We start from the raw sequence: 52,008 nt of genomic DNA, 5'->3' as shown, positions 1-52,008 counted from the left end.
CTGGATACCCGCCTTCTCGATCTGCGAAACATGACCATCAGCTATGGCATCATGAACCGCGCGGGACACATCCCCGGACTCGGCGGCCAGGTGCACAAGCGCTTGAATTAGGCTCACTCCTTCAGGCTTCACCTGAGGCACCAACTCGTACCCCAAGGCGCTCGCCAATAGCTGCAGTGGCTCAGGATTCTTGCTGTGCACCAGAATCTGTAGGAACTGCTCCAGGTTCAGCCGGTGCGAGTCATCATTGGGGTTACTGCGGTTGAGTAGCGCGGTATGACTCATGCCCATCAGGTGAGCCAGCTGCTTTGGCCCCGCATCCAGCACTGCCTCATGAATTGCGCGATGTACCTGTTCCATTCGGGAAACCTCTTGGCGGTTGTCGTGGCAGCACGACCTGCTGATGAGCGAAACTTTGCTCATCGAATCAGGCGGCGGATTGCTCGGAGTTAGTTGAGGAGTTACGCAGGTAGGCCCAATCGATATCAGGGCGTAGTTCTTCGCACGTGACCGCCCTACCCGACTCACGATCAAGATTGATGGCGAGCCCTGGACCTGCGAGGCGATATCCATAAGCAATCTGTTTGAGGTTGCCGACGCTGGTACCGCTTCGCTCTGCTAGAGCATCCAGTTGGGCCGGCTCCATTGAGCGGATGAGTTCGATTAGGGTCATGGTGATCTCCGAAAGAGCTCCAGATTACACTTTGCTAATTTACATATCAATAGCATTTTATAATTTACTGTTTGCTAACGCAGGGTCACTATTCGCCTATGGATATGAAAACTCTTCGGGTCGAGGCGCTGCGGCGTGTAATCGGCCAACTCAGCCAAAAAGAATTCGCCGACCAGCACGATCTGGACGCTTCCTATTTGTCCCAGATCCTCAATGGGCATCGAGGCTTGGGCGAGAAAGCTGCACTCAACCTCGAGCAGAAAATCGGCTTGGCACCTGGCGTTCTAGTGAACCCAGGCGGCTACGGTTCGAACGTCATCGAGGGTGAGTTCTCGCGGCACGAGGTCCATCGTGAGCAGTCTCCTGCCTACCAAGCAATGCTGGGGACGGCATCGCCCAGGGCAATCGCCATCATCGAGAAACTGGCCAGAGCCGCGGCAAAGGGCAAACTCAAGGAGTCGGATCTGGTGTTGCTGGAAGGCATCGCCGGCCTGCTCGAAAAAGCCAACTCCGAAAAGCCCTGAACACCAGATACAAAAAGCCCGGCACTAGGCCGGGCTCTCTCTACTGCTACTTCAGCAAATCCTCTTCCCTGCTCTGCCACATAGCCTGAAGCTTGGTCAGCCCCTTGCCGGTGATCAGCGTCGAGCACGTCGGGATCGTGCCGTCGATTGGATGCTCAAAGGTGCCCAACTTCACATTGAGCAGACCGGCTTCGATCTTTGCCTGGTAAGGCTCATTGGTCCTCGTCACCCAGCCTTTCTGGCGCATGAACTGCAACAGCCTGGTCCGGCCAGTGCCTATGATCTTCGCAGCTTGGGCCGCGTTGTATGTCTTGTGCGACACCGCGACCATGTCATGGAAAGCGACCTTCGGAGCGTCCTGCTCTACCTTCACTTCCAGCTCGTGGTTCTCCTTCGAGAGTTCGATGTTGTCCGCCTCCAACGCGACTACTTTCGTCACGTTTTCGGTGAGCAGCGCCAGGAGTGTGCGAGGGTCACTCAGTGCAGCCGAGTAGTCAAAGGCCGGCTTAGCAACTTGCTGTTCCAGTTCCTGCCAGCGATCAACCAGGCGAGCAGTAAACTCTGGGCAGAGCTGCGCGACGATGATGTAGGTATCACGCTTGCAAATTTGGTACTCCATAGCCGGACGGCCAAGGCCATCGAGGTATTCCACCAATGGTGGAAGACCGATAACGCCCTTTTCGGCCAAACGTTCGACTGCACGTTTCACACTGTCGTGACGAGAGCCAACCAAATCGGCAATCTCGCGAGAGGACATTGTGGTCCGCGACACATCCTGCTGAATCTGAAAATGTGTCGCTGCTGTGGATGGATGGCCATGGTGGCTCAAGGAGTTGTTCATACGAGTTTCTCCAGGCCTTCACCTACAGAGTCAATCACCGCCTTAGCTGATTCGACGGCCATATGGAGTAACCATGCTTGAGACGGAGAGATAGTGATCTCCTGCATTCCAGCCTCACACAGCGAATCTCTCACGCTGTAGAGAATGCAAGACGCCTGGTTGAGAGCGTCCACGGCAGAAATGCTTGGCTGAACAGCGAAGAGATGCTGCTGCTCAACATTGCAAACGGTGAATGAGCTTTCAACGGTAACGGGTCCCTTGATAGCGCCAGCATTGAGTTTTTCTTGTGATGCCGTATTCTGTTTCATGTGAATGTCCTCAAAAATGTTCACTGCTTCATAGGCCTCAAGCGTTCCAGCGCTTGGGGCTTTTTTATGCCTGCCTGATTTGCTCATCTCGCAGCATCGCCTCCCTTAATGCCCTCCCAACCAGCCAGTTTTGGCTGCGTTCTTCCTGCTGTGCCTTCCTTTCGAGCCAAGCCTTTACCTCCGGCTCCACTCGAAAGATTACCTGTGTCATTTCACGCACCTTCATCTCAATTCCTCCAGGCCAAGCACCGTGCTTGGTAACGATTTAAGCACCGTGCTTTATTGCAGTCAATAGCACCGTGCTTCATTATTTGGGTATGAGCAGAACAGATCTTCAGGTCAATTTTCGGATACCGGCCGAACTCAAGACTCTCCTTGAGCAAGCTGCGAAGGAGAGCGGGCGCTCTTTGACCGCAGAGATTGTGGCGCGCCTCAACCTGAGCATCCTCGCTGACGGCAAAAACGGAGAGGAGCTTTTCACCGCTGATATGGCCAAGGAATATGCATCCATAGCGCGAAAGAGCTTGCCAGCGGTGGTGCGAGAGCGAATCAGGATTGCGATAAACCGGTCTATCCTCCGAGGCTTGGGCAGTGCAGACGTATCCCTCAGTGACCTCGGGCTGGAGTCTCTGCCGTATGAAGAACTAGCGAAGATACAGATAGAGCTAAGTCAAGAACTGCATGACGCTGGCTATGGTTTTGAATGGGATGGAGGTGAATCGATCTGGATAACCTATGGTGATCCGGAGCCGACTTCGGAAATACCAGAAGTCTCGGTGACTCGGAAAACTCAGGAGTCGGAGTCTCTTTCACCACCACGACGCATTGGCACTGCACGAAAGAGCTAGCTAAGTCCTGCGACAATCCCACCTTAACGCCACAAGCATCACCATCTACTCTCCAGCAAGATCGAGATAAATGGAGATCAGTCCATATCGATTGTTTTTTGAAGCGCAGTCTTTCTTGGCGTTGTAGTGCAGAACGTCTATGACCGACGAAAAGTGTTTGCGGGAAAATCGGAACATATATGGCCATCGTGCGCCTCACGGAGCTTCTGTGGTTACGATGGTTTCCAATTATTCACACAAAATTTGCAATTGGAAGGCCCTCAAAAAGGGCCATCTTTTTCCGACGGATGAGGCGTCGCTTGATCGTTTATTGTTCATGCCTGCTCCCGTTTTTCAGGTGACAGGGAACAGAATAATCGCGCCCTCCGCAGAGATCACCGCAATTGCGGAAAAGAGAATCGCAATTGCGGTACTGCTGCTGCGTGGCTACTCAGCTTCTTTAAAGGCCCTGTTGGCGGCCGCGAATATGTCCTCAAGAGTACGCCTGCCCAAGCCACGCTTGCCTTGATGACGTTCCAGTATCTCAGCAACTATTGCAGATTGATTGCGCGCGGCGCGGCTTGGCTCGTTCAACAGTTCCAGCATGGCAGCAATGGCCAAAAGGTGGGATGGCTTCGCTTCTGCATTTGCTGCAGGACATTTTGGCTCTAAGCTATATTCAGCTATGTTTACGCCTCGTCTAGTCCAAAATTCGGACCACCAATCAAATGTGTATTTCTGACCAACAAATAATTCCTGAGCCTCAATGGCTAGAAATAATGCTTCGAAATAGCCTGAAAACATCGACATAAAATTTAGAGTTTCACGCTCTACTGGATTGAGCGGAACTACATTTAAAAATCTAGTTATCGCTAGGTAGACCAGATCCGGCCTAATTGGAAAATATGTACTTCCCCCCCAGAGAAAAGTAGTGTTCCCAGCTATAATATCAAAGTAAATTCCTGTCACCAGGCATAGCCCATCCTCAACACCTAGATAATGCTGGAGCTTAAGATCTGCAATAAGAGATGGGGTTACAGCATATATGCAAGAATTCAGGCGCTCCGCCCTAAAGTCGATTAACAACTTCTCTAAGGCAGCCTCATAGGTCAGCTCGGAAGCATATTTTTTTTCTGAAAACATACAGGAAGCAAGTGAAGTAATACGTCCTTCTTCATCAATAAAATATTGGCATTCGTCCATTATCCTAGCGTCTCCCTAGCACTCTCTTACTAATAAATTGTCCAGGCACGCGGATGGGAAGTCCGCTTCGTCCCGTAGAGCTAGGCCAGTCAATTGCTCAGGATCATGAGCTGTCCACGTACCAGCGATAGCATCCAGTCTATCGCCAGTTAGCAAAATGTAATAGCGGAGGTGTGAGCATGCAAAACGGAGCGCGTCGCTAAGGATGCGCTAGGCTTAGGTTCGATTTCCGCACGCCCCAGGGGAAGCTAGGAGCATGCAGATGGCGAACCAAAACGCAGAACAGCTATGAGGGGAATGCGGCAAGGATCGGAATTCGTAGCGACTGTCGTGTGTTTGACGCGCTGATAATCTAAAGGAGCATTTCTAATGCTAACGGCAATAGCGCATATCGTTGGCGCCATACTGGCTACTGGAGCCTTGGGCGTGATCGCTCTTCTGATAGGCATGTGGCATCGAGAAAGATTTAATAAAAGTACACTTCAGGAAATCGCGACCAGGCTTGGCATACCCGTTGATGACTTTAATGATGAGAAACATATCGCTAAGGCAGTTGAATTTATGCCAGAACGATTTAGTACTGACCGATTTAGCAATCGACTGTCTGATCTCTGTGGCTGGTTGCAGTCCTCCTGGAGTTGGCTCGGGGCACTACTGCAATTAGGTCTTCTTGTCGGAGTTATCTGGGTTACGGTCACTGATTCACTAGAAAACGCCATCTATGCTTGGGGAGTCGTCGCTGAAGCATTGTTTTTTTGGGTTACGGGCGCGCTCTTTGCTTTTTTGTGCCGTCTTCTGACTGGTCGATACCCGGGTCAAGCTAGACAGATCAGGAAGGGGCTGGCCGAGCATTTGAATACACAATCCAATAGATCTGTGATCGCTAATTAATGGTCCTCAGCCGGGGCTTCTGGACTTGTGGATTCAATTAATCAAACGAGCCTGGAATGGACTTTGATTATCGCTACCTCATTGCCCTTATCTTTGCTGCCGCGGCTTTCTACGAGGCCCTAGCCATCCGGAAGCTGCTGCATAAGCTGAACGATAAAGTAGACAAGTTGGATGCCATTGTCGTCAATCTGGAGAGCCAAGTGGCGGATGCAGCTCACGAAGCGGCGTCAGCTAAACAGGTCGCGCTGAATGCCTGGGACGATGCGAAAAAGCACCATGCCGATGTCATATCAGCAGTAGAGAACGTAAGGGGTGGCGGAATTATGAAGTAGGGCCACCTTCACTAGATTTGCTTGATTTTCTCCCCCGGTGAGTTCCAGGCCTTGCGATGATCGACAGTTGCATCCCCTACGTGGAGGGGATAACCGTGCGCGGGGCTGCCGCATGGTGCTGGCAACCACCCATCGGGATCCCCCTTGAAGAACCGTAGTGGCGCTACAATCCCATTAACGACTAACGTTAAGCGTTAATAATGATCATAAGTTTTCGCTGCGGCGACACCGAGAGCCTCTTCACCACGGGATCCTCCAGGAGGTGGACGGCTATCTTGACTGTCGCGCAACGGAAACTGAACATGCTCAATGCGGCGGCCACCATCCAAGACTTAGGGTCACCGCCCGGAAATCGGTTGGAAGCACTACAAGGGAACCGACAAGGCCAACACAGCATCCGAATCAATGATCAGTATCGAATTTGCTTCACCTGGGGTGCTCACGGACCAGAAAACGTTGAAATTGTAGACTACCACTGAGGTGAAATTGTGTTTACTAACGGCATGCGCCCCGTCCATCCGGGCGAAGTTCTCAGGGAGGAATATCTCCATCCCATGGATCTATCCCCTACCGCGCTTGCGAGGCTGCTGAATGTCTCTGCACCAACGGTGCATGACATTGTCCATGAGCGTCGTAATATCAGCGCTGACGTAGCTCTGCGCTTAGCGACATGCTTCGATACGAGCCCACAGTTCTGGGCCAACCTGCAATCAGCCTACGACTTGCGCAAAGCAGAAATTGAACACGGTGCGGAAATCGCTCAACAAGTCCAGCGTGCTCCAGAGATTGCCTGACAGTAAGCAAAAGGTCGCTCGAAAAAACCCGGCTATAGACCGGGTTTTTTTTGCGCGTGGGAGGGGGCATCTCACTGTACCCATTGCTAATGGTGTTTCGAACACTCGGAGTGATACGGTCATCCTCCTCACCCTGCGTGAAGAGACAAGAGCATGGCCGCACTCGAAAAGCGCTATCCCCGCGATTCGTTCACCAAGAAGCTGGAACGGATTTGCCAGAGGCTGGACGAGGCATCCGTCCGGACCATCGCTCACAAAGACTTCTTCAACAAAGCAGCAACGTCTCGGATTGAGATCACCTCGCTATGGGTTGTGGGCTCGTATGCCCGCGGCGCGATGGTTTGCGGAGATTTGGACCTCGTCCTTGAGTACAAGCTCATTGAAGGTGGCCACCCTTCGCCTCGGACAATAACGAAGACTTTCTTTGGGGCCCTTCCATACGTTAGCTACTACTTCGGAAAACCAGAGAGCAGCACGTCGGGCGTGGTATTCCACAATCCAATCCCGATCTGGACCGAGCCTGGCTGCGATTGGAGGGCGGCGATCGATTCGATTAAGCCTACTCCTAGCGCCGGCCGCGAAACTCGTGAGACGGACTCGATTCCATTACGACCGGACCAGATGTACATGGAACCGGAGCGTCTGCAGTGGTTGGCGGCCCAAGAGAAAGAAGGCCTACTTGAGTGGGAGTTCGTAGAGTTCACCGCGGCGGACCTCGAGCCGGTACCGCTAGAAGAAATCAGCCACCGAGATAAAAAGCTCCTTCGGATTGCTCCCATGATGGCGAAGAAATCCCAGGTGCTGATACCCGCAATCATTCGGTTGATGACCAGGAGTGCCCCCTTTGGCACATGGGAATCATCGGACAGCTACCGCGTAAAGTTGAGTTGCGGGGCGACAGCATTGCACCTGGGGCGTCCAGTCTTGCCATACAACGCCTTTGACAATGATCCCACTATTAAGCAATACATCCTCATCCCACATATCAGCGCCAAGGGTCCAAACGGCGCCTGGATAATTCGACGTGGGCCCAAGCACCCGGACGCGCAAGCTCTCGCAAACAGGCATGCCTATTATCTCGGGAGTCCAGGATCTCCAGAGACGATTGCGTATCGCGACCGCAGTAAAACGAGGTCGACGGAAATGCTGGAGCTTTTCAATACGCACGACGATGCCAAAGAGTTTGCTGCCATGTTGGATGAGGGGAATGCGTTGCCAGAAACCGAGATTGGTAGAGCTGAAGGGCTAGACCTGATCTCGCTCTTTGCTTTGGTGGACGTTATCGAGATTGGCGACCACCAGCACGTGATGACACATGCTGGCGCCGCCTACTTTGAAAAAGACAAGGCGACCATGGACGAGATCGTGGCCACCCTTCCCCTCGCAACACAGATCAGCGCTGAAGTTTGAGCCGAGTACGCAGACGACGAAAAAAGCCCGCACGGTGGCGGGCTCATTGGAAAAAATAAAAGTCGGCGTAATACTCGCCTAGCGCATCGAGGACTGTAGTCCTTATCCGACTGAGCTGATTGGACTCACCGTTATTTACGGCTTCACCGTCGGCCATTTTTTCTTCCATATCGACGGTACTACTTAGATTGCCGATCCTATAGGCTTGGCTGGAGCAGTTTTCTGTGGTGTCTGTTGCCGAACTTTCGATGCTTCTTTCATGGCGACCGTACAAATTGTTTCGGCGATGTTAGATGCGATGGTCCCGGCATCAAACATAAACTCGACTTGGGCCACGATAGCACCATTGACATCAGTCATGGCGAGCGTGCCCCTTTCCTGCACGCATTCCGCGGCCCTAACATAAAATTGAAGGGCGTTGATCTTATTCGTATTTTGGTGGACAACGCGCCCCAAGGCGACTGCTAACGCTACCCCGGTTGTATCTTGATCGAAACGGAAAGACCCCTTCTTTAGCTGGTAGGACATTCCCTCACCGATGCCATAATCGATCCACTGGCTTTCTACCGCAGGTGGTTGCGCCTGGGGCTCCGTTACTTGAGCTACTGCTGGCTTAGGATCTTGGGTTGCAGGTAATTGCAGCACACATCCAGCCATCGAGATTACTAATACACCGACCAGAGCTATTTTTTTCATTTGGCCTCCATGTCAGAAAATAAAATACATCTCACCGCCGCGCCAGATCACCCAGTATTAGCCCTGGAGATCCCGCCAGTCTTCACCTCATCCGCCAGCGCAGCAAGCCGATCAGCATCCTCATACAGCTTAGCAATCAGCTTCAGGACGGCTATTTGCTCGACATCCCGGCAGTCCTTGGTGATTCTGAGCACTTCGTCTGCAGCTTGCTCAAGGCCAAATCCCAGATCCTTGAGTTCGCGGCGCAGCTCTTGGTTGGGCTTGGTAAGTGGCATGCTGACCTCAGGCTATTGGCTCAGAAGTTTGGGCAGAGGTCTCGGCTAACCGGGCATTAAGTCTTGCTTCATCAGCTTTAAAAATAGTGATCAGGTGATGGATGGCCTGGGCATCGATCTCATTGCCGGCCAGGCTTAGCCTCTTGGCGACCCGGAGCAGCTACACCGCTGACCACTTCAGGTCAGAGGCGATACCTTGGAGGTCGTGCTTTAGGTCTTGATTTGGCTTGGTAAGTGTCATCTATGCCTCATGCATATTCTGGCCGTTTTAAGCCTTTCAATGAGTCCATGGCGGTCTTCAATGAAGAGTCTTACGACTTTCGCCAATCCTGATACGGTCCAGCGCCCGGTTTAGAGAATCCACGCATCAAGGAGGGCTTTCGCCTCAATCTCTCGAGCGCGAATACACCTCGCGCCGGAACAAGTGCTGCTCTGAGGCTGGGTAAAGCTGTTGCCGTCGTCCGAGCTCGGAACAACGCCTGCCCTTCTCGCTCGTACAACCTGCTAACGACGCGAAATTTATCACCATTAAATCGCCGCTACGAGAAGCTCCGCAGCGAATCTGCCGGTCTTCTCCAAAATTAGCAAAATATCATTTAGCAATTTGTATTGACGATTAATTTAGCTCTTGCTAAATTCGCATCACATCTCCGTCGTCTCATCACATCTAAAGCCTTCACCAAATTTGCGAATGCCAACAACGCGGCGGGACTTTGCTCGCCCTGGAGAAACTGTGTCGTTGGCGAGCCTTAACCCGAGAGGATGCGCAGTGATTACTCAAACACAGAACCCAGCAAGCGAATTCGCGGAGTTTGGCCAGCGCCTTATAGACCTGGGCATGGCAATGAAGCGCGACCAGACCACGGTGAGGGATCTTCAGGAGCTAGCAAAAGCGTGCGGCATCAAGCTGCTGGCCCTTCGCTCCGTGCCTGGCGCAGAGGTGCGCAATGGCTAAAACGATCCTGCAGGTCCATCAAGGCGGCGTCCATTTCTACCTGAACACAGAGAGCTCATCACCCAACACCGGGCACAGGAACCGGTACCGGCTGTTCAAAACTGAAAACTATGGCCGCGACAAGTCGGGATGGATTCAGGTTGGCTCGATGGCAGGGCAGGAATTGAAATCAATTGAAGGTGATGCTGCCTTGTTTGAGGCTTGCGAGAAGCTCTTTGCCAGTAAAAAACCCCACTGTTATGGACACCATGGGGCTATACGCGGCAAAGCAGGGAAGTGGGAGGGAGAAGCCTTCCCTATTCGCCAAAGCCACCTGAAATCGAAATTGGCAGCCGAGCCCGCCTGCAGCGTCGGCCGGGACTTGGGGAAGATATGACCGCAGATCTTGCACTCCTCCCCCGCTTTATACGGGCCAAACAGGCGCCCGCTTACCTTGGTATGTGCCGCGCCGTGTTTGACGCCGAAGTTCGCCCACACATCCACGAATTCCCGATTGGGAAACAGGGCGTTGCATTCGACAGGCTTGAACTGGACGCATGGGCAGACGCGTACATCGAGTCGATGGCAATTGAAAAAGCCAGCAATGAGGACAACAATCGGCCCCGCAGTGGGCGCCAAGGAGTTAATAAATGGCGCGAAAAACAATCTCCGGCCTCTACGAGAGGAACGGAATCTGGCACATCGACAAGGTCGTCAGAGGTCAGCGACTTCAGGAAAGCACTGGAACAAGCGAAAGGCAGGAAGCGGAGCAGTACCTGATTCACCGGCTGGAAAAGCTCAGGCAGGAAAAGGTCTATGGCGTGCGCCAGGTTCGTACCTGGCGTGAGGCCGCCACGCGATTCCTGGTTGAATTCAAGGACCAGGCGTCGATCGGACTGTCCGCTTCACATATTGAACAGCTGGACCCGTACATCGGTGATCTGCCGATCACCCATATAGATGACGGAACCCTGGCTGCTTTCAAGCGAGATAGGCAGAAGCCGACGACAAGCGAAAAAGGGAAGTTGAAACCAGGCGTCTCGAACCGGACAGTGAACATCGCCTTACAGCGAATCGTTCGGATCTTAAACCTGTGCCACAGGAAGTGGCGAGACGCAGAGAAACGGCCGTGGCTGGATAGCGTGCCGATGATCTCGATGCTGGAAGAAAGGAAGTCGAGCAGGAAGCCCTACCCCATGTCATGGGCAGAGCAGTCGACGTTGTTCGCGGAAATTCCTGACCACCTGTTGAGGATGTCGCTCTACAAGGTGAACACGGGTTGCCGGGAACAGGAAGTCTGCAAGCTTCAGTGGGATTGGGAAATTCGGGTGCCGGAACTGGGAACGAGCGTGTTCCTGATCCCTGCTGACTTTGGCGGGAGGAGTGAAAAATCTGGTGTGAAGAACGGCGATGAGAGGCTAGTGGTGCTGAACAAGGTGGCGATGTCGGTCATCGATGGGCAGCGCGGTCTGCATTCGAAGTATGTCTTCCCGTATGGGCAGCCGGACGAACACGGTGCGACCCCGATGCACCGGATGAATGACACAGCGTGGAAGAAGGCCAGGGTGAGAGCGGCGGCGAAGTGGGAAGTGGAACACAAGTCACCGGCACACCCTGGGTTCAGATCGATCAGGATTCACGACCTTAAGCACACCTTTGGCAGAAGGCTACGTGCAGCGGGCGTGACACTGGAAGATCGGAAGGCGCTCTTGGGGCACAAGAATGGCAGCGTTACGAGCCACTATTCTACCGCAGAGCTCGAGCAGTTGATTGAAGCGGCAAACAAAGTATCAGCGACCGATTCGAGAGGACCGGCATTGACCATCTTGAGGAGGAAAACGGGATGAACCCCCGCAAAAGTCCCTGCGCATGAAAAAGCCCAACCGGTGAAGATTGGGCTAAGTCATTGAAAAATATGGTCGGGACGGAGTGATTCGAACACTCGACCCCTAGCACCCCATGCTAGTGCGCTACCGGACTGCGCTACGCCCCGACTAGGCGTGAAACCTGTTCTTCATCTCGAAGAACGCTCAAGAATATATCGCAAGCGTTTGAAAACTGGAAGTATTTAAACGCAGGAATTTATTTTTTAAGGACCACCAGAACATCTTCCAGCTCAGCAATCATTTGGCGAATCATTTGTTTGTACTGGGTTGTGTCATCTTTGGCCTCATCACCGGACAAACGCAGACGCGCGCCGCCGATAGTGAAACCTTGATCGTAAAGAAGTGCGCGGATCTGCCGGATCATCAGCACGTCCTGGCGCTGATAATACCGGCGGTTTCCGCGGCGTTTGACGGGGTTGAGTTGAGGAAACTCCTGCTCCCAATAGCGCAGTACGTGCGGTTTTACCGCACACAGCTCGCTAACTTCACCAATGGTGAAGTAGCGTTTGCCTGGGATGACGGGTAGCTCGTCGTTATGACTTGGTTCCAGCATAAGCCTCAACTCGGGCCTTCAATTTCTGCCCTGGACGAAAGGTGACCACACGGCGAGCCGTGATCGGGATTTCTTCTCCCGTTTTCGGATTGCGGCCAGGCCGCTGGCGTTTGTCCCGAAGGTCGAAATTGCCGAAACCGGACAATTTGACTTGCTCGTTGTCTTCAAGAGCGTGCCTGATTTCCTCGAAAAACAGTTCAACCAATTCCTTGGCTTCCCGCTTGTTCAGGCCCAGCTCTTCATACAGACGTTCCGCCATCTCAGCTTTCGTCAAAGCCCCCATACGTCACTTCCTTAACGTGGCGTTCAACCTTTGTTCGAGCGAGGTGAGGATGTTTTGAGTCGCAGAATTCACCTCATCGTCATTAAGAGTGCGCGATGGATGCTGCCAGGTCAAGCCAACTGCGAGGCTTTTTCTATCAGGATCAATGCCTTTACCCTGATACACGTCAAATAGCCTGAGGTCTGTCAGCCATTCGCCTGCATTTTCACGGATTACGTCCAGCACAGCCGTGGCTGCAACCCCTTTGTCCGCAATCAATGCCAGGTCACGACGCACTTCAGGAAAGCGCGATAACTCCTGGAATTTAGGCATTTTGCCCGCCGCGACTTCTGCCAGAACCAGTTCGAAAACGAATACGGGACGGTCCAGCCCCAGCGTTTTCGACAATTCAGGGTGGATCGCACCGACAAAACCGACCAGACGCCCCTCTCGCTCGACACGCGCGGTTTGACCCGGGTGCAATGCTGGATGCTTGCCCGGCACGAACGTGAAAGCATCCAGTGCACCGGCAAAGCCCAACACCGCCTCCACGTCAGCCTTGACGTCGAAGAAGTCCACGGTGTCGCGACCTTGCGCCCAGCCTTCAGGCAGACGGCTACCGCAAACCACGCCCGCCAGCATTGGCTCTTGCTTCAGCCCTTCCAGCTGACCGACGAAGCGCAGACCGCTTTCGAACAGACGCACACGGTCTTGCTGCCGGTTCAGGTTGTGCTGCAGCGCCTTGACCAGACCAGGCCACAAGGACGAACGCATGGCGGCCATGTCGTTCGAAATCGGGTTAGCCAGCAACAGCGGTTCAACACCCGGATTAAACAACTCGAACTGTTTCGGATCGATGAAGCTGTAGGTGATCGCTTCCTGATAACCACGGGCTACCAGCAGGCGGCGCAGTTCAGGCAGATCGCTACGCGCTTCAGCCTTGGCTTGCGGCGCCAGACGCGCTTGCGGGTAACGAACCGGCAAGCGGTTGTAGCCGTACAAACGAGCCAGCTCTTCGATCAGGTCGACTTCCAGACTGATGTCGAAGCGGTGGCTCGGCACTTCCACGCGCCACTGCCCTGCTCCGTCGGCGGTAATGCCCAGGCCCAAAGCGCTGAGCAGACGCTCGACTTCGGCCGAATCCATTTCCATGCCCAGCATCTGGGTGATGCGCTGGGTACGCAGGGTCACCGGCGCGATCGATGGCAGGTGCTGCTCACTGACGGTTTCGATGATTGGACCCGCTTCGCCGCCGGTGATTTCCAGCAGCAGGCCAGTGGCGCGCTCCATGGCTTCACGGGCAAGTTGCCAGTCCACGCCACGCTCGTAGCGGTGCGATGCGTCGGTGTGCAGGCCATAGGAACGGGCCTTGCCAGCGACAGCGATTTGATCGAAGAAGGCGCTTTCCAGGAATATGTCGCGAGTGGTCGCGGTGTTGACGCCGCTGTGCTCACCGCCCATGACACCGGCAATTGCCAGTGCGCGAGTGTGGTCGGCAATCACCAGCGTATCGCTACGCAGGCTAACTTCCTGACCGTCAAGTAGAACCAGCTTTTCACCTTCTTCAGCCATCCGCACGCGGATGCCACCGTTGATCTCGGCAAGATCGAAGGCGTGCAGCGGTTGGCCCAGCTCCAGCATCACATAGTTGGTGATATCGACAGCGGCGTCGATGCTGCGCACTTCGGAACGACGCAGGCGCTCAACCATCCACAGCGGCGTCGGCTTGGACAGGTCGACGTTACGGATTACACGACCCAGGTAACGCGGGCAAGCAGCGGGAGCCAACACTTCAACCGAGCGCACTTCATCGTGCACGGCGGGAACGATGGCTACCACGGGACGAGTGACCGTAGTGGCGTACAGCGCGCCGACTTCACGAGCAAGGCCCGCCAGGGACAGGCAGTCGCCACGGTTCGGGGTCAGGTCAACCTCGATGCTGGCATCGTCCAGGTTCAGATACTCACGAATGTCCTGGCCTACAGGCGCATCGGCAGGCAATTCCATCAAGCCGTCGTTGCCTTCACCGACTTGCAGTTCGGCCTGGGAGCACAGCATGCCGTTGGATTCAACGCCACGCAGCTTGGCCTTCTTGATTTTGAAATCACCCGGGAGCTCGGCACCGATGGTGGCGAACGGGATCTTCAGGCCGGGGCGAACGTTTGGCGCACCGCAAACAACCTGGAAGGTCTCCGAACCATTGCTGACCTGGCAAACACGCAACTTGTCGGCGTCCGGGTGCTGTTCGGTGCTCAGCACCTCGCCCACGATGACACCGCTGAATACACCGGCGGCCGGCGTAACGCTATCGACCTCAAGACCGGCCATCGACAGACGAGCAACCAGCTCATCGCGACTTACCTGCGGGCTTACCCAGCCACGCAGCCATTGTTCACTGAATTTCATCCTGCTCTCCTAAGAATTCGTTACGACTAGCGAAATTGCGCGAGGAACCGCAAGTCGTTGTCGAAGAACAGACGCAAGTCGTTCACGCCGTAACGCAGCATGGCAAGACGCTCAACGCCCATGCCGAAGGCAAAGCCCGAGAACTCTTCCGGGTCGATCCCGGACATGCGCAGCACGTTCGGATGAACCATGCCGCAGCCCATCACTTCCAGCCAGCCAGTCTGCTTGCACACACGGCAGCCTTTACCGCTGCACATCACGCATTCCATGTCGACTTCTGCGGATGGCTCGGTGAAGGGGAAGTACGAAGGGCGGAAACGCACAGCCAGTTCTTTTTCGAAGAACACCCGCAGGAACTCTTCGATGGTGCCTTTGAGGTCGGCGAAATTGATGTCGCGATCGACCAGCAGGCCTTCGACCTGATGGAACATCGGCGAATGGGTGATATCCGAGTCGCTACGATACACACGGCCTGGGCAGACGATGCGGATTGGCGGCTGTTTCGACTCCATGGTACGGACCTGTACCGGCGAGGTATGGGTGCGCAGCAACATGTTGGCATTGAAATAGAAGGTGTCATGCATCGACCGGGCCGGGTGATGGCCCGGGATGTTGAGCGCTTCGAAGTTGTGGTAGTCGTCTTCGACCTCAGGACCTTCGGCAATGCCATAACCGATGTGAGTGAAGAACTGCTCGATGCGTTCAAGAGTACGGGTGACCGGATGCAGACCACCTGAGGTCTGACCACGGCCAGGCAGTGTGACGTCAATGGACTCGGCAGCGAGTTTGGCGGCCAGATCGGCCTCTTCAAACAATGCCTTGCGCGCATTGAGAACGTCTGTGACACGCTCCTTGGCAACGTTGATCAGCGCACCGACTTGCGGACGCTCTTCTGCCGGCAAATTCCCCAGGGTCTTCATCACCTGAGTCAATTCACCCTTTTTGCCAAGGTAGTGAACCCGGATTTGCTCCAGGGCATTGATATCTTCAGCGCTTTGCACAGCCTCTAGAGCTTGCGAGACGAGCGCATCCAGGTTTTCCATGTACAGACTCCAGATACAAAATAGGGGAAGAGCTTGAAGGCTCTTCCCCTATTTATGACGTTTAACACCTGACCTCACAGAGGTGAGACCGGGTGACTGTCGGGGGTACTTAAGCCAAGGTGGCTTTAGCTTTCTCGACAATCGCAGCAAACGCCGCTTTTTCGTTCACTGCCAGATCAGCCAGAACCTTACGGTCGATCTCGATGGACGCTTTTTTCAGGCCGGCGATGAAACGGCTGTAGGACAGACCGTTGATACGTGCACCAGCGTTGATACGAGCGATCCACAGAGCGCGGAACTGACGTTTTTTCTGACGACGGTCACGGTAGGCGTATTGGCCTGCCTTGATTACCGCTTGCTTGGCAACACGGAATACGCGCGAGCGAGCGCCGTAGTAGCCTTTAGCAAGTTTCAGAATTTTTTTGTGACGTTTACGGGCAATGACGCCACGCTTTACACGAGCCATGAGTTACTTCCTCTATTCTTGACTAAAATTAACGAAGGCGCAGCATGCGCTCGACTTTTGCCACGTCAGACGGATGCAGCAAGCTGCTACCGCGCAGTTGACGCTTACGCTTGGTCGACATTTTGGTCAGGATGTGGCTCTTGAAAGCGTGCTTGTGCTTGATACCGTTAGCAGTTTTCAGAAACCGCTTAGCAGCACCACTTTTGGTCTTCATTTTTGGCATGTTCGGATACTCCGCATTCAGTTGATAAACATAATCAGAAGGCCTGCCGTGCCCTGTTGATTACTTCTTCTTTTTCGGGGCGATGACCATGATCAGCTGGCGTCCTTCCATCTTAGGATGCTGTTCGACCGAACCGTACTCAAGCAAGTCACCTTCAACTCGCTTGAGGAGTTCCATCCCCAGCTCCTGGTGGGCCATCTCACGGCCGCGGAATCGCAAGGATACCTTGGCCCTGTCCCCGTCACTCAGGAAACGTACCAGGTTGCGCAGTTTTACCTGGTAATCCCCTTCCTCCGTCCCTGGACGAAACTTGATTTCTTTAACCTGAATCTGCTTCTGGTTTTTCTTGGCAGCAGCAATCTGCTTCTTCTTTTCGAAGATCGATTTGCCGTAGTCCATCAGTTTGCAAACAGGGGGTACTGCATCGGCGGAAATTTCCACCAGATCCAGTTTGGCCTCTTCAGCCTTAAGAAGCGCGTCTTCAATTGACACAATCCCAAGCTGCTCGCCTTCAGCCCCAATTAACCGAACCTCGCGTGCCGAGATATTCTCGTTGATCGGGGCCTTCGGTGCAGCTCGTTTATCTTGTCTCATTTCACGCTTAATAATAATTACTCCGAATCTTGGCGACCACGCCGGGAAACCGCTTGCGCGAGGAACTCAGCAAACTGGGCGACGGGCATTGAGCCCAGGTCAGCACCTTCGCGAGTACGCACAGCGACAGTCTGCATCTCGACTTCCCGATCTCCGATAACCAAGAGATAGGGAACCTTGAGCAAGGTATGCTCGCGGATTTTAAAGCCGATCTTTTCATTTCTCAAGTCAGACTTGGCACGAAACCCGCTTTCGTTGAGAGTTTTTTCGACCTGAGCAGCAAAATCTGCCTGTTTATCAGTGATATTCATGATCACTGCCTGGGTCGGGGCCAGCCACGCAGGGAATGCACCCTCGTAGTGTTCGATCAAAATCCCGACAAAACGCTCGAAGGAACCCAGGATCGCCCGATGCAACATCACCGGATGCTTGCGACTGTTGTCTTCGGAGACGAATTCGGCGCCCAAACGGACAGGCAGGTTAAAATCGAGCTGCAGAGTACCACACTGCCAGACACGGCCCAGGCAATCTTTCAGCGAGAACTCGATCTTCGGACCGTAGAACGCCCCTTCGCCTGGCTGCAGATCGTACGGCAGGCCCGCGCTATCAAGGGCTGCGGCCAATGCGGCTTCTGCGCGATCCCACAGTTCATCGGAGCCAACTCGTTTTTCCGGACGAGTGGACAGCTTCATCTCGACATCTTTGAAGCCGAAGTCAGCGTACACGTCCATGGTCAGCTTGATAAACGCTGCGGATTCGGCCTGCATCTGCTCTTCGGTGCAGAAGATGTGGGCATCGTCCTGAGTGAACGCACGAACGCGCATGATACCGTGCAAGGCACCCGATGGCTCATTACGGTGGCAGGCACCGAATTCGGCCAGGCGCATTGGCAATTCGCGGTAGCTCTTCAGGCCCTGGTTGAACACCTGCACGTGGCAAGGGCAATTCATCGGCTTGATGGCGTAGTCGCGGTTTTCCGACTGCGTGGTGAACATGTTGTCGGCGTAGTTGGCCCAGTGCCCGGACTTTTCCCACAGGCTACGGTCAACGACCTGGGGAGTCTTGATCTCCAGGTAACCGTTGTCACGCTGAACCTTGCGCATGTACTGCTCGAGCACCTGATACAACGTCCAGCCATTCGGGTGCCAGAACACCATACCCGGCGACTCTTCCTGGGTGTGGAACAGGCCCAGGCGCTTGCCGATCTTGCGGTGATCACGCTTTTCAGCTTCTTCGATGCGCTGGATGTAAGCCGCCAGCTGCTTCTTGTCAGCCCAGGCGGTGCCGTAGACGCGCTGCAATTGCTCGTTCTTGGCATCGCCACGCCAGTAGGCGCCGGACAACTTGGTCAGCTTGAAGGATTTCAGGAAGCGGGTATTCGGCACATGCGGACCGCGGCACATGTCGACGTATTCTTCGTGATAGTACAGACCCATCGCCTGCTCGTTCGGCATGTCCTCGACCAGGCGCAGTTTGTAGTCTTCACCGCGAGCCTTGAACACTTCGATCACTTCGGCGCGCGGAGTGACTTTCTTGATGACGTCGTAATCTTTTTCGATCAGCTGTTGCATGCGCTGTTCGATGGCGACCAGGTCGTCCGGAGTAAAAGGACGCTCGAAGGCGATGTCGTAATAGAAACCTTCGTCAATGACCGGGCCGATGACCATTTTGGCCGTCGGGTACAACTGCTTGACCGCATGGCCAACCAGGTGGGCGCAAGAGTGGCGAATGATCTCCAGCCCCTCTTCATCCTTTGGCGTAATGATTTGCAGCGTGGCGTCGCTGTCGATGATATCGCTGGCATCAGCCAGCTTGCCGTTGACCTTGCCAGCCACTGTAGCTTTGGCCAGACCCGCACCAATGGAGGCGGCGACCTCGGCGATGGAGACCGGATGATCGAATGAACGTTGACTGCCGTCGGGAAGAGTAATAGTTGGCATGGCGCCTCCTCTCCTAGTGGTGACCCCTACCAAAGGTCACGTGGGTTGGGATGAGCCAGTACAAGATCCGATCCAGGCCATTCAATGACGAACGCCTGCCTTACAGCGGCAGGAGCCTTGCGGCCAACCGGGAAATCGAACCAGAGTGACTGGGATTCAAATCAGGGTTATTCGCGCATCTGCCGCGACCGGGACTGAAGGTCAACCGGAGCCTGCAAACGCCCGAGCGAGGCATGCTAGCACAGATGGACGGTAATCGAGCTGCACGCATTCAGAGCGTGAAGATTTCGTCACTTCTACACCGCGCAGTGAACTTGAGATATACGAGCTGGTTCAAATTGGCTGAGAATCGTCATACACATCGACCCAAGGAACCATGTCATGCGTCTTATCCGTCTTATTGCCCTCGCAGCCCCGCTGGCCTTGATATTGCCGCTTAGCGCCCAAGCGGCCTGGCCACCAGGCTTGAAAAACCAATACATGGCGGATTGCTCTAAAGCCGCCAGCCAAAGCGTGAATCCTGCGCAGGCAAAGAAGAGCTGCTCTTGCGGCGCCGATGTGCTGGAAAAGAAATTCACCACCCAGGAAATCGGGCAGTTGATGGACAAAAACAACCCGCCTAGCGGTGAGCTCGGCCAGCGCGCGCTGAAAGAAATCTCGGTGTGCAAAGTCCAGAAATAGTACTTCGCAGACGATTCCCGGAGCCGTTCAAGCGCACAAAAACAGCCAAAAAACGGCTGATTTACATAATTTACGCAGCTTTTATGGGTTTTTTTACGGCCCTCTTTTGCAGCGCAAACCCGTTGAAACCGGGGCTTACAGCCATTCATGGAAGTGAAAGGCGTGCAATATGAAAGCAAACAACGCGTCTGGGGGGCTCCCAAAGCGAACATTTCGACTATGATACCCGGGTGTGCCCAGTTGGCCTGAGCAGCACAGTACTACTGAAAATATATGTTTCTTGGAGATACACCATGTCTAATCGCCAAACCGGCACCGTTAAATGGTTCAACGATGAAAAAGGCTTCGGCTTCATCACTCCTCAAGGTGGCGGTGACGACCTGTTCGTACACTTCAAAGCTATCGAAAGCGACGGTTTCAAAAGCCTGAAAGAAGGCCAAACCGTTTCCTTCGTGGCTGAGAAAGGCCAAAAGGGTATGCAAGCTGCTCAAGTTCGCCCAGAGTAATTTCCAGGCGCACTAAAAAAACCCCGTCCATGTGACGGGGTTTTTTATGGGTGATGCAAAAGTTGGCGATCAGCCGCAGTTAACGCGGGTTACGACTTTGTTGGCATCGGTGTTCAGGTTGAGACGGTCGGAGCGATACTCCAGGGTCACCATGTCATTTGGCGACAGGAACCGCGCATTCTGTGCGCCTGCTCGCTTGCGAGCCTGCTCCAGCAGTTCAGGCGAAGCCGTTTTGCCAAGGGTGAATTCGGCAGCTTTTGCCTCACAACGGCTGTGACCTGTGTCAGTCGTCGTTACAGGGTCAGTTGCCGATTCGGTAGCGGCAGTGCTGCAACCGGCCAGCGTGGCAACGGCCAATAGGGCACCCAATGACGCGAGCTTCCAAGGCATGACGCCTCCTTTTTTCGATAGTTAAGCTGAATTTGTGCGACCGCCATTCTGGCGTTTGGTTTCATCGAGCGTTCTGGCAACAAGACCGCCGCCGCAGACAAACAGCAAGTTTGCCTGAGCATTGCCCTCCCCTTCACGCCTCAATCGTGACTGAATATGAACGGCACTCAGTAGACGTCGATGTAATCAAAAGCCGGTTTGGGCCAATTCTGCTTCAGCGCATTGAAGATCTGCATGACCCAGACCTCGTCACTGGCTGCGACCCGTCCAACGTAGCCAGACCCCTTGGCCCACGTCTCCAGGCGAAACAGCAACCCGTCGATGTCGGTGCCGCCCACGACACCCGATGAAATATAGGCGATACCGCCCTTGGTCACCCGCAACTGGGTATGTTCGTCATCACTGGCAGCGGCCAGCATCTGACGCACCGCCTCAAGGGTCAGGCCGTCAGGTGTGTTCAAATCGATCCGCACAGCGCGATCCTTGAAAAGTCATCAAAGACCAAGTGTCGCATAGCCCCCCAATGATGCCTAAGTCGGAGTGCCAAAAGTCCCGCAAAATGGTTAACTCGGCACTCAGACTCTCTCGACCCCACGAGCACCACCATGACCACCGTAAGCATCGATGCCGCCATTAACGCCAAGTGGCCAGAGGGCCATAGCTCTTACAGCCCCGGCAGCCCGGAAGAGCTCGCAATCATCGGTATCGATTTACTGGTCAAGGAGCTGGGGACCGAAGCCGCCCAGTCGTTCATCCAACAGATTTTCGAGAAATACCCGCCCCATCAGGGCAGCGGGCATTCGCAACGCTCGTAGATCACTTCAGTCGGGCCAGGCGTTCGGTCAGCAGATCGAAGAAGCCCTGGGCGTCGCCGCTGTCCACCCAGAACGCATTCTTCGGTGCCCCGAGGCCGTCATGCCAGTCGACAATGGTTTGACCGAAGGTCGGCCCTTCCCGACTGTCGACCACAACGTTGACCCGGCGACCGCTGAACAACTGCGGCTTGAGCAGGTAGGCGATGACCGTGGCGTCATGCACCGGACCACCCGGAATGCCGTAGTGCTCCATATCGCCCTTGATGTATTCATTGAGAATATCGCCGACCAGCTTACTGGCATTGTTGTTCAGCGCCGCAATCTGCCGCAGGCGCGCCTCGCTGGTGAGGATCTTGTGGGTCACATCCAGGGGCAGGTAAGTCAGCCTCACGCCACTCTTGAGTACGACCTCGGCAGCGTGTGGATCGGCGAACAGGTTGAACTCCGCGACGGGTGTGATGTTGCCGCCATTGAAATGCGCACCACCCATGATCACGACTTCCTTGATGCCCTTCACGATTTCAGGCTCCTGGATCAGCGCGAGCGCCAGGTTGGTCTGTGGCCCCAGCATGGCGATGGTGATGCTGTGGGGCTTGGCCGCCTTCAGAGTGCCGATCAGGAACTCGACTGCACCGTCCTCGGCCAAACCCTTCTTCGGCTCGTACACGGCGACACCCGACAGCCCTTCCCTGCCATGGACACCTTCGGCATAGATCGGAGTACGCATCAGCGGTTTCGGCGCCCCGGCATAGACCGGCACGTCCTCGCGCCCTGCCCACTCCCGCGCCAATCGTGCATTGCGTGACGTCTTGTCCAGGCGAACGTTGCCCGCGACCGTGGTCAACCCATGGATATTGAGTTCGTCCGGCGATGCCAGTGCAAACAGCAAGGCGACCACATCATCGGCACCGGGGTCGGTATCGATGATCAAGTCGATCTTTTCCGCCGCTTGAACGCTGGTCAGGGTAATCAGGGACAAAAGCAGACTCCGAAGCAAAAGGTGCAGTTTCCGGGCATGGCAATACATGGCGCACTCCTTGTGCAGGGCAGAAACCGTCAGGCAGAGCGTTTCAGAATGTCACTCCGGCGACCAGTACGACATTGCAGTAAGGCTGGCATTCACCGGTACGAACAATTGCCCGGGCTTGTCGGCTGAGGACCTTGAACTGTTCATGACTCAGTAGCTCACGCCGGCCCAGCGCGCCCTCGGCATTCAACTTATCCAGCGCGGCTAATGCCGACGGCTTTTTTTCCAGGATTTCCTGCGCCAACACGTGGCTTTCAACCTGCATTTCGCTGAGCACAACGTTCAAGGTGCTGACGAAATCTGGCACACCGTGGGTCAGGGCCAGGTCGATCAGTTCGACACCCGGTGGCACCGGCAAACCCGCATCGCCGATCACCACCAAATCGCCGTGGCCGAGTGAAGCAATCAGCCGCGACAGTGCGACGTTGAGCAAAGGAGTCTTTTTCATGGTGTTTTAAACGCCTGAACATCGGACAAGGTGGGAATCGAAGGTTGTGCGCCGGCGCGGGTGACCGACAGCGCCGCTGCGACCTGCCCGAAACGAATCGCATCTGCCTCACTTTTGCCGGAGGCCAGTGCGGCAGCGAATCCGCCGACGAAGGTATCGCCGGCCGCCGTGGTGTCCACCGCCTTCACGCTGGGCGCGGGGAAATGCTCGACGCGCTTGCCATCGGCGAATAGTGCCCCGTCAGCGCCAAGGGTGATAATTACCTTCCCGGCACCCATTTCGACCAGACGGTTGGCGGCTGCTTGCGCCGATTGCCGAGAGTCCACCGGCAAGCCACTCAGTGCCGACGCTTCGCTTTCGTTGGGAATCAGGTAATCGATGTTTGCGTACCAGTGCGCTGGTAACGGGCGACTGGCCGGCGCTGGATTGAGGATCACGGTCTTGCCCAACGCGCGACCGCGCGCCAGTGCATGGCCGACGGAGGCATCCGGAACCTCCAACTGGCAGATGATGACGTCGGCGGCTTGCAGGACCGGATCAAAGCATCCGATCACCGCGGGCGTCAGCGCACTGTTGGCGCCGGCGACAATCACGATCGCGTTCTGGCTATTGTCGTCGACCACGATCAATGCGACACCACTGGAACCGTCCACCACGCTGACCGCCTGACAATCGATCTGTTCGGCCAGCAACGCCTCGCGCAGCTCCTTGCCATACGCATCGCTGCCCACACAACCAACCATCGACACCTGCGCGCCCAATCGCGCGGCGGCCACGGCCTGATTCGCGCCCTTGCCGCCGGAGACCGTGGCAAAGGATTCGCCGATCAGCGTTTCACCGCCTCGCGGCAGCCGAGGCGCCCGGGTGACCAGGTCCATGTTCAGGCTGCCTACTACCACTACTTTTGCTGGCATACATCCCTACTCGTCATTTCCGTTTCAGCGATATTCCGCAAACACACCCGCCAGCGGCGCGGTCGATTCACGCATCACGATGCTGGGTGTCACGATCCGTTGTTCTGTGCTCAGTTGCGGTGTGACGATCCTTCTTAGCAACACTTCGGCCGCCATCTCGCCAAGCTGCAGGATCGACTGGCCGACAGTGGTCAGTGCCGGATAGACATAGCGGCTCATCTGGATGTCGTCGAAGCCGATCACCGACAGCTGTGTCGGTACACGAATGTTGCGCTCGGCGGCGGCTCGCAGCACGCCGATGCCAATCATGTCGTTGGCGGCGAAGATCGCACTGGGTGGATTGCGCTCCAGCAGGATCGCGGCAGCGTTGTACCCGCCGGTGCTGGTGAAGTCGCTTTCCAGCATGCGCTGGCGTGGCACTTCGAGCCCGGCGTCTTTCAGCGCGCGGCAAAACCCCGCCAGGCGCATCTGCGCCACACTGGTGGTCGCCGGCCCGCTGATGGTGGCGATGTCCCGATGGCCCAATTCCAGCAAGTGCCGGGTCGCCAGATAGGCACCGTATTCGTGATCGATGCGCACCAGGTCCGCATCGACGCCTTCCAGCCCGCGGTCGACGATCACCATTGGCGTGCGCACACCGGCCAGCCCTTGCGCCAGACTCCGATCACCGCCAGCCGAGGCGACGATCAGCCCGTCGATGCGTTTTTCCAGGAGTACACGCAGGTAGTTGCGCTGCTTGTCGGGGTTGTCGTCGGAGTTGCAGAGAATCACGCAGTAGCCATTGCGCTCACAGTAGTCCTCGATGCCCCGCGCCAGTTCCGCAAAGTACGGGTTGAGGCTGTTGGGCACCAGCAAGCCGATGGTCGCGGTAGTTTTGGCCTTGAGGGAGCGGGCCACCGCACTGGGTACGTAGTCGAGGGTCTTGATGGCAGCTTCGACTTTGACCCGAACTTCTTCACTGACCGGCCGGGTTTTGTTCACCACATGGGAAACCGTGGTGTAGGAAATTCCGGCGAGCGCTGCCACATCCTTGATCGTTGCCATGATTCAAGCCCGCCGACTTGCGCGCTGACTGCGGTAGGTATCGAGCACCACCGCCACCACGATCACCGCGCCGGTAATGATGCGCTTGGTCGGTTCGGTCGCGCCGATCTGCGCCAGGCCGGCCGCCAGTACGGAGATGATCAATACACCGAAAAACGTGCTGATCACCGAACCACGCCCCCCCATCAGGCTGGTGCCGCCGATGACCACGGCAGCGATCACCTGCAACTCAAGACCGGAACCGGCATTCGGATCCGCCGCTTCCAGGCGCGAAATCTGGAACAACGCCGCGATACCGGCCAACAGTCCCATCAGACTGAATACCAGGATTTTGTAGGGTTTCGGATTGATCCCCGCCAGACGCACCGCCTCTTCGTTGGTGCCGATACCGATCAGGTAGCGACCGAATACCGTACGGGTCAACACGGCCTGGGCGATGAAAATAATCAGCAAGGCAATGATGAAGGACGGCGAAATACCGAAGGCGATCGGGTTCGACAACCAGGCGAAAGCGTCACCGATATACGCCGTGCGCGAACCGGTCATCTGGTACGCCACACCGCGCGCCATCTCCAGCACGCCGAGGGACACGATGAACGACGGAATCCGCCACACCACGGTGATCGAACCGGTGATGGTGCCCGCCAGCGCCGCCGTCGCCATGCCGAGCAAGGCCGCAGGCATGACACTCCAGCCCCAGCCCAGAATCGCCACGCTGACGGTTGAAGCGGCCAGTGCCAGCACCGAGCCTACCGACAAGTCGATGCCACCGATAATCAACACAAACGTCATGCCGACCGCGAGGACCATCAAGTCCGGAATCTGATTGGCCAGGGTGCTGAACGTGTCGTAGGACAGGAAGTGGCTGCTCAAGAGCGAGAACAGAACCACCATCGCCAACAAGGCACCGGCCAGGCCCAGATAGGTGCCGAGGCCGTAAAAATTGCCACTGCGCTTGCCAGCGGAAGATGCGGTATTCATGGAAGATCCCTAGGCGCTGCTTCGTTGAGCAGCGCATCACGTTTTTGGTAGCCGGCGAAAGCGGCGGCAAGCAACTCATCCTGGGTCCAGCTATCGCGCTCGAACGTGTCGATCAGACGCCCCGCCGAAAGCACACCAATGCGATCACAGATGAGCATCAATTCGCGCAGGTCACTGGACACCACCACCAGCGCCTTGCCCTGGCGCGTCAACTCGCCGAGCAAGGCGTAGATGTCGAACTTGGCGCCGACATCGATACCACGGGTCGGCTCGTCGAACAGCAACACCGAGCATTCGCGCTCCAGCCAACGGCCAATCACGACTTTCTGCTGGTTGCCGCCGGACAGTTCGGACACCCGCTGTGCCGGGCCGGAACTGCGAATGCGCATGGCGTCGATTTGCCGCTGGGCCAGGGAAGCCTCATCGCCATTGTTGACGAAGCCGCCGCTGGAAATGCGCGGCATGTTGCCCAGCGCAATGTTGGCGCCGATCGATTGCGTCAACAGCAGACCCTCGCCCTTGCGATCCTCGGTGATCAGCGCGATGCCGTGACTGACTGCATCCACCGGCGAACGAATGCTCACCACCTGCGCTGGTGAACCCAACGCAACGGTGCCGCTGTCGGCGATGTCGGCACCGAAGATCAACCGCAGCAATTCAGTGCGCCCAGCTCCGATCAGGCCGGAGATGCCGTAGATCTCACCGGCGCGCACTTCAAAGGACACGTCGCGAACCTTGTCGGAGCGGCTCAGCCCTTTGACCGTCAACGCTGGAGCACCAATGGTGCGCGGCCCCATGTCGATGTGCTCGCCGAGTTCACGACCGACCATCAGCGTGACCAACTGCTCGCTGTTGTAATTGGCCATCGGTTCGACGCACACCAGGTTGCCGTCGCGCAGTACCGCAATACGCTGCGCGACCCGGGCCAACTCTTCGAGGCGATGGGAGATGTAGATGATCGATACACCGCGAGCCTGCAGGCGGGTGATCTGCTCGAACAACATTTCGACTTCTCGCGCCGTGAGCATCGCGGTGGGTTCGTCGAGGATCAGAACATGGCAATCGCCGATCAGGTTGCGGGCGATTTCGACCATTTGTTGATGACCGATACCCAGCTCGCCGACCAGGGTATCCGGGTCGATCGCGTCGAGCCCGACCTGGGCCATGGCTTCGATCGCCGCCTGGCGCAACTGCTTGCGGCTGATCCAGCCGCCGTTGCTGGGCAAGTTGTCGAGAAACAGGTTTTCCGCCACCGACAGCGTCGGCAACAGATTGAGCTCCTGCATGACCATGCGGATGCCCAGCTCTTCAGCCTGGGTGCGGCTGCCGGGACGATATTCCTGCCCCTGAAATTGCATGTGGCCGGTGGTCGGCGCGACCAGACCGCCAATGATCTTCGACAGCGTACTTTTGCCAGCGCCATTCTCGCCGGTCAGTGCCAGCACTTCACCGCGCATGAGCGTCAGGTTGATGCCGGTCAGGACCGGTTGGGCGTAGGTCTTGCCGATGCCGCTGACCGAGAGGACAGCGTTCGGGTCGCGAACGGACATAAAAACTCTCCATGCGCTCGCCCGGACGGGCGAGCACCAGTGTGTCGCCGAAGGACTACTTGGTAACCAGCTCTACCGGGGTCTCGATCACGCCGTTGGCGCCGCTGTCGACTTTTTCACCCTTGATGATTTTCAGCGCGGTCTCGATGCCGAACACGGCCTGCCTGGCCGCAAACTGGTCGGCGGTGGCCAGGACCCGGCCGTCCTTGAGCATCGGCTTGATCGCATTGATATTGTCGTAGCCGACCACTTGCACCTTGCCGGCCTTGCCTGCGGCGCGCACGGCAGACACCACGCCGACGGCCATGCTGTCGTTGCCCGCCAACAGGGCTTTCACTTGCGGGTACTCGCTGAGAATCGAGGCGGCGACTTTATTGCCCTTGTCGATTTCCCAGTCACCGGACTGTACCGACACGACCTTGATCTGCGCCGCTTCCATCGCATCCTTGAAGCCTGCCGTACGGGCCTGGGCGTTGGTGGTGGTGGACACGCCTTCGATGATGCCGACCTCATCACCGGCCTTGAGCTGCCTGGCCAGGTATTCACCGACCAGACGCGCCCCTTTGCGGTTGTCCGGGCCTACGAATGGAACGTTGATATTCTTGCTTTTGACCACAGCGGGATCGAGCTGATTGTCGATGTTGACCACGGTGATGCCCGCGTCAACGGCCTTCTTGATCACGGGCACCATGGCTTTGGAGTCAGCTGGCGCGATGACCAGTGCATTGACCTTGGCCAGGATCATTTGCTCGACGATACGCGTCTGGCCCGCCGTATCCGTTTCATCCTTGATGCCATTGGAAATCAGCTCGAATTCGCCGGAGTGCTCTTTCTGATAGGCTTTGGCGCCATCTTCCATGGTCAGGAAGAATTCGTTGGCCAGGGATTTCATGACCAGCGCGACTTTCGGTTTTGCAGGCGTCTCGGCGAAAGCCGAAGAAACAGGCAGCGCGGCGGATGCGGCAGCCAGCATGGCGACAGCGAGAAGGCGTCCAGCGAATGGCAGCTTCATGGGTTCACTCCGATCTTATGATTATTGTGTGAGCAACGCGTGCGCTGGCATTGATTCGGGGCATTCACGATGGAATTATCCCATCAGAAACGCCGCGCAAACGTTTGCGTAGATCGAACTATGCGAATCCTGCCGACATTTGTCAACGAGCAAAAAGCCGTTCCGACTGTAACAATGTGAAAGCCGGCGTTCACCTTACGCCGTCGTATTGACCACGGACCCCGTGCCGGATCCCTTGGTCATTTCCTTGATCAGACTGGCACTGGTTTGCAGGATGGCGCCGTTCGTATCCGCGATCTGCCCCTGAATGGCCGACACAGCGGTGATCTTGGCTTCCGGCGTGGAATAGCTCGCAGCCTGAGCCGCAGCCAGTTGCTGTTGCTGCTCGCGCAATTGTTGCTGCAGCTCTTTGAGACGCTTGAGCAAGACTTTCACGGCGATACTGGTGTTGTCGCCGGCTTGCGATTCTTGAGTGTCGGCGCTTTTGTCCAAACCAACAGGACCGGTCTTGACTGACTTATCGTCCCCCTCCTTCGCGCCCAGCGCTTGAGCAGCGGCATCGGCCGTTGCATCGCTCAGTTCACGAATCGTCTTGGCTGACTTTCCACCAATGGTGATGCCCGCTGCGTTTGGAAGACCTACTGATAAAGACATGTGAACTCCTGAGAAAAAACATCCATTGAAGAAGCATCGACCTCAAAGCGAGTTTCTTTAGCAATGATTCACATCTGTACAACAGGAAGAATTCAACAGAACTTTTCGGAGAGCCGAACATGAAAGCCGCAAAAAATCGGAAAACCGGACATGCAACGGCCGTCGCACGCCAAGAAATCGTTTAAATCAATAAACAAATCAGTCAGTTAAGCGTTTTTTTCCATTCAAAGTGTGACTGGTACAGATCCTGCTCTTACCCAGCACCCCAGGCGTTCAGATTCGCGTGGGGCGCATCTAGATGAACTTGCATCTGCACCGTCACCACTAGAGAGAAAAATAATGACATCTGCTTTCAAGACCTTTGTTCCGGGCGCCTTGGCCCTCCTTCTGCTTTTGCCGACCGCCCTTCAGGCAAAGGAAGCTGAAACTCAACAAAAACTGGCGAACGTGGTCATTCTGGCCACCGGCGGCACGATTGCCGGCGCGGGTGCCAGCGCCGCCAACAGTGCAACCTACCAAGCGGCAAAAGTCGGTATCGACAAACTGATCGCCGGCGTACCCGAACTGAGTCAAGTGGCCAACGTGCGCGGCGAGCAGGTCATGCAAATCGCCTCCGAGAGCATCACCAACGACAACCTGCTGCAACTGGGCCGCCGCGTGGCCGAACTGGCTGACAGCAACGACGTCGATGGCATCGTGATCACCCACGGCACCGATACCCTGGAAGAAACCGCCTACTTCCTGAACCTGGTGGAAAAAACCGATAAACCGATCATCGTCGTCGGTTCCATGCGCCCTGGTACCGCGATGTCCGCCGACGGCATGCTGAACCTGTACAACGCCGTGGCCGTGGCCAGCAGCAAAGAGGCACGGGGCAAAGGCGTGCTGGTGACCATGAACGATGAAATCCAGTCGGGTCGCGATGTCAGCAAAATGATCAACATCAAGACCGAGGCGTTCAAAAGCCCATGGGGCCCGCTCGGCATGGTGGTGGAAGGCAAATCCTATTGGTTCCGTCTGCCAGCCAAACGCCACACCATGGACTCGGAATTCGACATCAAGACCATCAAGAGCTTGCCTGATGTTGAAATCGCCTATTCCTACGGCAACGTCAGCGACACCGCCTACAAGGCACTGGCACAATCAGGCGCCAAAGCCATCATCCACGCCGGCACCGGCAATGGCTCGGTCTCTTCGCGTGTGGTTCCAGCCCTGCAGGCCCTGCGCAAGGACGGCGTACAGATCATTCGCTCGTCCCACGTCAACGCTGGTGGTTTCGTCTTGCGTAACGCCGAACAGCCTGACGACAAGTACGACTGGGTCGTGGCCCATGACCTGAACCCGCAAAAAGCCCGCATCCTCGCCATGGTCGCCCTGACCAAGACCAATGACAGCAAAGAGCTGCAACGGATGTTCTGGGAATATTGATTCGCCCCTCGCCCGACCGGTTCCGGTCGGGCACTGCTTCACCACTCGTCGATGGCTGGCGAGTGGCGCATACCCCGCCTGACAAAAAAACGCCCACTACCCTACGCCAAACGGAAAAAACTGCTGTCAGAGGATTTTCTTGAATTTTAAGCAGTTGCGAAAAAGCTTACAGTTAAATACTGTATGCACGTACAGCTTAATAAGGATAATTCTGTGGACACTACCTCCGCCTCACATGACGCCTATGTACGCATGGGTCTGCGCGTTCAGAAAATCATCAACTCCCCGACCGCTCAAAAAGCCAAGGCCGCCCTGATCTTCCGTCTTCCCGATGAGCCGGTGGATGAGTGGGAACGCTTGCTTGAAGAAATCGACGAGAACGACAACGTGACCCTCGCCTATCGCGACGATGGCGGCGTGCAGATTTTTTGGGTTGTGCCGAAGGAAGACTGAGTCAATGAGTGTCCGCTGTTTTGCTTTGTTGTTGCTGCTGTTCGCCATGGGAGTCCAGGCTGACGCGCCGCGAACCTTCAACGAAGCCAAGAAAGTTGCCTGGAAGCTATACGCTCCACAATCCACCGAGTTTTATTGCGGCTGCAAGTACACCGGTAACCGGGTGAATCTTTCGGCCTGCGGTTATGTGCCGCGCAAAAATGCCAAACGCGCGGCGCGCATCGAATGGGAACACATTGTTCCAGCCTGGCAAATCGGCCACCAGCGCCAATGCTGGCAAGAGGGAGGCCGCAAGAACTGCACGCGCTACGACCCAACCTATCAGAAGGCCGAAGAGAATCTGCACAACCTGGTGCCGAGTATCGGTGAGGTGAATGGCGATCGCAGCAACTTCAGCTTCGGCTGGTTGCCGGAACAGCCCGGACAATATGGTTCTTGCCTGACCCAAATCGACTTCAAGGCAAAGAAGGTCATGCCGCGCCCTTCCATTCGCGGCATGATCGCCCGGACTTATTTCTACATGAGCAAACAGTACGGCTTGCGCTTGTCGAAGCAGGATCGGCAACTGTTCGAAGCCTGGGACAAAACCTATCCGGTTCAGGCCTGGGAACGTCAGCGTAACCAGAGCGTGGCGTGCGTGATGGGGCGCGGCAATGAGTTTGTCGGCCCGGTAGACATGAAAGCCTGCGGTTAACCGTTTTCCAAAAAGCACAAAGGCCTCGGGTTGACCACCCGAGGCCTTTTTTGTTTGCCAACCGCTGGCCCTGTTGCAGCCTCAACAGCCAGTTACTGAGCGGTGGGACGCTCGATGACCAGCACTTCAACATTCTGTTGCTTCGCACGGACGATGGCCGCGACCACCTCAGCCCGCTTTGCCTCGGCTTCAGCTTGCGAATCATAAGGGCCCATCAAAATGCGAACCTTGCCGTTTTCCTTGACGACACTGGACATGAAATTGTGCTCGATCAGCCAGCCACTGAGGTCGCTGACGGCTTGGGGTGTTTCACCGCGAACCTCAAGATCCCATTGCGGGCCGGATGCTTGCGCAGGAGCTGCAACCGTTGCCGGCGCAGGCTTTGGCGCATCAACATTCTTGCCCTCACCGCATCCCGCCAGCGCCAGTACCGCCATAACCAAGACCATTTTGCGCACAGCGTTTCCCTCTGAAGGCTTAAAAGCCGGAATTTTAACATTCATGAATACTTCTCGAGTGCCGCAAAATGGCCTTAAAACAACGAGAATGATGGATGCGGCCTCTGTATAGTTACGTCTTGGGAATTAATGCTGCATCTGCACGTCAGAAAGAGGCACCCAAACTGTGAGACTTCGCACTAATCTATACATACCACCGACCTCTGCACTGTACGAATCAGGTGCCCCACGAAGCAATCAAGGAGAAGACCATGCTGATACTCACCCGCAAAGTCGGTGAAAGCATAAACATTGGTGATGACATTACGATCACCATCCTGGGCGTAAGCGGCCAGCAAGTCAGGATTGGCATCAACGCCCCGAAAGACGTTGCGGTGCACCGCGAAGAAATCTACCAGCGCATTCAGGCCGGCCTGACGGCTCCGGACAAACCGCAAACCCCCTGAATCCAGCGCAGTCAGTAGCCAGCCCGTTCGCCACGGAACGACGGCTGGCTAAAGATTCAGGCGTCACTCAAGCAAATGTCACTCCCCGCGCCATGCCCGTGGCCGCCACGACCATCAGCAATACCAGCAGCGCCTCAATGTGACTGACCCTCGCAAACAACTTTGCACGCCCGATTTCTATAGTGGCGCCGCGCGCGAGTGCGATCCGCCATTTGATCAGCGTGACCAGCGGCGCAATTTCCAGCAGCAGGATAATCACGAACAACGCCATCTTCAGATGGAACAACGGCTGGTGCAGATAGTAATCCGTGCCCTTCTCGTAGCCGCCGAAGGCCCGCATCCCGCCGGTCACCAGCAGAATCAACGCCGAAATCCCCCAGAGATTATCGGCAAGCAATACGCTGCGCGCCTCCCCTCCATCGGCCGTCAGGCGCCGAAACGCCGTGCCACGGGCCAGAACCGCCCAAAACGCCAGCACAACAGCCAGTAGGTGAACCGCTGCAAGGATCCAATGAATCAGCATTGAGTAACTCCTGTCACGACCAAGTGGAAACAACCTGACAGTAGTAGCCCATGTATCAATGAAGCGCACCGCCTCGCAAACCGTCGATATTCGAGTCAGCCCTTGGAGACGACAGAACGTGGTGCCCCAGACCAACTAAACTCCAAGACGCTGGTCACTTGCAGGCTCCTGCAGCCACCACCCCCAACAGCAGTCATCCCCACCGTGTTCACCTGAGTACACAACATCATGTGTGAATCATGTGATTCAAACGCTGCTCCACCAATAAATGATCGTCGTCGGTTTCTTCGACTTGCCGGACTGGGAGCAGGCGCGCTGCTGCTCGCCGGCGCGATGCCCACCAGAATCATCCAGGCAGCCGAAAAAACATCCACCTCTCCAAAACCACAAAATGCAATCAACCCTGACGAGGCGCTGCAAAGACTGATCGAAGGAAATGAACGGTACGTGAGCGGTCATTCAAAGACCCATAACTTCAAGGACGAGCGCGAAGCACTGGTTTCCGGCCAGAATCCCTTCGTGGCAGTACTGAGTTGCTCTGACTCGCGCATCGCACCCGAATACGCATTTGATACCGCGCGAGGCGATCTTTTCGCCATACGCGTAGCCGGCAACTTCGTTACCGACGAAGGGCTGGCGAGTATTGAATATGGCGTCGCCGTGCTTGGCGCGCCGCTGATACTCGTATTGGGACACGAAAGTTGCGGCGCCATTGAAGCAGGCATAAAAGCCGTCAAAGATCACACCGTATTTCCGGGGCATATTCCGAAATTGACTGACGCACTCAAGTCATCTGTCGAAACCGTCCTCAAACAACCTGGAGATCTGGTGGAAAATGCGACGGTGCAAAATGTCAAAAACTCGGTCGAACGCCTCAAGAAGGCCACGCCCCTGCTGACGGATGCGCTGAGCAAAGGCAACTTGAAAATAGTAGGCGGCATCTATCGCCTGGCGACCGGAAAAGTCGAGCTGATAGCCTGAAAGGCCATGGATGACAGGCCGCAGAAAACACAAGCCCAGCGCGATGGCTGGGCTGTGTTTACTTTCTGTTTTCCATCATTTTGTCGGCGAGCGCCTTGGCCCTTTCGATCAACATGTTCTGCCTGTCTTCGTGAGTGGCGCCAGTGGTGCCGCCTACGACCGGTGCCGTCAGGTGACTTTCCGCAATCAGGGCAGCGCAGAAGTATTGATCCCAGACGAATTTGTCGTCGGATGCCTGTTTGTTTGCTGGATCGGAGATCATGGGAGACGCCTCGTAATGAGGTAGCACGGCTAATTCTACGCCTGAATCGCGGCGTTAGAGGATCCACCTCAGAAGAACGTGAGAGGCAATCCAAGAGGATGCTTGAACCACCGTCCATTGAAGCAAGAGGCAAATGGACACGTAGGCTGCAAAAAACCGGATCATCGCTCGCTGCCCCATCAACTTCCCCTCCCGCTTAATTTCGTGAAACAAACGTTTGGTGGCGTGTTCTGGTTGGATGCAATTCAACGATCACAGTTCAATGTGGCTGGAACTGATTTTCATTCGGCCTCGCCCCCCCCCCTACCCAAGGCACGGAGACCAGCCTGCGGGAACTACTGACTTCAACTTGAAAAAACGGTCTTGTAAGGTATCGCCCTAGAGACAGAGGATGGCCGGAGGTTTACATTCGCTCACCGGCACGGACGCATATTCCAACAACTCACGTCCAGGGCAACCGAGTATGGTGCGCTATCTAGTCTTTATCGCCATCGCAATCATCATTGCGACCCTTGGTGTATCGCTGTATGGCTGGTATCGCCATTTACGCGACGACGATGACATCTACTAGCTTTTGCAGTATTTGTTAGCACGCTACTTACGCCCTAAAAAAACTATGGATCCAACTTTCGTCGTACTGCGAAACTAAAAAGCAGTCTGTAAGAACCAATGACTTGGCGTTTTACATGATTAGTTCCCCCTACCGCTCAAACGAAATTTTGTTCTGCGCTAACTTTCTCCTGAGCCTAAGACGACGAAGCCCCGACAGATTGCTCTGGCGAGGCCTCCGCTTCAAGAATCTGCCCGGCAGGAACAAACGCTTCGTTGATCAGGTCACTCCCGAAGGCAGCGCATTGTAGCCGTCAGGTCCCTGGAAAAGCAGAAGGTAGGTCAGCTCAGATCAGTCGTCCCTATCCTCACGATCGCGATAACGCTCATATCGCTGATCATCGTCACGCCGATCATACCGGCGGTCATGCCCTCGATCATCGTCATAGCCACGATTGTAACCCCGGTCGTATCCACGATCATGACCTCCATCACGATCCCGGCCGTACCTCTCTCCGTCATCCCAGTGAGGCCCGCAGCCTCCTAGCAGAAGAGAGCCCGAAATGGCCATGAACATCATTACTGCGCGCTTCATTTGAACGTCCTGGAAACAAAGGTCAGCGCTATGACCGTAAGGCGGCTGAATGATTCATTGGTGAGATACAGCAAGCCAAAAAACCTAATCTCCAGCCCTTCCCTCCAGGGAATTATGCAAATCGCAGACAACAAAAAAGGGCCCACCTTTCGGTGAGCCCTTCTAGACCGCCCAGCAGAGCGGATTTTGTTTGGTAGGCGCGATTGGACTCGAACCAACGACCCCCACCATGTCAAGGTCTGCTTGAGCAAGCTGCAAGCGTTGGTGCTCTTGGCTTCAACAGAACGCCCATTCACATCAGAGGCGTCAACAATGGCCAACATTCGCTCACTTCCGTCCGGCAACTGGAACGCTCAGGTACGGGTTAAGGGCAAACCTCCGCAGTCCAGAACCTTCAGCACCAAAGCCGAAGCTCAGTTATGGGCCAATCAGCTCGAAGCCGTGACGATGGATCGTAAGCATCACACTATATATACGCTGGGCATGACCTACTGCGAAACCATGCTCAAGGGTAAAGGCAGCTACGACCATGCACTAAAAATCGTGGAGCATCTGGGCAGACATTTCACTCAGCCAATCCAAGACATCACCCCGCAGATGATCAACGACTTCAAGATCATGCGATTGCGGACGGTAAAGCCATCCACATGCAGGACGCAGCTAGCGTTCATGTCCCGGTTCTACCGATTCGCTAAACGTGGCTTGCTCATCGACATCCATAATCCTGTCAGTGACATCGCACTGCCCAAACCAGGCCGGTCTTCTGACAAAGTGATCCGTGCGAGTGAGCTTGAGCTGCTGTTGGCGAAGCTATCTCCCACAATGAAGCTCATCGTAGAGCTTGCCTATGAGACTGCCATGCGGCGATCTGAAATCCTGAAACTGACCAAAGACTGCTTGCACCTGAACGACCGCATTGCCGATGTAATCGACGGAAAGAATGGCACTAGGTCAGTACCCCTCACCCATCGTGCTGTGGAGATACTCCAGCTTGCCCAACTGTGGGCCACTGTGGCACGCCACCCGAACGGCCAAGTATTCACGGTTACTCCCCACGCCGTATCTCAGGCTGTGCGTTTGGCACGTGTTAAGGCAGGCTTGGACAGTAGTGTCAGATTACATCAGCTCAGGCATACCAGAATCACAAACGTCGCCAAGAAGGGATTCAACAACGCTCAGATCATGATTGTGTCAGGGCACAGGGATACGCGATCCGTTGCCCGCTACTCACATTTAAATGTCAGGGATGTGCTGCACCTCATCGACTGATCGCACTAACCGCCTCTGCCAGCCGGACACTTCCACTCGGGCTGGCAGCCCCAGCACGTCACTGAAGACCTGCACCACAGCAGATAACATGCACCTACGTTAGTGTGTATAGTCAGCTACCGCTGAGAAGCGATTGCACGAAAGCGTTTAGCTTTCAACAGTACCTACCGATAGTGGCGACACTACCGACCTTCCGGTCAGCCCCATAACAAATACAATAAATCCACAACCCAGCTTTTGCCTTTGATCTTGTCCTTGATCTTCTCTATTACTATATCTATCTCAATATAATCTATCTAACTAATGGTTCAAACTGACCTACGCTACAGGTGTCAAATTGAGCTATGGGCACAGGTCAATATGAGCTACAGGCATGGTTCAACATGATACGTGGACAAGCACAGGTCAACTTGAACTATGGACTTTCCAGTCAGGTTCGAGTTCGTCCCACGCGGGAGTACCATGGGTCAACTTGACCTTGGGAATTACAGGCACTGCAACTTCCAATACTTCCAACACTACCGGTTCACGCCTAGAGGTCAAATTGACCCTAGGTGGTGCAGGCAAGTTGTGCACTATCGGGGCATAAGGCGGTATGCGTTCCTCTGGCTCATCAGGCACAGACATAGGTGCTGGCGTGGTCACAGACACGCGTGTACTAGCCGAGGCAGGAGAGCCCAACTCAAGGCCACGGAGGATCGTGTAACTGTTGGACTGTATGAATCCCTGCCTTCGTCGCTTCTTGACCTCAAGATAGCCATGCTTGGACAGGAGAGCCATGAACCTCTTGACCGTTGACTCACTGGTGCCGGTGGCAATGGCGATGTCTTCTTGGTTATCGAACCATTCACGGCCAGAGTCGTTGAAGAAGTGGAATCGGGAGCACATCCAAACCCATATGATCTTCTGGTCGCCCGTGAAACTGATCTGTTCGCCTGTGCGGGCACTGATCCAGTACATGGCAACCATGATTACATGAGGAAGCTTGCAGAATAGGTCAGTCATTACAAAGCCCCCAGTACAAATGCCGGGAGTGTAATTGGACTAGGGCTAGCGAGTGTGAGGCGGGTGTTACGAAGGGATGTGTTACGGCTGTTGCGGGTGCTTGCGGTCATCTAGTTGTTCTCCGAGGATATAGTTCAATGTCATGGGCGTTACCTTCAATTGGGGTGGCGTTGATTGCCGGTGGTTGGTGCTGGCGAGTGCCAGTGGTGTATCTGCCTTGTCAGGACAGGGAGCGAATACTGCCTCAATCGTAGCTACGTGTCAATATTTTGTTGATTTTGGACAATAGTGCTCACAACACCGTAAACACGCCGATAAATTGACTAATCACAGAGGCACTTCTCAGGAAGGCACCTGACAGACCACAGGAGACACGCTTCATGCAAGCCAACGCTAACCCATGGTACACATCTTAAAACGCCTAGTACGGGCAATCAGACGGCAACGGAAATTCACCCTCCTCTAGCATTCGTGCGATTGTGCACGAAACCACCATTCGTCAGACAAAGTGAAGGATTAGTTTGTGGTGATCCCTCACGAGAGGCCCGCACCATGGGGCTTTGACTGAAATAGCTGCACTCAGAGCGTGACACGCCCGTAAAAAGCAGTTGCTATTTGGCACAAATAATGCTTGACAAATCGAGACTGTCATGTCATACTTCTCATAAGGATAGAGAAGAAACTTTCTCCAACTCAGGCAGCTGTCTCCATCAGCCTCCAGACCCCAAGCAGTTGGGTTGGCCGATTACTGTAGAACAGGGGTGGTTCCCTGATCGCTGTGGTTTCGTATCCCGCATTAAGGTTTGATTCGCCAGATACGCACGAATTGACATAGCTGTACTCCTTCAGGCACAGGACCTCAAAATCTTGTGCCTTTTTTGTGCATCCGATTCTGTTCCGCCCCACATCACCCAACTAACTCATATTCCATAGGAGAACTTATGGCCGTAGTGCTACGCCTGTGCAAACACTGTCAGACACTGTTTCCCAGTAAGACCCAACGAGCCTTGTACTGCTCACAGACATGTAACAAGGAATACCATCGTGCGAAGAAACGCAAGTTAATCGCCCTCGATGCAATCAACCCACAACCACAGGAGGATCAAATACATGAACACTGCCGAACAACAACGACAGGCTGATTCACTCGAATATCTGCGGAGTTACGTACTGAAGCACTGCCACCACATGAGCCCACAACAGATTGCAGATGAGCTTCAAGTGCCGCTGTTTGCCGTGAAGCACTACTACCCGAACGAAGCTCGATAACCAATACTCAAGCCAATCCAGATAAGGAAAACCATAATGACACGTAATGATTTAATCACAGCCTTTGCCTCTATTGGCATCATGGGTGCTGTTACCGCTGGCATGTTCGACACTATGTTGAGTGCTAACACTTCCACGAAGCCAGCCATTGTTGCACTTACCCCAATTGCTGATCCAGCTACAGCAACAGTTGCACAGATTGGCACTCTATTGAATCAATTGATTGCAGCATTGGAAGCGTAATATACAGAGAGCCATGCACTTAACTAAGTGCCCCTGTAACGTCCTATAAGGCTCTCCGAGCAACGATACTAGCAAGCTTACCGTAGGTAGCTCCTGCCACATTTGCACCGCTACAGCCCACGTAATGCGTGCACCAAATACGCTAATTTAACCGAAGTACAGCCTATTCTGGCTGACGAACAATATCGCCCGGCATTCGGGCAAACAAACAACTATGAGGAACAATATAATGGCAACTCCAAAGACCAAAACACAATCCCAACTCTTCCAGCCTGATCCAGCCCACCTGGCCTACCTAATAAATGATGCCTCGATTCGGTATGAAACCAATATCGCTAACGAACGTAGCGAGTATCACGGTGGATTCGTGGCTGGTGCTCTTGAGAAGTTTACACCGAATAATCTAGCTGAGATGTTGGCACTGTATGCAGCCAAGATTGCAGAAGGCTACACACCATCCCATTACTCACCAGAACACATTACAGGTGCTTCAGGTTCGTACTGTTCGTTTGTTATGACCAAGCCTGAGTCAGTTCGTACAAAAGAGCTGAAAGCAGTTATTACCAAAACTGAAACTGACTACCGCGCGGAGTTGGAACAGCAACGTGCTGAAGAAGTTGAAAGACAAGTAGAACTACGGTTCGCCACTGAACAGCGTGTAGCTGAACAAGCTCGCATCGAGAAAGAATTACAAGACAAACAGCGTCTACGTGATGAAGTGCTAGCAGCACTGAGGGCGAAGTAATGGATGCACTCACACGCTTGCTGTTAGAGAAGTATCAGCCGGATAGTCCCCGGCTGTTAGAGCCAACTGTGATGGAAGTGCAGAAAGCCGCTTCCAAGAAGGTCATGACTGTTGTTATGTCTTCAGATGATTACGATGAGGCTGTGATTATGAAGGCCCTGATAGAATTCAATTCGCAACACCGTGACCTGATTTCATCCAGCTACACATTACCCGCAGATATGTTGGGCATTCCGGCTGGTAGTTGGGTGCTTGTTACAGAAGGAGTATCAATTGAATGAGTAATTTAGAGAAGTACATTGCGCAAGTGGCACAGCATGGTAATCGCAAGATTGCTGTACACCTCACTGGAGCTGATATAAACATGAAAGTGTTGTGTCATTCCCTGAGATGGCGTGTTGCTGATTATGTGGGTAGAGGACGGCTGAGGTATGTATGGTTCACGGTGAGTGATGGCGTAGTGCTGTTGGTCAGTGGTGACAAGATTGTGACTGAAGTTGTCGAGAAGCATCTTGCAGGCTATCTAGATGATTCTCAAGAACTTGCAGTGCTGTTCCATGGTCGTGGAGTCGTAGCATTCAAGGATGTTGTAGCTCAGCAGTTGGCTGGGTATGACCGATCAGGTCGTAGCTTTGGTGCAACACGATGAGCAGTATAACAACAACTCTGCTCGCCAATCCCGGTCAAGGAGCTTTCATGAATCCGTTTGTTAAAGTTATTCTGTACGCCGGCTTACTCCAACTCGTTGCCATCACCGGACTTAGCCTCTACTTGTTCAGTCACATACAAGACAAGGAAAGGAAGTATTCGTTAATGGCAGAGCGTAATGCAATCGAAGCATCCAGCACCCTGAACTTCAGGTACTACAGCCAGATCATTCAGGATCGTAACTTAGACCGACAAGAAATGAAGCTGTAGGTTGATAAGCGTATCGACCTTCGTTTAGCTAAAGACCATATGACCAAACAATCAACAGGAGCGAAACAATGAATACAGTTTACGATGACCCAAGTACAGCCATGCATGTTGCATATTCAATTGCACAACAATCCCACAAGCTTGTGTGCCGCCACCAGATCGAGAGTAAGTATGGGGCGGCACGCTGGATTGTCTCATTTATTAAGTGCCCTCAGGCAGCCCTACAGGAGCTTTCAGCATGATTATCAAACTATGCACATGCCGCAACTGTAACCATGTGTTTGCATCAGTCAAAGTTGAAGTCTTCTGCTCTGGCCGTTGCCGACACAGCTACACACTAACCAATCCTAAACAACCTGCTAACCGCGATGGAGCAATTTATGACAACAGCAACACCAACAACAAAGACTAAGCCAGTTCGCAAGACCAAGCGTTGTAAAAATCCAGCCTGTAAAAAGCCATTCACAACTTCCAATCTCAAGCGTGAGTTCTGCACAACTCTGTGCCAACAGTCGTTGAATGCAGCCAAACGTAAATCCACTCGTGTTAACAATGCTAGTCGATCAGCGTTCTTCTACTACCTTGCCAAAGAGTGCAAGCGTGCTGGTACTCTCCAGATTCTTCAGGGCCACACTCCAGAGTCATTAACTGAATTGCATGCAGTTTACAAACAATCTTTCCGTGTGAATCAGTACGGTGATGTTGACCACTTCCAAATGTCCCACATCGCTGCTGTGAAAGGAAAGAATACGCTCGGTCTGCTACACGCTGAGAATCTAGTTATCAGCCCCACAGAGTTGAACAAGGCTCACGGTGTAAAACATTACGGCCATGGTAAGTGCATCAGTCGAACAAGCATTCACCCTCGAAATTCAGTTGCTAAGGATGAACCAGAAGGTGCAGTGCTTGACCGAGTGATTGCATACTTGGGTGAAGACGTTGTTGCAGCTACTGTTAAGTTGGCTGGTATCAAACCAACAGACCGCCAGAAGGACTTGGCATGGCTCCGTGATAACTTGGATGCAACTAATCCAGACCACTCTGTGCACATTGATGCAATCGAGACGACGAAGGGCAAGCAGTTGAAGGAGCTTCGTGCGGAAATCGAGGGCGGGGAGGCAAGAGAGTATGGAATCAAGCGTAATGCTCACAGTGCATTTGGTGTGCTACGTCTGGAGTTGAATCGCCATGCTCAGTTTCGTCCGGAGTTGCAAGAGTTCGCTGGTCGGTTACAGGCTCTCTATGAGCAGAAGCGGAACCCTTGTGAAGTGCGGGATGAGCATGAACAGACATTGTTCGATATTCTGCATGGTCGTCATGTTGAGGAAGTGCAAGGTGTTCTGGATGATTTGATTTCACGCAATGCCGGTCGAGTGATAGCAGAACCAGTGTATGAAGAGTTCGAGTGTCCAGATGGAACTGTCGAACGAATCCCAGAGTACATGTCTTTCAGTGTTCCGCTGTGCAAAGTGAGAACAGATTCCGGCTGGTACTACAGCAGCCTACCGTATTAACTTACAAGCCCTGCCAGCAATGGTGGGGCTTTCTGTTGTCTGTGGTAAAGGAAATTCACTTGCCGGGTAAGATACCATCAACATGATGGATATTGCCGCTAAGCCTTGTTCTACCTGGGCTGTAGCCATTTTCAGAGTTACAAACTTACAGCTTGAGCTGTGGATAGTGATCCCCGTGAACGGATGTTCACAACAGTGGCGATGGAAGAGGTTAAGTCTTCTTGGGGCGGAAGCCTCGGTAGACCCAATAGATTGAATAACCAGCAAGGTATGCAAGGAGACTCAGCCCAACCCATATCAAGCCAGCGATGCCGAACTTTTTTGCCTGAGTTTCGGTTAATGTTTTCAACTTTATGTCGTAGTCCGCGTCTTCCGAGGCAATAGCTTCTTTGATTTGCTCTACGGTTCGGTTACTAAATATTATTCCTCCGAAGCTGTTGCGGTTCTTGTCAGGGTGCTCAGCAAAATTCAACTCTGCTTTATCAACCTCTGTTTGGAAGTTGTGATTGCGTTTGAGGCTTTCTTTCGTTGGTAGGTTTTCATAAGTGATAAAGATAATGAACAACCCGAACCCGATACTGGCTACAACCCACAGCCTTTGCCAACCATTCATGCTGCTCTCCTTATCGTTATGTATTGAGTGGATGAGTTAGATTAGTGTATTTCAACAGCAAACCTGTGAAGAGTTGTATTCAAGGTTGCTTCGACAGTTACATGCCTATCGCCATATAGGTCGGGTGTTGTCGCTGTGTATACACAGACTACTATAGTTTGAGAAGCAGGCGGATTTCCATTACGCAATACTAGGTTCTCTACTCTGTAGTTAGCAATGATATCTGGTATTAGCTTGGTGCAGGCTCCTTCACCAGCTATTGCAGTGAGTGGCCCAAGTAGTACAAATGATACAAGAAGCTTTCTCATTCTATTCCCCAAATTAGTTGGGGCTAGTATCCATGATGGCACCCAACCTAGATAGCGATAACGGAAACCTTGCGGAAACGTATGCAAAACCCTACTAAAACCTCCAGCCTCATCACATGTTCAACCTGGCCCCAGCGCCGCATACGTGGCCCAACCCCAGTGTTTGCGGGGCTCCGTGGTGTTGGCTGCTAAGTAAATTTCTGTTAGAGCGCTTCAATCTCGGTTTTCCGCACTGGAGCGGCACATTACGCCAGTAATACGTGATTTCATGCAATGCCAGTACAGCCCATGCCTCTGAGCTGCTGTCAACGGGTTTGTGTGTGCAGGTGCTGAATATTTAGTGGCTGCCTTCTTTTGCCCGGTCCTCTGACAAGGATATGCCTGTGTTCTCTGGGGTATGCCTAATTGACCACTCATCGATGAATACACCCGGCTACCTGAATCCGTAGTCAATAGAGTTGATTTAGCATTATGAATACAGGTAGGATGTGGGCTCTAGAGTTCAATGAATACAGGAGTGCTCGTAATGTCTCAGGTCGGTTATGTACGTGTGTCATCGGCAGATCAGAACACAGCTCGCCAGTTGGACGGTGTGGTGTTGGATCGGGTGTTCACTGACAAGGTGAGTGGGGCCACCACGGAGCGTCCTCAGTTGCAGGAGATGCTTCAGTACGTCCGTGAGGGTGACACTATCCACGTCCATGCAATCGACCGTCTGGCCCGTAGCTTGGTTGATCTGTTGGAGTTGGTAGAAGGGTTGACCAAGCGGGGGATCAATGTGCACTTCCATAATCCCAACCTGCTATTCACTGGCGAATCGAACGATCCAATGCAGACCATGATGTTGTCCATGATGGGTGCAGTAGCTCAGTTTGAACGTGCCATCAGCAAAGAGCGTCAGCGTGAAGGCATCAAGAAGGCCAAGGCCGCTGGTGTGTATAAAGGAAGGGCGAAGACCGTCGATGATCTGGCCATCCGTGAATCCATCGCTGCTGGATCGTCCTACCGGGAAACCGCCAAGACACTTGGTGTGAGCTTGAGTACCGTTCAACGTGCTATGAAGGTTAAGCCCACTCTGTAGCGTCCTACGGGCCATTGTAGTGACGAGCCGTCACACCTTTGACCCAGAGCCTTCATGATGACAGGGCGTCTCTACGGGGCTTGTAGAGCGTCCGAGGGCTCTTCTCAGATACGGCCCATCATTATTTCATAATTTCAGCCGAACACTATTCGACCCTGTGCACCCAGCTCAACGCATCCGGCAGAACCGAGTGTTTCCACGGATATGTGCCTCAGATTATTTTCCAGCCTGAATCTGGATCGTCCCACTTCCTTGCACCTTTCCCGGCGGCGGGGCCAAGGATTTGTGGAAATCGGTCTAACCACGTATAAAAAGTATGGTTAATTCTTGCCGAGTAGTGGCAATGGGCTATCCTCTGGATTCATGCAATCGGAGGTGTCTTGTGGATTGGCAACCATCGCTGCTTGATACCATTTTCATCCTCATCATCGTGCTTCCCGCCGGGGTAGTGTTGTGGACGTGGGTGGGTCTGAGCTGAGGTCTGTGGAAACCGGTCTTAATCATGTACAGGGGAAAGCCCGCTGTAGCGCGAACAGCATTAGGATGCCGTCGTCTAGATTGAGCTTCTCAGGGTTTTCCTTCAGGAACTTCACAGCAATTCTTGCTGCTTGGATGTTCGGAGGTAACGGGGACGGAAAGCAGGTTTGAGCGTTCTTGGGAAAACTGGAATTGGTCACGCCAGTCAAGGATGTAACTCCGGCGATAACCCCGGCACAGTAGCCAACACTGAGTGCATTTCCTTCGCGGCCATTGCTATCGATAGACTGAACCATTGATTGGCAATGCTTGAGAAGCTCGTTCCCGTCTGCCATGGCGCTGCCGCTTGCCATCGCCCCAACCAGTGCAACAGCCCCAATCCATGCCTTCATGTTGAATTCCTTCTGAGTGATTGGGCCATGTTACCGGGTGCTATGGCTGCCTGCCATCACGTCACATATTCTGACGCGCGAACAAGGGGCTGTGGAAATCGGTCTTGTTGGCTTCTTGCATGGAAATGCGCGCTTTTGTTCTTAGCGGATATACTGGTTTTGTTCGCTGCCATGCAGGTAGCATTTGAGTGGGGCGTGACATGGATATCAAAAAGTTTTGCGTCGAACATGATATTGATATGAGCAAGTGTGGTGTATCAATATCCGGGGGGAGTTTCACACTAGTCGACTTGGAAATCTCTCCAATTGAGTTTCTTAATCAGGCAGAGGAAGATTTTCAGCGAGGTGGACTGTCAGCACGCCTCAACGCCACAACAAACGCCAAGCGAGCAATAGTTTCCCAAATGGATCAGTTGTTGGTTTCCTTAGGTTACAAATCGTTCGACTGGAAAGTTCCGCGTAAGATTGCGAAAGTACAGGCGCTAGGGTTGTTGACACCCGGCATTGTACGCAAGGTGATTAAACTTCGGAATACTCTGGAACATGAGCATACGGCTCCTACTCTACTTGAGGCCGAAGAGATCGTTGATATCGCCAGCCTATTTGTTATGTCTGTGTCGGCAATGTTTATCCCTTTCGATGACGCACTACAGTTTTCCTTGGTCAAGGCGTCCGCCCGAGACCGACCGATTAAATACCTGACTGCTGGACTGCATCGAGAGGCTGGCAGTGTTTTTTACACCGTATATGCGTACAAGGCCGGTGATTCTAAAGAAGTGTGTCTTGGTCAGTGTAATATACCGTCCGGACATATGCTCTTCGACCCTCTAGTCAAGCTTTCAGCGTCGTTGATGATGAAGTATAAAGTTGATCAGGCATGTAAGGAATTCGACGCCGTTTACGCTACCTTGTAGCAAACTAGCCGGAACTTCAGACTTACGAAAGTTGGATTTGTGAAAGTCCATAATTTGTTGCTCATATCCCCACTTGCATTACGCGCCTTGAATGACAATCAGATTGCCTGTGAAGGGCGCCTGTCCCACTTAGACCGGAACCAGCAGACAATCGATGATGGCATAGCCACCCTTGAGCAAGGCACGGGGTCTACTGGCGTGCTGCTTTGGGTATGGGTGGACATATACCTGAGTTGAATCGCCTCGGGGAACCCTTTATTGATTTGCGACCACACTCTCATCACCAAGTTTAGACTTGACCACTCCAACATACACACCAACAACACAACCAACAATTGTTGCGAGAGTCGACAGCACGGGCACTATAGAAATCAAGACAATGAAAATACTTAACAACTGGAACTTTTTGTTTTTATATAACCCTATGTCTTTAAGTCTTCCTTCGTATACATGCCCAAACATTTTAAGGAAGACGTACATCCCAAACAGACTAGCAATAAAACTTGCAAGTATTTCCGAGGTAGATATTGCAACGATCAAAATAAAACAAACAATCTCAATGGCGGCCATGGCCAGAGCAGCCCCGATAAACGCCTCCCAGTATTCCTCTCTACCGACAACTTCAGAATGTTCCATTTTTGGAAAAATTTTATATATGTACGGCCTTGTACTGCTATCTGTCGCAGGAGTACTATTGCCTATTGAGAGAGCATCACTACTGCCCGCAGTAGATAGAACTGGCAGGCCGCAATCCCCACAGTATTTATCATATTCATTCAAGCAAGAACCACAGCTGCACTTTTTTTGAAAAGATATATTTAGTCCGCAAGACGTGCAAAATTTTGCATTTGAATTATTCTCCATGCCGCACTGCACGCATTCCATGATCGTTTCCTGTGATTGACTGGGGATGATTATTTAAATTAGTTGATTGGCTGGGCGTAGCCATGATCATTAAATAATGGAGCTTTGGTAAAGATTAGTCTGGGTGAGGAACGTACATATGGCAAGGCTAGCTCCGAGAATAAAGTGGTCGAGCACCTTTGACGCTTCAAATTGCATTAGTCCAATCTGGTCTGAACATTCAAAGTCGCTCACCATGCTTAGTCCTTCGGGACTGCGTGATCACTCAAGCTTACCCCCTCTATGAGAACGATGCCATAACGCCGCCAGCCAGCCCAATCACCACCCCTACTCCACCCCTGATATAGCGAAAAGCCCCAACTCAGAACAGGCCATTAGCGGCGCTCACATTGCCCAGTGTGAACGAACCCTATATTTTGTGAACGTTCTGCAAGAATCCAAGACAACAAAAAAGGGCCCACCTTTCGGTGAGCCCTTCTAGACCGCCCAGCAGAGCGGATTTTGTTTGGTAGGCGCGATTGGACTCGAACCAACGACCCCCACCATGTCAAGGTGGTGCTCTAACCAACTGAGCTACGTGCCTGCTGTGAGGCGGCATTCTACGGAATTCCGGAGGGGTGTCAACACCTTTTTTCGAGCTAACCCTATGAATATGCAAAATATTTAATTTTGCTGCTGCAAAGAAGATTTTCCGGTGGCTGGCGGTGGTTTTTTAACTCGGGTAGGATCAGCACACTCGTAAAATATATTAAACAGAGGCTGCAGGATGGCGAACACCCCCTACCCAGAATCCTACTACGCCGCATCGGCCAATGCGGTTCCGCCGCGCCCGGCTTTGCAGGACGACGTTGAGACCGATGTCTGTGTGATCGGCGCCGGTTATACCGGGCTGTCCTCGGCCCTGTTTCTACTGGAGAACGGTTTTCGGGTGACGGTGCTCGAAGCGGCCAAAGTGGGTTTCGGCGCGTCAGGGCGTAATGGTGGCCAGATCGTTAACAGCTACAGCCGCGATATCGACGTAATCGAGCGCAGTGTCGGTCCCAAGCAGGCGCAATTGCTGGGGCAAATGGCGTTCGAAGGCGGGCGGATCATTCGTGAGCGAGTGGCCAAGTACAACATCCAGTGCGACTTGAAGAACGGTGGCGTGTTCGCAGCCATCACCGCCAAGCAAATGGGCCATCTGGAATCCCAGAAGCGCTTGTGGGAGCGCTTCGGGCACACGCAGCTTGAACTGATGGATCAGCGGCGCATCCGTGAAGTCGTGGACTGCGATCAGTACGTCGGCGGCATGCTCGACATGAGCGGCGGGCACATTCATCCGCTTAACCTGGCGCTGGGCGAAGCGGCTGCAGTCGAGTCGCTGGGCGGCACCATCTTTGAGCAATCACCGGCAGTGCGCATCGAACGCGGCGCGAACCCGGTGGTGCACACGCCGCAGGGCAAGGTGCGGGCCAAATTCATCATCGTGGCGGGTAACGCCTACCTGGGCAATCTTGTGCCGGAGCTGGCTGCCAAGTCGATGCCGTGCGGAACGCAGGTCATTACGACTGAACCCTTGGGCGATGCGCTGGCGAAAAGCCTGCTGCCTCAGGATTACTGCGTCGAGGACTGCAACTACCTGCTCGACTACTACCGCCTCAGCGGCGACAAGCGCCTGATTTTTGGTGGCGGCGTGGTGTATGGCGCACGCGACCCGGCGAACATCGAAGCCATCATTCGGCCAAAAATGCTCAAGGCTTTCCCGCAACTCAAGGATGTGAAGATCGATTACGCCTGGACCGGCAACTTCCTGCTGACCCTGTCACGCCTGCCACAAGTCGGACGGTTGGGCGACAACATCTACTATTCCCAGGGTTGCAGTGGCCACGGCGTGACCTACACGCACCTGGCCGGCAAAGTACTGGCCGAGGCGTTGCGCGGTCAGGCGGAGCGTTTCGACGCCTTTGCCGACCTGCCGCACTACCCGTTCCCCGGCGGTCAATTGTTGCGCACACCCTTTGCGGCATTGGGCGCCTGGTATTACGGATTGCGGGACAAGTTCGGGTACTGATCGTCAGATACGAAAAGGGCCGCTTGATGCGGCCCTTCTTTTAACAGCGCGTCAAAGTCGATCCCGCGCAATTCCACTGCGAATCCGCACGATATCAGCCAGCACGGCCAGCGCAATTTCCGCCGGCGTCTTGCTGCCCAGGTTCAGACCGATCGGCGCATGAATCCGCGCCAGCTCGACATCCCCAAGGCCACCAATGCGCCGCAGCCGCTCGAAGCGCTTTTGCGATGTCTGCACGGACCCCATCACACCGATGTAAAACGCCTCGGTGCGCACCGCTTCCATCATTGCCAGGTCATCGATGCGCGGATCGTGGGTGAGCGCCACCACCGCCGTATCGCTATGGCAGCCACCATCTGCAATAAACACCGAGGGCAATTGGCGGCGGATCTCCACGCTCTCCAGCACCACGCCTTCCAGCACCTCGTCGCGCGGATCACAGAGGATCACTTCGAAGCCCAGGCCCACGGCAAACTCCGCGCAGGCGTGTGCCACGCTGGAGTACCCGGCCAGCAACAAGCGCTGAGCCGCGCCGATGCGCAGCCGGACCCGATCAATCTCCCGCTCGACCCGCACGCCCTGCTCGCGATCATCGAACAGACTGCGCGCGCCGCTGGCCAGATCGACTTCACGGATCAACCGGCGTCGACCCAACAGCGCCGACTCCAGTTCCCGCAAATGCGCCTGCTGCTCGCAACCGGGCTCCAGCTTCTCCACCAGCACATCGAGCACGCCGCCACAGGGCAGACTCACCCGCGAGCGCGGGTCATCGCCTTCCCCATAGCGTACGACGCTGACCGCTTGCTCAAAGGCGCCCTCGGCGACGCGCTCAAGGAAGTCCTCCTCGACGCAACCGCCGGACAACGATCCGATCCACAAACCATCGGTATTCACCGCCAGCAACGAGCCCGGCGCGCGCGGCGCCGAGCCGTAGGTGGCGAGCACAGTGCACAGCCAGACACGCTGACCGGTCGCCGACCACTCCAGAGCCCGACGTACCACTTGCAGGTCGAGATGCTGCATGTCAGTGCGCCTTGTGCTCAAGCGGCGGGGCTTCTGCCCGCAACTTCTGCACGTCGTTTACCGCCAGGTCACCTGATTGCCCGCCCCAACCCTGACGCAGGTAGTTCAGCAGATCGGTGAGCTGCTCCTGACTGAGTTTGCGGGCAAAACCCGGCATCGGTTGCATGTGCTCGAACCCGGCAAATTTCTGTTCGCCAATACCCTCGTCAATCACCCGCACCAGGTTGCGCGGATCTTCCAGGCGCAACGTGGTGTTGCCGCGCATGGCCACGGCGATGTGCGGCTTGCCTTCACCACCAATCGCATGGCAACCGGCGCAGACGTTCAAATATTCCTGACGCCCGCGCTGGGCACTCGCAGTCAATTGCTCCAATGGCACATCGGTCAGCACTTTTGCGGCCGGTGGCTGATCGCCGAGCAGGAAAGTCGCCATGGCGGCCAGGTCCGCGTCGTTGAGGCCCTGAGTGCTGTTGTGGAACACCGGGAACATCTCGTTGAACATCGTGCCCTGGGCGCTCATGCCGTGCTTGAGGAACGAGCTCAGGTCCTGATGATTCCAGCCGCGAGCCGCCAGGTCCGTGGCCAGCAGGCTCGGCGCCAGATAGCCATTGAGCAGACCGCCGGTCATGCGCTTGTCCTGTTGCATCGCACCCGGCAAGCCGCGTGGGGTATGGCATTCGCCGCAATGACCGAGCACGTCGACCATGTACTGGCCACGCTTCCAGGCTTCGCTTTTGCCTTCAGCCGGCGCCAGTTTCACGTCTTTGCCGTAGAGCATGTTCCATCCCATCAGGCCCAGGCGCACGTTGAACGGAAAGCTCAGACTGGTCACCGGCGCAGCACGCTCGATCGGCTCGACGGTCTTCAGGTACGCGTGAATCGCGTCCGAGTCTTCGCGCGGCATCAAGTGATACGAGGTGTACGGCATCGCCGGGTACAGGTTCGCGCCGTCGCGGCGCTTGCCTTCAGTCAACGCGGCGAAGAATTCGTCATCGCTGTACAGGCCGATACCGTGCTCTTTGCTCGGGGTAATGTTGGTGCCGTAGATCGTGCCGAACGGCGAGACGATCGGCAGACCGCCCGCGAACGGCGCGCCACCCGGCGCGGTGTGACAGGCCATGCAGTCGGCGGCACGGGCGAGGTATTCGCCGCGTTTAACCTGATCATCGGCGTGAACCAAAAACACCGGCGCAGCCAGGCCAACCGCCAGCGCCAGGCGGGTAAGTAGTTGCTTCATGCTTAACCCTCCTTGACCAGGCCGAGATCGGTCAGCACGTTGCGCGTGGCGCTGTAGTAGCGCACGTACCCGGTGCAGCGGCAGATGTGGTGGCCGAGGCTGTCCTCGATGACTTTTTCCAGCTGGCTTTTGACGATGGGCTGACGCTGCAGCTTTTCCACCAGCACGGTCGCCGCGTTGACGAAGCCAGGCGCGCAATAGCTGCACTGGAAGGCGAATTCGTCAACGAAGCGTTGCTGGATCGGGTTCAGCTCGGTGACTTTGCCCTGTTCGTCGCGGGTCGCGTGGCCTTCGATGGTCCGCACTTTCTTGCCTTCGAAATAGTGCGCGCCAGTGATGCAGGTGCGCACTTCTTCGCTGGTGCCGTCGGGGTTGTCGACGATGACCACGCACGCATGGCAAATGCCCTGGCCGCAGCCCAGGCGCGAGCCGGTAAGGTTCTTGTATTCGTGCAGGTAGTCGATCATCGGCAGGTCATCAGGGATGTCCACCGGGCCGACGGATTGACCGTTGAGGGTCAGTTTAAGCGGACGGTTAGCCATTGAGGGCCTCCTTGATGCGCGCAGAAGTGATAGGCAAGTCGCGTACGCGCTT

Annotated in this window: 67 protein-coding genes, 2 tRNA genes and 1 pseudogene (2 of these 70 only partly in view); 29 read left to right on the top strand and 41 right to left on the bottom strand. The window is 54.6% G+C overall.

Translation table 11 applies throughout. The annotated features are described in order from the left end of the window. Positions 1-360 carry the 5' portion of a phage regulatory CII family protein gene (locus ACVWYU_RS08920; RefSeq protein ID WP_457372474.1) on the bottom strand. It extends 63 nt beyond the left edge of the window, so only the first 360 of its 423 coding nucleotides appear in the window; its start codon is at positions 358-360; the stop codon falls past the left edge of the window. Positions 361-427: 67 nt separating this feature from the next. Continuing rightward, the gene (locus ACVWYU_RS08915) at positions 428-673 is read right to left on the bottom strand and encodes a YdaS family helix-turn-helix protein (RefSeq protein WP_457372473.1); all 246 of its coding nucleotides are present in this window, start codon (positions 671-673) and stop codon (positions 428-430) included. 98 nt (positions 674-771) lie between these two features. Here ACVWYU_RS08915 and ACVWYU_RS08910 point away from each other — a divergent pair, with 98 nt between their 5' ends. After that, the gene (locus tag ACVWYU_RS08910) at positions 772-1,197 is read left to right on the top strand and encodes a hypothetical protein (protein WP_457372472.1); all 426 of its coding nucleotides are present in this window, start codon (positions 772-774) and stop codon (positions 1,195-1,197) included. A 46-nt stretch (positions 1,198-1,243) separates the two neighbouring features. Here ACVWYU_RS08910 and ACVWYU_RS08905 read toward each other — a convergent pair whose 3' ends face one another. The 3 genes from ACVWYU_RS08905 to ACVWYU_RS08895 are packed head-to-tail and all read right to left on the bottom strand — an operon-like array spanning position 1,244 to position 2,572. Next, positions 1,244-2,038: a phage antirepressor KilAC domain-containing protein gene (locus ACVWYU_RS08905; protein ID WP_457372471.1), complete on the bottom strand. Its 795-nt coding sequence runs from the start codon at positions 2,036-2,038 to the stop codon at positions 1,244-1,246. After that, positions 2,035-2,433, bottom strand: coding sequence for a DUF3077 domain-containing protein (locus tag ACVWYU_RS08900; RefSeq protein ID WP_457372470.1), 399 nt, complete (start codon positions 2,431-2,433; stop codon positions 2,035-2,037). Before ACVWYU_RS08900 ends, ACVWYU_RS08905 begins: the two co-directional genes overlap by 4 nt. Further along, entirely contained in the window at positions 2,411-2,572 is a 162-nt protein-coding gene (locus tag ACVWYU_RS08895; protein ID WP_457372469.1) for a hypothetical protein, read from the bottom strand. The genes ACVWYU_RS08900 and ACVWYU_RS08895 overlap by 23 nt, the downstream gene beginning before the upstream one ends. A 91-nt stretch (positions 2,573-2,663) precedes the next feature. On the opposite strand from ACVWYU_RS08895, the gene ACVWYU_RS08890 reads away from it, so the two are divergent. Next, positions 2,664-3,194 carry an Arc family DNA-binding protein gene (locus ACVWYU_RS08890; RefSeq protein ID WP_457372468.1) on the top strand — a complete coding sequence of 177 codons (531 nt, stop codon included), beginning with the start codon at positions 2,664-2,666 and terminating at the stop codon, positions 3,192-3,194. Between the two features lie 426 nt (positions 3,195-3,620). Here ACVWYU_RS08890 and ACVWYU_RS08885 read toward each other — a convergent pair whose 3' ends face one another. Beyond that, positions 3,621-4,376, bottom strand: coding sequence for a hypothetical protein (locus ACVWYU_RS08885; protein ID WP_457372467.1), 756 nt, complete (start codon positions 4,374-4,376; stop codon positions 3,621-3,623). Positions 4,377-4,745: 369 nt separating this feature from the next. Here ACVWYU_RS08885 and ACVWYU_RS08880 point away from each other — a divergent pair, with 369 nt between their 5' ends. The 5 genes from ACVWYU_RS08880 to ACVWYU_RS08860 all read left to right on the top strand — a co-directional run bounded on the left by ACVWYU_RS08880 (position 4,746) and on the right by ACVWYU_RS08860 (position 7,803). Then, complete coding sequence (locus ACVWYU_RS08880) at positions 4,746-5,267, top strand: hypothetical protein (protein ID WP_457372466.1); 522 nt, start codon at positions 4,746-4,748, stop codon at positions 5,265-5,267. Between the two features lie 56 nt (positions 5,268-5,323). Beyond that, entirely contained in the window at positions 5,324-5,599 is a 276-nt protein-coding gene (locus tag ACVWYU_RS08875) for a hypothetical protein (protein WP_457372465.1), read from the top strand. 200 nt (positions 5,600-5,799) lie between these two features. Further along, positions 5,800-6,078, top strand: coding sequence for a type II toxin-antitoxin system RelE/ParE family toxin (locus ACVWYU_RS08870; RefSeq protein WP_457372464.1), 279 nt, complete (start codon positions 5,800-5,802; stop codon positions 6,076-6,078). Positions 6,079-6,102: 24 nt separating this feature from the next. Then, entirely contained in the window at positions 6,103-6,393 is a 291-nt protein-coding gene (locus tag ACVWYU_RS08865; RefSeq protein WP_457372604.1) for a HigA family addiction module antitoxin, read from the top strand. Between the two features lie 153 nt (positions 6,394-6,546). Then, complete coding sequence (locus tag ACVWYU_RS08860; RefSeq protein WP_457372463.1) at positions 6,547-7,803, top strand: hypothetical protein; 1,257 nt, start codon at positions 6,547-6,549, stop codon at positions 7,801-7,803. Between the two features lie 183 nt (positions 7,804-7,986). On the opposite strand, the gene ACVWYU_RS08855 is transcribed toward ACVWYU_RS08860, so the two are convergent. The 3 genes and pseudogenes from ACVWYU_RS08855 to ACVWYU_RS08845 all read right to left on the bottom strand — a co-directional run bounded on the left by ACVWYU_RS08855 (position 7,987) and on the right by ACVWYU_RS08845 (position 9,015). Further along, on the bottom strand, positions 7,987-8,499 hold the full coding sequence (locus ACVWYU_RS08855) for a hypothetical protein (protein ID WP_457372462.1): 513 nt from the start codon (positions 8,497-8,499) through the stop codon (positions 7,987-7,989). Positions 8,500-8,546: 47 nt separating this feature from the next. After that, positions 8,547-8,774, bottom strand: coding sequence for a hypothetical protein (locus ACVWYU_RS08850; RefSeq protein ID WP_457372461.1), 228 nt, complete (start codon positions 8,772-8,774; stop codon positions 8,547-8,549). Between the two features lie 7 nt (positions 8,775-8,781). Beyond that, positions 8,782-9,015: pseudogene (locus ACVWYU_RS08845) on the bottom strand (hypothetical protein). 528 nt (positions 9,016-9,543) lie between these two features. Between ACVWYU_RS08845 and ACVWYU_RS08840 the strand changes: the two are divergent. From ACVWYU_RS08840 to ACVWYU_RS08830, 3 genes are all read left to right on the top strand, one after another. Then, positions 9,544-9,729 (top strand): hypothetical protein, encoded by a 186-nt coding sequence (locus tag ACVWYU_RS08840; RefSeq protein WP_457372460.1) that lies wholly within the window; start codon positions 9,544-9,546, stop codon positions 9,727-9,729. After that, positions 9,722-10,105, top strand: coding sequence for a hypothetical protein (locus tag ACVWYU_RS08835; RefSeq protein WP_457372459.1), 384 nt, complete (start codon positions 9,722-9,724; stop codon positions 10,103-10,105). Before ACVWYU_RS08840 ends, ACVWYU_RS08835 begins: the two co-directional genes overlap by 8 nt. 253 nt (positions 10,106-10,358) lie before the next feature. After that, positions 10,359-11,555, top strand: a complete 1,197-nt coding sequence (locus ACVWYU_RS08830; RefSeq protein ID WP_457372458.1) for a tyrosine-type recombinase/integrase — start codon at positions 10,359-10,361, stop codon at positions 11,553-11,555. Between the two features lie 69 nt (positions 11,556-11,624). Here ACVWYU_RS08830 and ACVWYU_RS08825 read toward each other — a convergent pair. From ACVWYU_RS08825 to thrS, 9 genes are all read right to left on the bottom strand, one after another. Continuing rightward, a tRNA-Pro gene (locus tag ACVWYU_RS08825) sits at positions 11,625-11,701 on the bottom strand. 89 nt (positions 11,702-11,790) lie between these two features. Further along, positions 11,791-12,147, bottom strand: a complete 357-nt coding sequence (locus ACVWYU_RS08820) for a MerR family transcriptional regulator (protein WP_003179985.1) — start codon at positions 12,145-12,147, stop codon at positions 11,791-11,793. After that, complete coding sequence (ihfA, locus tag ACVWYU_RS08815; RefSeq protein ID WP_002553164.1) at positions 12,128-12,430, bottom strand: integration host factor subunit alpha; 303 nt, start codon at positions 12,428-12,430, stop codon at positions 12,128-12,130. The genes ACVWYU_RS08820 and ihfA overlap by 20 nt, the downstream gene beginning before the upstream one ends. 3 nt (positions 12,431-12,433) lie before the next feature. Then, positions 12,434-14,815, bottom strand: coding sequence for a phenylalanine--tRNA ligase subunit beta (pheT, locus tag ACVWYU_RS08810; protein ID WP_390955353.1), 2,382 nt, complete (start codon positions 14,813-14,815; stop codon positions 12,434-12,436). Between the two features lie 26 nt (positions 14,816-14,841). Further along, on the bottom strand, positions 14,842-15,858 hold the full coding sequence (gene pheS / locus ACVWYU_RS08805) for a phenylalanine--tRNA ligase subunit alpha (RefSeq protein ID WP_090318844.1): 1,017 nt from the start codon (positions 15,856-15,858) through the stop codon (positions 14,842-14,844). A 109-nt stretch (positions 15,859-15,967) separates the two neighbouring features. After that, a complete protein-coding gene (rplT, locus tag ACVWYU_RS08800) occupies positions 15,968-16,324 on the bottom strand; it encodes a 50S ribosomal protein L20 (RefSeq protein ID WP_007905879.1) in 357 nt (118 codons plus the stop codon). Between the two features lie 28 nt (positions 16,325-16,352). Next, on the bottom strand, positions 16,353-16,547 hold the full coding sequence (gene rpmI / locus ACVWYU_RS08795) for a 50S ribosomal protein L35 (protein ID WP_002553160.1): 195 nt from the start codon (positions 16,545-16,547) through the stop codon (positions 16,353-16,355). A gap of 60 nt (positions 16,548-16,607) precedes the next feature. Then, the gene (infC, locus tag ACVWYU_RS08790) at positions 16,608-17,159 is read right to left on the bottom strand and encodes a translation initiation factor IF-3 (RefSeq protein WP_172435341.1); all 552 of its coding nucleotides are present in this window, start codon (positions 17,157-17,159) and stop codon (positions 16,608-16,610) included. Then, a complete protein-coding gene (gene thrS, locus ACVWYU_RS08785; protein ID WP_457372457.1) occupies positions 17,159-19,081 on the bottom strand; it encodes a threonine--tRNA ligase in 1,923 nt (640 codons plus the stop codon). Before thrS ends, infC begins: the two co-directional genes overlap by 1 nt. Before the next feature lie 381 nt (positions 19,082-19,462). Between thrS and ACVWYU_RS08780 the strand changes: the two genes are divergently transcribed. Next, positions 19,463-19,762, top strand: coding sequence for a hypothetical protein (locus ACVWYU_RS08780; RefSeq protein WP_457372456.1), 300 nt, complete (start codon positions 19,463-19,465; stop codon positions 19,760-19,762). A gap of 293 nt (positions 19,763-20,055) precedes the next feature. Then, complete coding sequence (locus ACVWYU_RS08775) at positions 20,056-20,268, top strand: cold-shock protein (RefSeq protein ID WP_003179963.1); 213 nt, start codon at positions 20,056-20,058, stop codon at positions 20,266-20,268. Positions 20,269-20,337: 69 nt separating this feature from the next. Here ACVWYU_RS08775 and ACVWYU_RS08770 read toward each other — a convergent pair whose 3' ends face one another. Both ACVWYU_RS08770 and ACVWYU_RS08765 read right to left on the bottom strand, forming a co-directional pair. Further along, complete coding sequence (locus ACVWYU_RS08770) at positions 20,338-20,658, bottom strand: I78 family peptidase inhibitor (RefSeq protein ID WP_090318835.1); 321 nt, start codon at positions 20,656-20,658, stop codon at positions 20,338-20,340. Positions 20,659-20,825: 167 nt separating this feature from the next. Then, positions 20,826-21,131 carry a hypothetical protein gene (locus ACVWYU_RS08765; protein WP_457372455.1) on the bottom strand — a complete coding sequence of 102 codons (306 nt, stop codon included), beginning with the start codon at positions 21,129-21,131 and terminating at the stop codon, positions 20,826-20,828. Between the two features lie 132 nt (positions 21,132-21,263). Here ACVWYU_RS08765 and ACVWYU_RS08760 point away from each other — a divergent pair, with 132 nt between their 5' ends. Beyond that, positions 21,264-21,473, top strand: a complete 210-nt coding sequence (locus tag ACVWYU_RS08760; RefSeq protein ID WP_090318829.1) for a hypothetical protein — start codon at positions 21,264-21,266, stop codon at positions 21,471-21,473. A 1-nt stretch (position 21,474) separates the two neighbouring features. Here ACVWYU_RS08760 and ACVWYU_RS08755 read toward each other — a convergent pair whose 3' ends face one another. From ACVWYU_RS08755 to ACVWYU_RS08720, 8 genes are all read right to left on the bottom strand, one after another. Next, complete coding sequence (locus ACVWYU_RS08755) at positions 21,475-22,500, bottom strand: nucleoside hydrolase (protein WP_457372454.1); 1,026 nt, start codon at positions 22,498-22,500, stop codon at positions 21,475-21,477. A gap of 43 nt (positions 22,501-22,543) precedes the next feature. Further along, positions 22,544-22,948: a D-ribose pyranase gene (rbsD, locus tag ACVWYU_RS08750; protein WP_090318822.1), complete on the bottom strand. Its 405-nt coding sequence runs from the start codon at positions 22,946-22,948 to the stop codon at positions 22,544-22,546. Continuing rightward, complete coding sequence (gene rbsK, locus ACVWYU_RS08745) at positions 22,945-23,862, bottom strand: ribokinase (protein ID WP_457372453.1); 918 nt, start codon at positions 23,860-23,862, stop codon at positions 22,945-22,947. The genes rbsD and rbsK overlap by 4 nt, the downstream gene beginning before the upstream one ends. Positions 23,863-23,886: 24 nt before the next feature. Beyond that, the gene (locus tag ACVWYU_RS08740; RefSeq protein ID WP_248914072.1) at positions 23,887-24,906 is read right to left on the bottom strand and encodes a LacI family DNA-binding transcriptional regulator; all 1,020 of its coding nucleotides are present in this window, start codon (positions 24,904-24,906) and stop codon (positions 23,887-23,889) included. Positions 24,907-24,909: 3 nt separating this feature from the next. Then, on the bottom strand, positions 24,910-25,887 hold the full coding sequence (locus tag ACVWYU_RS08735; RefSeq protein ID WP_457372452.1) for an ABC transporter permease: 978 nt from the start codon (positions 25,885-25,887) through the stop codon (positions 24,910-24,912). Continuing rightward, a complete protein-coding gene (locus ACVWYU_RS08730) occupies positions 25,884-27,437 on the bottom strand; it encodes a sugar ABC transporter ATP-binding protein (protein ID WP_457372451.1) in 1,554 nt (517 codons plus the stop codon). The genes ACVWYU_RS08735 and ACVWYU_RS08730 overlap by 4 nt, the downstream gene beginning before the upstream one ends. Before the next feature lie 55 nt (positions 27,438-27,492). Next, positions 27,493-28,449, bottom strand: a complete 957-nt coding sequence (locus ACVWYU_RS08725) for a sugar ABC transporter substrate-binding protein (protein WP_090318807.1) — start codon at positions 28,447-28,449, stop codon at positions 27,493-27,495. A 195-nt stretch (positions 28,450-28,644) separates the two neighbouring features. Next, positions 28,645-29,103, bottom strand: a complete 459-nt coding sequence (locus ACVWYU_RS08720) for a hypothetical protein (protein WP_090318804.1) — start codon at positions 29,101-29,103, stop codon at positions 28,645-28,647. A 339-nt stretch (positions 29,104-29,442) separates the two neighbouring features. Here ACVWYU_RS08720 and ACVWYU_RS08715 point away from each other — a divergent pair, with 339 nt between their 5' ends. The 3 genes from ACVWYU_RS08715 (at position 29,443) to ACVWYU_RS08705 (ending at position 31,678) form a co-directional block, all read left to right on the top strand. Beyond that, positions 29,443-30,531 carry an asparaginase gene (locus tag ACVWYU_RS08715; protein WP_090318801.1) on the top strand — a complete coding sequence of 363 codons (1,089 nt, stop codon included), beginning with the start codon at positions 29,443-29,445 and terminating at the stop codon, positions 30,529-30,531. Between the two features lie 183 nt (positions 30,532-30,714). Next, a complete protein-coding gene (locus ACVWYU_RS08710; protein WP_052193599.1) occupies positions 30,715-30,984 on the top strand; it encodes a DUF1654 domain-containing protein in 270 nt (89 codons plus the stop codon). Between the two features lie 4 nt (positions 30,985-30,988). Next, complete coding sequence (locus tag ACVWYU_RS08705) at positions 30,989-31,678, top strand: endonuclease (protein ID WP_457372450.1); 690 nt, start codon at positions 30,989-30,991, stop codon at positions 31,676-31,678. 92 nt (positions 31,679-31,770) lie between these two features. Here the strand turns inward: ACVWYU_RS08705 and ACVWYU_RS08700 are convergent, their stop codons facing one another. Next, positions 31,771-32,136: an SPOR domain-containing protein gene (locus ACVWYU_RS08700; protein ID WP_457372603.1), complete on the bottom strand. Its 366-nt coding sequence runs from the start codon at positions 32,134-32,136 to the stop codon at positions 31,771-31,773. Positions 32,137-32,387: 251 nt separating this feature from the next. Here ACVWYU_RS08700 and csrA point away from each other — a divergent pair, with 251 nt between their 5' ends. Next, the gene (gene csrA / locus ACVWYU_RS08695; protein WP_007938114.1) at positions 32,388-32,582 is read left to right on the top strand and encodes a carbon storage regulator CsrA; all 195 of its coding nucleotides are present in this window, start codon (positions 32,388-32,390) and stop codon (positions 32,580-32,582) included. Positions 32,583-32,649: 67 nt separating this feature from the next. Here the strand turns inward: csrA and ACVWYU_RS08690 are convergent, their stop codons facing one another. Beyond that, positions 32,650-33,105 carry a DUF2214 family protein gene (locus ACVWYU_RS08690; protein ID WP_248914070.1) on the bottom strand — a complete coding sequence of 152 codons (456 nt, stop codon included), beginning with the start codon at positions 33,103-33,105 and terminating at the stop codon, positions 32,650-32,652. A 228-nt stretch (positions 33,106-33,333) separates the two neighbouring features. On the opposite strand from ACVWYU_RS08690, the gene ACVWYU_RS08685 reads away from it, so the two are divergent. Further along, positions 33,334-34,086 carry a carbonic anhydrase gene (locus ACVWYU_RS08685; RefSeq protein ID WP_248914069.1) on the top strand — a complete coding sequence of 251 codons (753 nt, stop codon included), beginning with the start codon at positions 33,334-33,336 and terminating at the stop codon, positions 34,084-34,086. Positions 34,087-34,144: 58 nt separating this feature from the next. Here ACVWYU_RS08685 and ACVWYU_RS08680 read toward each other — a convergent pair whose 3' ends face one another. Together ACVWYU_RS08680 and ACVWYU_RS08675 are read right to left on the bottom strand one after the other, a co-directional pair. Continuing rightward, on the bottom strand, positions 34,145-34,348 hold the full coding sequence (locus ACVWYU_RS08680) for a hypothetical protein (RefSeq protein ID WP_090318785.1): 204 nt from the start codon (positions 34,346-34,348) through the stop codon (positions 34,145-34,147). Positions 34,349-35,249: 901 nt separating this feature from the next. After that, positions 35,250-35,492, bottom strand: a complete 243-nt coding sequence (locus ACVWYU_RS08675) for a hypothetical protein (RefSeq protein ID WP_457372449.1) — start codon at positions 35,490-35,492, stop codon at positions 35,250-35,252. Positions 35,493-35,804: 312 nt separating this feature from the next. Between ACVWYU_RS08675 and ACVWYU_RS08670 the strand changes: the two genes are divergently transcribed. Continuing rightward, on the top strand, positions 35,805-36,761 hold the full coding sequence (locus tag ACVWYU_RS08670; protein ID WP_457372448.1) for a tyrosine-type recombinase/integrase: 957 nt from the start codon (positions 35,805-35,807) through the stop codon (positions 36,759-36,761). Positions 36,762-37,166: 405 nt separating this feature from the next. On the opposite strand, the gene ACVWYU_RS08665 is transcribed toward ACVWYU_RS08670, so the two are convergent. After that, the gene (locus tag ACVWYU_RS08665; protein WP_457372602.1) at positions 37,167-37,721 is read right to left on the bottom strand and encodes a DUF6945 domain-containing protein; all 555 of its coding nucleotides are present in this window, start codon (positions 37,719-37,721) and stop codon (positions 37,167-37,169) included. A 1,155-nt stretch (positions 37,722-38,876) separates the two neighbouring features. Between ACVWYU_RS08665 and ACVWYU_RS08660 the strand changes: the two genes are divergently transcribed. The 7 genes from ACVWYU_RS08660 to ACVWYU_RS08630 all read left to right on the top strand — a co-directional run bounded on the left by ACVWYU_RS08660 (position 38,877) and on the right by ACVWYU_RS08630 (position 42,455). Continuing rightward, complete coding sequence (locus ACVWYU_RS08660) at positions 38,877-39,035, top strand: hypothetical protein (RefSeq protein WP_457372447.1); 159 nt, start codon at positions 38,877-38,879, stop codon at positions 39,033-39,035. A gap of 36 nt (positions 39,036-39,071) precedes the next feature. Then, the gene (locus ACVWYU_RS08655) at positions 39,072-39,278 is read left to right on the top strand and encodes a hypothetical protein (RefSeq protein ID WP_457372446.1); all 207 of its coding nucleotides are present in this window, start codon (positions 39,072-39,074) and stop codon (positions 39,276-39,278) included. A gap of 229 nt (positions 39,279-39,507) precedes the next feature. Then, entirely contained in the window at positions 39,508-40,023 is a 516-nt protein-coding gene (locus ACVWYU_RS08650) for a hypothetical protein (protein ID WP_457372445.1), read from the top strand. After that, positions 40,023-40,304: a hypothetical protein gene (locus ACVWYU_RS08645; protein ID WP_457372444.1), complete on the top strand. Its 282-nt coding sequence runs from the start codon at positions 40,023-40,025 to the stop codon at positions 40,302-40,304. The genes ACVWYU_RS08650 and ACVWYU_RS08645 overlap by 1 nt, the downstream gene beginning before the upstream one ends. Then, positions 40,301-40,672 carry a hypothetical protein gene (locus ACVWYU_RS08640; protein ID WP_457372443.1) on the top strand — a complete coding sequence of 124 codons (372 nt, stop codon included), beginning with the start codon at positions 40,301-40,303 and terminating at the stop codon, positions 40,670-40,672. The genes ACVWYU_RS08645 and ACVWYU_RS08640 overlap by 4 nt, the downstream gene beginning before the upstream one ends. 47 nt (positions 40,673-40,719) lie before the next feature. Then, positions 40,720-40,941 (top strand): hypothetical protein, encoded by a 222-nt coding sequence (locus tag ACVWYU_RS08635; protein WP_457372442.1) that lies wholly within the window; start codon positions 40,720-40,722, stop codon positions 40,939-40,941. 380 nt (positions 40,942-41,321) lie between these two features. After that, complete coding sequence (locus tag ACVWYU_RS08630) at positions 41,322-42,455, top strand: hypothetical protein (protein ID WP_457372441.1); 1,134 nt, start codon at positions 41,322-41,324, stop codon at positions 42,453-42,455. A 211-nt stretch (positions 42,456-42,666) separates the two neighbouring features. Here ACVWYU_RS08630 and ACVWYU_RS08625 read toward each other — a convergent pair whose 3' ends face one another. Further along, positions 42,667-43,068, bottom strand: a complete 402-nt coding sequence (locus ACVWYU_RS08625) for a hypothetical protein (RefSeq protein ID WP_457372440.1) — start codon at positions 43,066-43,068, stop codon at positions 42,667-42,669. A gap of 834 nt (positions 43,069-43,902) precedes the next feature. Here ACVWYU_RS08625 and ACVWYU_RS08620 point away from each other — a divergent pair. Beyond that, positions 43,903-44,457 carry a recombinase family protein gene (locus ACVWYU_RS08620; protein WP_457372439.1) on the top strand — a complete coding sequence of 185 codons (555 nt, stop codon included), beginning with the start codon at positions 43,903-43,905 and terminating at the stop codon, positions 44,455-44,457. A gap of 500 nt (positions 44,458-44,957) precedes the next feature. Here ACVWYU_RS08620 and ACVWYU_RS08615 read toward each other — a convergent pair whose 3' ends face one another. Then, positions 44,958-45,326 carry a Rap1a/Tai family immunity protein gene (locus tag ACVWYU_RS08615; protein WP_457372438.1) on the bottom strand — a complete coding sequence of 123 codons (369 nt, stop codon included), beginning with the start codon at positions 45,324-45,326 and terminating at the stop codon, positions 44,958-44,960. A gap of 200 nt (positions 45,327-45,526) precedes the next feature. Here ACVWYU_RS08615 and ACVWYU_RS08610 point away from each other — a divergent pair, with 200 nt between their 5' ends. Continuing rightward, positions 45,527-46,240: a hypothetical protein gene (locus ACVWYU_RS08610; RefSeq protein WP_457372437.1), complete on the top strand. Its 714-nt coding sequence runs from the start codon at positions 45,527-45,529 to the stop codon at positions 46,238-46,240. 255 nt (positions 46,241-46,495) lie between these two features. Here ACVWYU_RS08610 and ACVWYU_RS08605 read toward each other — a convergent pair whose 3' ends face one another. Next, positions 46,496-47,125, bottom strand: a complete 630-nt coding sequence (locus ACVWYU_RS08605) for a zinc ribbon domain-containing protein (RefSeq protein ID WP_457372436.1) — start codon at positions 47,123-47,125, stop codon at positions 46,496-46,498. 485 nt (positions 47,126-47,610) lie between these two features. After that, positions 47,611-47,687, bottom strand: a tRNA-Val gene (locus tag ACVWYU_RS08600). A 183-nt stretch (positions 47,688-47,870) separates the two neighbouring features. Here ACVWYU_RS08600 and ACVWYU_RS08595 point away from each other — a divergent pair. Next, complete coding sequence (locus ACVWYU_RS08595; RefSeq protein ID WP_247254181.1) at positions 47,871-49,154, top strand: NAD(P)/FAD-dependent oxidoreductase; 1,284 nt, start codon at positions 47,871-47,873, stop codon at positions 49,152-49,154. Between the two features lie 51 nt (positions 49,155-49,205). Here ACVWYU_RS08595 and ACVWYU_RS08590 read toward each other — a convergent pair whose 3' ends face one another. The 4 genes in view from ACVWYU_RS08590 to ACVWYU_RS08575 are tightly spaced (at most 2 nt apart) and all read right to left on the bottom strand, a layout consistent with a single transcriptional unit that may run on beyond the window. Beyond that, the gene (locus ACVWYU_RS08590) at positions 49,206-50,177 is read right to left on the bottom strand and encodes an XdhC family protein (RefSeq protein WP_457372435.1); all 972 of its coding nucleotides are present in this window, start codon (positions 50,175-50,177) and stop codon (positions 49,206-49,208) included. A 1-nt stretch (position 50,178) separates the two neighbouring features. Next, a complete protein-coding gene (locus tag ACVWYU_RS08585) occupies positions 50,179-51,414 on the bottom strand; it encodes a c-type cytochrome (RefSeq protein WP_457372434.1) in 1,236 nt (411 codons plus the stop codon). 2 nt (positions 51,415-51,416) lie between these two features. Next, positions 51,417-51,956, bottom strand: coding sequence for a (2Fe-2S)-binding protein (locus tag ACVWYU_RS08580; RefSeq protein WP_457372433.1), 540 nt, complete (start codon positions 51,954-51,956; stop codon positions 51,417-51,419). Continuing rightward, a protein-coding gene (locus ACVWYU_RS08575; protein ID WP_248914066.1) for a xanthine dehydrogenase family protein molybdopterin-binding subunit crosses the window boundary here: on the bottom strand, positions 51,949-52,008 show its end. It continues 2,772 nt past the right edge of the window; 60 of the gene's 2,832 nt are visible here — the last part of the coding sequence; the start codon falls outside the window, past its right edge — the gene reads right to left on this strand; the stop codon is at positions 51,949-51,951. Before ACVWYU_RS08575 ends, ACVWYU_RS08580 begins: the two co-directional genes overlap by 8 nt.

The organism is Pseudomonas sp. TE12234, from assembly GCF_054061835.1.
Note: the sequence above shows the minus strand (reverse complement) of the source record. Positions and strands in the feature narration are given on the sequence as shown.

Bases quoted from the DNA above. Each gene is read 5' to 3' on its own strand.
- ACVWYU_RS08855 (WP_457372462.1), bottom strand. From the start codon at position 8,499: ATGAAAAAAATAGCTCTGGTCGGTGTATTAGTAATCTCGATGGCTGGA.
- ACVWYU_RS08770 (WP_090318835.1), bottom strand. From the start codon at position 20,658: ATGCCTTGGAAGCTCGCGTCATTGGGTGCCCTATTGGCCGTTGCCACG.
- ACVWYU_RS08585 (WP_457372434.1), bottom strand. From the start codon at position 51,414: ATGAAGCAACTACTTACCCGCCTGGCGCTGGCGGTTGGCCTGGCTGCG.
- ACVWYU_RS08650 (WP_457372445.1), top strand. From the start codon at position 39,508: ATGGCAACTCCAAAGACCAAAACACAATCCCAACTCTTCCAGCCTGAT.
- ihfA (WP_002553164.1), bottom strand. From the start codon at position 12,430: ATGGGGGCTTTGACGAAAGCTGAGATGGCGGAACGTCTGTATGAAGAG.
- ACVWYU_RS08630 (WP_457372441.1), top strand. From the start codon at position 41,322: ATGACAACAGCAACACCAACAACAAAGACTAAGCCAGTTCGCAAGACC.
- ACVWYU_RS08735 (WP_457372452.1), bottom strand. From the start codon at position 25,887: ATGAATACCGCATCTTCCGCTGGCAAGCGCAGTGGCAATTTTTACGGC.
- ACVWYU_RS08860 (WP_457372463.1), top strand. From the start codon at position 6,547: ATGGCCGCACTCGAAAAGCGCTATCCCCGCGATTCGTTCACCAAGAAG.
- ACVWYU_RS08625 (WP_457372440.1), bottom strand. From the start codon at position 43,068: ATGAATGGTTGGCAAAGGCTGTGGGTTGTAGCCAGTATCGGGTTCGGG.
- ACVWYU_RS08890 (WP_457372468.1), top strand. From the start codon at position 2,664: ATGAGCAGAACAGATCTTCAGGTCAATTTTCGGATACCGGCCGAACTC.
- ACVWYU_RS08620 (WP_457372439.1), top strand. From the start codon at position 43,903: ATGTCTCAGGTCGGTTATGTACGTGTGTCATCGGCAGATCAGAACACA.
- rbsD (WP_090318822.1), bottom strand. From the start codon at position 22,948: ATGAAAAAGACTCCTTTGCTCAACGTCGCACTGTCGCGGCTGATTGCT.
- ACVWYU_RS08725 (WP_090318807.1), bottom strand. From the start codon at position 28,449: ATGAAGCTGCCATTCGCTGGACGCCTTCTCGCTGTCGCCATGCTGGCT.
- ACVWYU_RS08675 (WP_457372449.1), bottom strand. From the start codon at position 35,492: ATGAAGCGCGCAGTAATGATGTTCATGGCCATTTCGGGCTCTCTTCTG.
- ACVWYU_RS08610 (WP_457372437.1), top strand. From the start codon at position 45,527: ATGGATATCAAAAAGTTTTGCGTCGAACATGATATTGATATGAGCAAG.
- ACVWYU_RS08900 (WP_457372470.1), bottom strand. From the start codon at position 2,433: ATGAGCAAATCAGGCAGGCATAAAAAAGCCCCAAGCGCTGGAACGCTT.
- ACVWYU_RS08895 (WP_457372469.1), bottom strand. From the start codon at position 2,572: ATGAAGGTGCGTGAAATGACACAGGTAATCTTTCGAGTGGAGCCGGAG.
- ACVWYU_RS08705 (WP_457372450.1), top strand. From the start codon at position 30,989: ATGAGTGTCCGCTGTTTTGCTTTGTTGTTGCTGCTGTTCGCCATGGGA.
- ACVWYU_RS08830 (WP_457372458.1), top strand. From the start codon at position 10,359: ATGGCGCGAAAAACAATCTCCGGCCTCTACGAGAGGAACGGAATCTGG.
- ACVWYU_RS08730 (WP_457372451.1), bottom strand. From the start codon at position 27,437: ATGTCCGTTCGCGACCCGAACGCTGTCCTCTCGGTCAGCGGCATCGGC.
- ACVWYU_RS08660 (WP_457372447.1), top strand. From the start codon at position 38,877: ATGAACACTGCCGAACAACAACGACAGGCTGATTCACTCGAATATCTG.
- ACVWYU_RS08865 (WP_457372604.1), top strand. From the start codon at position 6,103: ATGCGCCCCGTCCATCCGGGCGAAGTTCTCAGGGAGGAATATCTCCAT.
- ACVWYU_RS08665 (WP_457372602.1), bottom strand. From the start codon at position 37,721: ATGTACTGGATCAGTGCCCGCACAGGCGAACAGATCAGTTTCACGGGC.
- rpmI (WP_002553160.1), bottom strand. From the start codon at position 16,547: ATGCCAAAAATGAAGACCAAAAGTGGTGCTGCTAAGCGGTTTCTGAAA.
- ACVWYU_RS08615 (WP_457372438.1), bottom strand. From the start codon at position 45,326: ATGAAGGCATGGATTGGGGCTGTTGCACTGGTTGGGGCGATGGCAAGC.
- ACVWYU_RS08580 (WP_457372433.1), bottom strand. From the start codon at position 51,956: ATGGCTAACCGTCCGCTTAAACTGACCCTCAACGGTCAATCCGTCGGC.
- thrS (WP_457372457.1), bottom strand. From the start codon at position 19,081: ATGCCAACTATTACTCTTCCCGACGGCAGTCAACGTTCATTCGATCAT.
- ACVWYU_RS08690 (WP_248914070.1), bottom strand. From the start codon at position 33,105: ATGCTGATTCATTGGATCCTTGCAGCGGTTCACCTACTGGCTGTTGTG.
- ACVWYU_RS08780 (WP_457372456.1), top strand. From the start codon at position 19,463: ATGCGTCTTATCCGTCTTATTGCCCTCGCAGCCCCGCTGGCCTTGATA.
- ACVWYU_RS08820 (WP_003179985.1), bottom strand. From the start codon at position 12,147: ATGCTGGAACCAAGTCATAACGACGAGCTACCCGTCATCCCAGGCAAA.
- ACVWYU_RS08605 (WP_457372436.1), bottom strand. From the start codon at position 47,125: ATGGAATGCGTGCAGTGCGGCATGGAGAATAATTCAAATGCAAAATTT.
- ACVWYU_RS08635 (WP_457372442.1), top strand. From the start codon at position 40,720: ATGAATCCGTTTGTTAAAGTTATTCTGTACGCCGGCTTACTCCAACTC.
- ACVWYU_RS08885 (WP_457372467.1), bottom strand. From the start codon at position 4,376: ATGGACGAATGCCAATATTTTATTGATGAAGAAGGACGTATTACTTCA.
- pheS (WP_090318844.1), bottom strand. From the start codon at position 15,858: ATGGAAAACCTGGATGCGCTCGTCTCGCAAGCTCTAGAGGCTGTGCAA.
- ACVWYU_RS08915 (WP_457372473.1), bottom strand. From the start codon at position 673: ATGACCCTAATCGAACTCATCCGCTCAATGGAGCCGGCCCAACTGGAT.
- ACVWYU_RS08835 (WP_457372459.1), top strand. From the start codon at position 9,722: ATGGCTAAAACGATCCTGCAGGTCCATCAAGGCGGCGTCCATTTCTAC.
- ACVWYU_RS08740 (WP_248914072.1), bottom strand. From the start codon at position 24,906: ATGGCAACGATCAAGGATGTGGCAGCGCTCGCCGGAATTTCCTACACC.
- ACVWYU_RS08755 (WP_457372454.1), bottom strand. From the start codon at position 22,500: ATGTATTGCCATGCCCGGAAACTGCACCTTTTGCTTCGGAGTCTGCTT.
- ACVWYU_RS08715 (WP_090318801.1), top strand. From the start codon at position 29,443: ATGACATCTGCTTTCAAGACCTTTGTTCCGGGCGCCTTGGCCCTCCTT.
- ACVWYU_RS08645 (WP_457372444.1), top strand. From the start codon at position 40,023: ATGGATGCACTCACACGCTTGCTGTTAGAGAAGTATCAGCCGGATAGT.
- ACVWYU_RS08670 (WP_457372448.1), top strand. From the start codon at position 35,805: ATGGCCAACATTCGCTCACTTCCGTCCGGCAACTGGAACGCTCAGGTA.
- rplT (WP_007905879.1), bottom strand. From the start codon at position 16,324: ATGGCTCGTGTAAAGCGTGGCGTCATTGCCCGTAAACGTCACAAAAAA.
- ACVWYU_RS08595 (WP_247254181.1), top strand. From the start codon at position 47,871: ATGGCGAACACCCCCTACCCAGAATCCTACTACGCCGCATCGGCCAAT.
- ACVWYU_RS08685 (WP_248914069.1), top strand. From the start codon at position 33,334: ATGTGTGAATCATGTGATTCAAACGCTGCTCCACCAATAAATGATCGT.
- csrA (WP_007938114.1), top strand. From the start codon at position 32,388: ATGCTGATACTCACCCGCAAAGTCGGTGAAAGCATAAACATTGGTGAT.
- rbsK (WP_457372453.1), bottom strand. From the start codon at position 23,862: ATGCCAGCAAAAGTAGTGGTAGTAGGCAGCCTGAACATGGACCTGGTC.
- pheT (WP_390955353.1), bottom strand. From the start codon at position 14,815: ATGAAATTCAGTGAACAATGGCTGCGTGGCTGGGTAAGCCCGCAGGTA.
- ACVWYU_RS08720 (WP_090318804.1), bottom strand. From the start codon at position 29,103: ATGTCTTTATCAGTAGGTCTTCCAAACGCAGCGGGCATCACCATTGGT.
- ACVWYU_RS08710 (WP_052193599.1), top strand. From the start codon at position 30,715: ATGCACGTACAGCTTAATAAGGATAATTCTGTGGACACTACCTCCGCC.
- ACVWYU_RS08680 (WP_090318785.1), bottom strand. From the start codon at position 34,348: ATGATCTCCGATCCAGCAAACAAACAGGCATCCGACGACAAATTCGTC.
- ACVWYU_RS08640 (WP_457372443.1), top strand. From the start codon at position 40,301: ATGAGTAATTTAGAGAAGTACATTGCGCAAGTGGCACAGCATGGTAAT.
- ACVWYU_RS08760 (WP_090318829.1), top strand. From the start codon at position 21,264: ATGACCACCGTAAGCATCGATGCCGCCATTAACGCCAAGTGGCCAGAG.
- ACVWYU_RS08870 (WP_457372464.1), top strand. From the start codon at position 5,800: ATGATCATAAGTTTTCGCTGCGGCGACACCGAGAGCCTCTTCACCACG.
- ACVWYU_RS08880 (WP_457372466.1), top strand. From the start codon at position 4,746: ATGCTAACGGCAATAGCGCATATCGTTGGCGCCATACTGGCTACTGGA.
- ACVWYU_RS08590 (WP_457372435.1), bottom strand. From the start codon at position 50,177: ATGCAGCATCTCGACCTGCAAGTGGTACGTCGGGCTCTGGAGTGGTCG.
- ACVWYU_RS08910 (WP_457372472.1), top strand. From the start codon at position 772: ATGGATATGAAAACTCTTCGGGTCGAGGCGCTGCGGCGTGTAATCGGC.
- ACVWYU_RS08775 (WP_003179963.1), top strand. From the start codon at position 20,056: ATGTCTAATCGCCAAACCGGCACCGTTAAATGGTTCAACGATGAAAAA.
- ACVWYU_RS08850 (WP_457372461.1), bottom strand. From the start codon at position 8,774: ATGCCACTTACCAAGCCCAACCAAGAGCTGCGCCGCGAACTCAAGGAT.
- ACVWYU_RS08905 (WP_457372471.1), bottom strand. From the start codon at position 2,038: ATGAACAACTCCTTGAGCCACCATGGCCATCCATCCACAGCAGCGACA.
- ACVWYU_RS08875 (WP_457372465.1), top strand. From the start codon at position 5,324: ATGGACTTTGATTATCGCTACCTCATTGCCCTTATCTTTGCTGCCGCG.
- ACVWYU_RS08655 (WP_457372446.1), top strand. From the start codon at position 39,072: ATGACACGTAATGATTTAATCACAGCCTTTGCCTCTATTGGCATCATG.